Source organism: Ruegeria sp. CDSA021 (assembly GCF_059612325.1).
The window spans coordinates 109,813-164,916 of sequence record NZ_JBXWQJ010000005.1; the positions used below are offsets into that span (position 1 = coordinate 109,813).

59 protein-coding genes (2 of these 59 cut by a window edge) are annotated in these 55,104 nt (G+C 57.3%); 26 read left to right on the forward strand and 33 right to left on the reverse strand.

What is annotated here, in order from left to right:
• The 3 genes in view from AC2FLD_RS08350 to AC2FLD_RS08360 are tightly spaced (each overlapping or abutting the next) and all read left to right on the forward strand, a layout consistent with a single transcriptional unit that may run on beyond the window.
• Positions 1-299 carry the 3' end of a cell division protein FtsX gene (locus AC2FLD_RS08350; RefSeq protein WP_050604048.1) on the forward strand. 601 nt of this gene lie to the left of the window's left edge, so 299 of the gene's 900 nt are visible here — the last part of the coding sequence; its start codon lies beyond the left edge, outside the window; its stop codon occupies positions 297-299.
• Positions 296-1,036 carry a lysophospholipid acyltransferase family protein gene (locus AC2FLD_RS08355; RefSeq protein WP_496668875.1) on the forward strand — a complete coding sequence of 247 codons (741 nt, stop codon included), beginning with the start codon at positions 296-298 and terminating at the stop codon, positions 1,034-1,036. Before AC2FLD_RS08350 ends, AC2FLD_RS08355 begins: the two co-directional genes overlap by 4 nt.
• Positions 1,023-1,628, forward strand: coding sequence for a pyridoxamine 5'-phosphate oxidase family protein (locus tag AC2FLD_RS08360; protein ID WP_496668568.1), 606 nt, complete (start codon positions 1,023-1,025; stop codon positions 1,626-1,628). The genes AC2FLD_RS08355 and AC2FLD_RS08360 overlap by 14 nt, the downstream gene beginning before the upstream one ends.
• Positions 1,629-1,649: 21 nt before the next feature.
• Here AC2FLD_RS08360 and AC2FLD_RS08365 read toward each other — a convergent pair whose 3' ends face one another.
• Positions 1,650-2,243, reverse strand: a complete 594-nt coding sequence (locus AC2FLD_RS08365; RefSeq protein ID WP_496668570.1) for an NAD(P)H-dependent oxidoreductase — start codon at positions 2,241-2,243, stop codon at positions 1,650-1,652.
• 102 nt (positions 2,244-2,345) lie between these two features.
• On the opposite strand from AC2FLD_RS08365, the gene AC2FLD_RS08370 reads away from it, so the two are divergent.
• Positions 2,346-2,924 (forward strand): TetR/AcrR family transcriptional regulator, encoded by a 579-nt coding sequence (locus AC2FLD_RS08370; RefSeq protein WP_496668572.1) that lies wholly within the window; start codon positions 2,346-2,348, stop codon positions 2,922-2,924.
• 22 nt (positions 2,925-2,946) lie between these two features.
• Here the strand turns inward: AC2FLD_RS08370 and lpdA are convergent, their stop codons facing one another.
• The 11 genes from lpdA to mdh form a co-directional block, all read right to left on the reverse strand.
• Complete coding sequence (gene lpdA, locus AC2FLD_RS08375; RefSeq protein ID WP_496668574.1) at positions 2,947-4,335, reverse strand: dihydrolipoyl dehydrogenase; 1,389 nt, start codon at positions 4,333-4,335, stop codon at positions 2,947-2,949.
• A gap of 69 nt (positions 4,336-4,404) precedes the next feature.
• Complete coding sequence (locus AC2FLD_RS08380; RefSeq protein WP_496668576.1) at positions 4,405-4,815, reverse strand: MAPEG family protein; 411 nt, start codon at positions 4,813-4,815, stop codon at positions 4,405-4,407.
• An 84-nt stretch (positions 4,816-4,899) separates the two neighbouring features.
• Positions 4,900-5,169 carry a hypothetical protein gene (locus AC2FLD_RS08385; protein ID WP_496668578.1) on the reverse strand — a complete coding sequence of 90 codons (270 nt, stop codon included), beginning with the start codon at positions 5,167-5,169 and terminating at the stop codon, positions 4,900-4,902.
• A 1-nt stretch (position 5,170) separates the two neighbouring features.
• The gene (gene odhB, locus AC2FLD_RS08390) at positions 5,171-6,670 is read right to left on the reverse strand and encodes a 2-oxoglutarate dehydrogenase complex dihydrolipoyllysine-residue succinyltransferase (protein ID WP_496668580.1); all 1,500 of its coding nucleotides are present in this window, start codon (positions 6,668-6,670) and stop codon (positions 5,171-5,173) included.
• Between the two features lie 3 nt (positions 6,671-6,673).
• The gene (locus AC2FLD_RS08395) at positions 6,674-9,631 is read right to left on the reverse strand and encodes a 2-oxoglutarate dehydrogenase E1 component (RefSeq protein WP_496668582.1); all 2,958 of its coding nucleotides are present in this window, start codon (positions 9,629-9,631) and stop codon (positions 6,674-6,676) included.
• Entirely contained in the window at positions 9,628-10,167 is a 540-nt protein-coding gene (locus AC2FLD_RS08400; RefSeq protein WP_496668584.1) for a DUF805 domain-containing protein, read from the reverse strand. The genes AC2FLD_RS08395 and AC2FLD_RS08400 overlap by 4 nt, the downstream gene beginning before the upstream one ends.
• Entirely contained in the window at positions 10,164-10,661 is a 498-nt protein-coding gene (locus AC2FLD_RS08405) for a DUF805 domain-containing protein (RefSeq protein ID WP_496668586.1), read from the reverse strand. Before AC2FLD_RS08405 ends, AC2FLD_RS08400 begins: the two co-directional genes overlap by 4 nt.
• Before the next feature lie 122 nt (positions 10,662-10,783).
• Positions 10,784-11,665, reverse strand: a complete 882-nt coding sequence (gene sucD / locus AC2FLD_RS08410) for a succinate--CoA ligase subunit alpha (RefSeq protein ID WP_480476431.1) — start codon at positions 11,663-11,665, stop codon at positions 10,784-10,786.
• Between the two features lie 41 nt (positions 11,666-11,706).
• Complete coding sequence (locus AC2FLD_RS08415; protein WP_496668588.1) at positions 11,707-11,868, reverse strand: hypothetical protein; 162 nt, start codon at positions 11,866-11,868, stop codon at positions 11,707-11,709.
• 234 nt (positions 11,869-12,102) lie between these two features.
• A complete protein-coding gene (sucC, locus tag AC2FLD_RS08420) occupies positions 12,103-13,296 on the reverse strand; it encodes an ADP-forming succinate--CoA ligase subunit beta (RefSeq protein WP_496668590.1) in 1,194 nt (397 codons plus the stop codon).
• Between the two features lie 310 nt (positions 13,297-13,606).
• The gene (mdh, locus tag AC2FLD_RS08425; protein ID WP_050604062.1) at positions 13,607-14,569 is read right to left on the reverse strand and encodes a malate dehydrogenase; all 963 of its coding nucleotides are present in this window, start codon (positions 14,567-14,569) and stop codon (positions 13,607-13,609) included.
• Between the two features lie 161 nt (positions 14,570-14,730).
• Here mdh and AC2FLD_RS08430 point away from each other — a divergent pair, with 161 nt between their 5' ends.
• Positions 14,731-15,486, forward strand: a complete 756-nt coding sequence (locus AC2FLD_RS08430; protein WP_496668592.1) for a sulfite exporter TauE/SafE family protein — start codon at positions 14,731-14,733, stop codon at positions 15,484-15,486.
• On the opposite strand, the gene AC2FLD_RS08435 is transcribed toward AC2FLD_RS08430, so the two are convergent.
• Positions 15,487-15,792 carry a hypothetical protein gene (locus tag AC2FLD_RS08435; RefSeq protein WP_496668594.1) on the reverse strand — a complete coding sequence of 102 codons (306 nt, stop codon included), beginning with the start codon at positions 15,790-15,792 and terminating at the stop codon, positions 15,487-15,489.
• A gap of 170 nt (positions 15,793-15,962) precedes the next feature.
• Between AC2FLD_RS08435 and AC2FLD_RS08440 the strand changes: the two genes are divergently transcribed.
• The 12 genes from AC2FLD_RS08440 to AC2FLD_RS08495 all read left to right on the forward strand — a co-directional run bounded on the left by AC2FLD_RS08440 (position 15,963) and on the right by AC2FLD_RS08495 (position 25,105).
• Positions 15,963-16,820: an HpcH/HpaI aldolase/citrate lyase family protein gene (locus tag AC2FLD_RS08440; RefSeq protein WP_496668596.1), complete on the forward strand. Its 858-nt coding sequence runs from the start codon at positions 15,963-15,965 to the stop codon at positions 16,818-16,820.
• Positions 16,821-16,826: 6 nt separating this feature from the next.
• Complete coding sequence (locus AC2FLD_RS08445; RefSeq protein WP_496668598.1) at positions 16,827-17,381, forward strand: NnrU family protein; 555 nt, start codon at positions 16,827-16,829, stop codon at positions 17,379-17,381.
• Between the two features lie 11 nt (positions 17,382-17,392).
• A complete protein-coding gene (locus tag AC2FLD_RS08450; RefSeq protein ID WP_496668600.1) occupies positions 17,393-17,599 on the forward strand; it encodes a DUF1737 domain-containing protein in 207 nt (68 codons plus the stop codon).
• Positions 17,599-18,627 (forward strand): MaoC family dehydratase, encoded by a 1,029-nt coding sequence (locus tag AC2FLD_RS08455; RefSeq protein WP_496668602.1) that lies wholly within the window; start codon positions 17,599-17,601, stop codon positions 18,625-18,627. The genes AC2FLD_RS08450 and AC2FLD_RS08455 overlap by 1 nt, the downstream gene beginning before the upstream one ends.
• Positions 18,628-18,681: 54 nt before the next feature.
• Positions 18,682-19,344: a DUF1194 domain-containing protein gene (locus tag AC2FLD_RS08460; RefSeq protein WP_496668604.1), complete on the forward strand. Its 663-nt coding sequence runs from the start codon at positions 18,682-18,684 to the stop codon at positions 19,342-19,344.
• A gap of 215 nt (positions 19,345-19,559) precedes the next feature.
• Positions 19,560-19,946 carry a succinate dehydrogenase, cytochrome b556 subunit gene (gene sdhC, locus AC2FLD_RS08465; RefSeq protein ID WP_050604233.1) on the forward strand — a complete coding sequence of 129 codons (387 nt, stop codon included), beginning with the start codon at positions 19,560-19,562 and terminating at the stop codon, positions 19,944-19,946.
• Between the two features lie 13 nt (positions 19,947-19,959).
• On the forward strand, positions 19,960-20,331 hold the full coding sequence (gene sdhD / locus AC2FLD_RS08470) for a succinate dehydrogenase, hydrophobic membrane anchor protein (RefSeq protein WP_496668605.1): 372 nt from the start codon (positions 19,960-19,962) through the stop codon (positions 20,329-20,331).
• An 18-nt stretch (positions 20,332-20,349) separates the two neighbouring features.
• A complete protein-coding gene (sdhA, locus tag AC2FLD_RS08475; RefSeq protein ID WP_496668606.1) occupies positions 20,350-22,155 on the forward strand; it encodes a succinate dehydrogenase flavoprotein subunit in 1,806 nt (601 codons plus the stop codon).
• Positions 22,156-22,250: 95 nt separating this feature from the next.
• Positions 22,251-22,877, forward strand: coding sequence for a sulfotransferase (locus tag AC2FLD_RS08480; protein ID WP_496668607.1), 627 nt, complete (start codon positions 22,251-22,253; stop codon positions 22,875-22,877).
• A gap of 31 nt (positions 22,878-22,908) precedes the next feature.
• Positions 22,909-23,688, forward strand: a complete 780-nt coding sequence (locus AC2FLD_RS08485) for a succinate dehydrogenase iron-sulfur subunit (RefSeq protein ID WP_496668608.1) — start codon at positions 22,909-22,911, stop codon at positions 23,686-23,688.
• 121 nt (positions 23,689-23,809) lie between these two features.
• Entirely contained in the window at positions 23,810-23,950 is a 141-nt protein-coding gene (locus tag AC2FLD_RS08490) for a hypothetical protein (RefSeq protein WP_496668609.1), read from the forward strand.
• Positions 23,951-24,241: 291 nt separating this feature from the next.
• Positions 24,242-25,105, forward strand: a complete 864-nt coding sequence (locus AC2FLD_RS08495) for an urea carboxylase-associated family protein (RefSeq protein ID WP_496668610.1) — start codon at positions 24,242-24,244, stop codon at positions 25,103-25,105.
• Between the two features lie 33 nt (positions 25,106-25,138).
• Here the strand turns inward: AC2FLD_RS08495 and deoD are convergent, their stop codons facing one another.
• The 3 genes from deoD to AC2FLD_RS08510 form a co-directional block, all read right to left on the reverse strand.
• On the reverse strand, positions 25,139-25,849 hold the full coding sequence (gene deoD, locus AC2FLD_RS08500; protein WP_050604075.1) for a purine-nucleoside phosphorylase: 711 nt from the start codon (positions 25,847-25,849) through the stop codon (positions 25,139-25,141).
• An 18-nt stretch (positions 25,850-25,867) separates the two neighbouring features.
• Positions 25,868-26,185 (reverse strand): H-NS histone family protein, encoded by a 318-nt coding sequence (locus AC2FLD_RS08505; protein ID WP_050604076.1) that lies wholly within the window; start codon positions 26,183-26,185, stop codon positions 25,868-25,870.
• 122 nt (positions 26,186-26,307) lie between these two features.
• The gene (locus AC2FLD_RS08510; protein WP_496668611.1) at positions 26,308-28,275 is read right to left on the reverse strand and encodes a protein meaA; all 1,968 of its coding nucleotides are present in this window, start codon (positions 28,273-28,275) and stop codon (positions 26,308-26,310) included.
• Positions 28,276-28,418: 143 nt separating this feature from the next.
• Between AC2FLD_RS08510 and AC2FLD_RS08515 the strand changes: the two genes are divergently transcribed.
• The 6 genes from AC2FLD_RS08515 to AC2FLD_RS08540 all read left to right on the forward strand — a co-directional run bounded on the left by AC2FLD_RS08515 (position 28,419) and on the right by AC2FLD_RS08540 (position 35,324).
• Positions 28,419-29,783, forward strand: coding sequence for a 1-acyl-sn-glycerol-3-phosphate acyltransferase (locus tag AC2FLD_RS08515; RefSeq protein WP_496668612.1), 1,365 nt, complete (start codon positions 28,419-28,421; stop codon positions 29,781-29,783).
• Between the two features lie 136 nt (positions 29,784-29,919).
• A complete protein-coding gene (gene ccrA / locus AC2FLD_RS08520; protein WP_050604079.1) occupies positions 29,920-31,203 on the forward strand; it encodes a crotonyl-CoA carboxylase/reductase in 1,284 nt (427 codons plus the stop codon).
• Between the two features lie 367 nt (positions 31,204-31,570).
• A complete protein-coding gene (locus tag AC2FLD_RS08525) occupies positions 31,571-32,290 on the forward strand; it encodes a helix-turn-helix transcriptional regulator (RefSeq protein ID WP_050604080.1) in 720 nt (239 codons plus the stop codon).
• Positions 32,291-32,373: 83 nt separating this feature from the next.
• Positions 32,374-33,006, forward strand: a complete 633-nt coding sequence (locus tag AC2FLD_RS08530; protein WP_496668613.1) for an acyl-homoserine-lactone synthase — start codon at positions 32,374-32,376, stop codon at positions 33,004-33,006.
• Between the two features lie 60 nt (positions 33,007-33,066).
• Positions 33,067-34,599 carry an ATP-dependent DNA helicase gene (locus AC2FLD_RS08535; RefSeq protein WP_496668614.1) on the forward strand — a complete coding sequence of 511 codons (1,533 nt, stop codon included), beginning with the start codon at positions 33,067-33,069 and terminating at the stop codon, positions 34,597-34,599.
• Positions 34,596-35,324: an SDR family oxidoreductase gene (locus tag AC2FLD_RS08540; protein ID WP_496668615.1), complete on the forward strand. Its 729-nt coding sequence runs from the start codon at positions 34,596-34,598 to the stop codon at positions 35,322-35,324. The genes AC2FLD_RS08535 and AC2FLD_RS08540 overlap by 4 nt, the downstream gene beginning before the upstream one ends.
• Positions 35,325-35,327: 3 nt before the next feature.
• Here AC2FLD_RS08540 and AC2FLD_RS08545 read toward each other — a convergent pair whose 3' ends face one another.
• The 14 genes from AC2FLD_RS08545 to trpS all read right to left on the reverse strand — a co-directional run bounded on the left by AC2FLD_RS08545 (position 35,328) and on the right by trpS (position 47,669).
• Positions 35,328-36,095: a TIGR02186 family protein gene (locus tag AC2FLD_RS08545; RefSeq protein WP_050604084.1), complete on the reverse strand. Its 768-nt coding sequence runs from the start codon at positions 36,093-36,095 to the stop codon at positions 35,328-35,330.
• Between the two features lie 2 nt (positions 36,096-36,097).
• Positions 36,098-37,018: a sulfite exporter TauE/SafE family protein gene (locus tag AC2FLD_RS08550; protein WP_496668616.1), complete on the reverse strand. Its 921-nt coding sequence runs from the start codon at positions 37,016-37,018 to the stop codon at positions 36,098-36,100.
• A 90-nt stretch (positions 37,019-37,108) separates the two neighbouring features.
• Positions 37,109-38,032 carry a sulfite exporter TauE/SafE family protein gene (locus AC2FLD_RS08555; RefSeq protein ID WP_496668617.1) on the reverse strand — a complete coding sequence of 308 codons (924 nt, stop codon included), beginning with the start codon at positions 38,030-38,032 and terminating at the stop codon, positions 37,109-37,111.
• 90 nt (positions 38,033-38,122) lie between these two features.
• Complete coding sequence (locus AC2FLD_RS08560) at positions 38,123-39,091, reverse strand: ABC transporter permease (protein WP_050604087.1); 969 nt, start codon at positions 39,089-39,091, stop codon at positions 38,123-38,125.
• The gene (locus AC2FLD_RS08565; protein ID WP_050604088.1) at positions 39,091-40,185 is read right to left on the reverse strand and encodes an ABC transporter permease; all 1,095 of its coding nucleotides are present in this window, start codon (positions 40,183-40,185) and stop codon (positions 39,091-39,093) included. The genes AC2FLD_RS08560 and AC2FLD_RS08565 overlap by 1 nt, the downstream gene beginning before the upstream one ends.
• A gap of 1 nt (position 40,186) precedes the next feature.
• On the reverse strand, positions 40,187-41,716 hold the full coding sequence (locus tag AC2FLD_RS08570; RefSeq protein WP_496668618.1) for an ABC transporter ATP-binding protein: 1,530 nt from the start codon (positions 41,714-41,716) through the stop codon (positions 40,187-40,189).
• An 86-nt stretch (positions 41,717-41,802) separates the two neighbouring features.
• Positions 41,803-42,801 (reverse strand): BMP family lipoprotein, encoded by a 999-nt coding sequence (locus AC2FLD_RS08575; RefSeq protein ID WP_050604090.1) that lies wholly within the window; start codon positions 42,799-42,801, stop codon positions 41,803-41,805.
• 157 nt (positions 42,802-42,958) lie between these two features.
• Positions 42,959-43,372 (reverse strand): GNAT family N-acetyltransferase, encoded by a 414-nt coding sequence (locus AC2FLD_RS08580; RefSeq protein ID WP_496668619.1) that lies wholly within the window; start codon positions 43,370-43,372, stop codon positions 42,959-42,961.
• Positions 43,369-43,959, reverse strand: a complete 591-nt coding sequence (gene tsaB, locus AC2FLD_RS08585; RefSeq protein ID WP_496668620.1) for a tRNA (adenosine(37)-N6)-threonylcarbamoyltransferase complex dimerization subunit type 1 TsaB — start codon at positions 43,957-43,959, stop codon at positions 43,369-43,371. The genes AC2FLD_RS08580 and tsaB overlap by 4 nt, the downstream gene beginning before the upstream one ends.
• Positions 43,949-44,512: a NifU family protein gene (locus tag AC2FLD_RS08590; protein WP_050604092.1), complete on the reverse strand. Its 564-nt coding sequence runs from the start codon at positions 44,510-44,512 to the stop codon at positions 43,949-43,951. The genes tsaB and AC2FLD_RS08590 overlap by 11 nt, the downstream gene beginning before the upstream one ends.
• 69 nt (positions 44,513-44,581) lie before the next feature.
• Positions 44,582-45,175, reverse strand: coding sequence for a 2-hydroxychromene-2-carboxylate isomerase (locus tag AC2FLD_RS08595; RefSeq protein WP_496668621.1), 594 nt, complete (start codon positions 45,173-45,175; stop codon positions 44,582-44,584).
• 9 nt (positions 45,176-45,184) lie between these two features.
• Positions 45,185-45,640, reverse strand: coding sequence for a universal stress protein (locus AC2FLD_RS08600; RefSeq protein ID WP_050604094.1), 456 nt, complete (start codon positions 45,638-45,640; stop codon positions 45,185-45,187).
• A 77-nt stretch (positions 45,641-45,717) separates the two neighbouring features.
• Positions 45,718-46,581, reverse strand: a complete 864-nt coding sequence (locus AC2FLD_RS08605) for a branched-chain amino acid aminotransferase (RefSeq protein ID WP_496668622.1) — start codon at positions 46,579-46,581, stop codon at positions 45,718-45,720.
• A 59-nt stretch (positions 46,582-46,640) separates the two neighbouring features.
• Positions 46,641-47,669, reverse strand: coding sequence for a tryptophan--tRNA ligase (gene trpS / locus AC2FLD_RS08610; protein WP_496668623.1), 1,029 nt, complete (start codon positions 47,667-47,669; stop codon positions 46,641-46,643).
• A gap of 87 nt (positions 47,670-47,756) precedes the next feature.
• Here trpS and AC2FLD_RS08615 point away from each other — a divergent pair, with 87 nt between their 5' ends.
• Positions 47,757-48,443: a rhomboid family intramembrane serine protease gene (locus tag AC2FLD_RS08615; RefSeq protein WP_050604097.1), complete on the forward strand. Its 687-nt coding sequence runs from the start codon at positions 47,757-47,759 to the stop codon at positions 48,441-48,443.
• Here the strand turns inward: AC2FLD_RS08615 and murJ are convergent, their stop codons facing one another.
• The 3 genes from murJ to AC2FLD_RS08630 are packed head-to-tail and all read right to left on the reverse strand — an operon-like array spanning position 48,444 to position 53,933.
• Positions 48,444-49,985 carry a murein biosynthesis integral membrane protein MurJ gene (gene murJ / locus AC2FLD_RS08620; RefSeq protein WP_496668624.1) on the reverse strand — a complete coding sequence of 514 codons (1,542 nt, stop codon included), beginning with the start codon at positions 49,983-49,985 and terminating at the stop codon, positions 48,444-48,446.
• A complete protein-coding gene (locus AC2FLD_RS08625; RefSeq protein ID WP_496668625.1) occupies positions 49,982-52,801 on the reverse strand; it encodes a [protein-PII] uridylyltransferase in 2,820 nt (939 codons plus the stop codon). Before AC2FLD_RS08625 ends, murJ begins: the two co-directional genes overlap by 4 nt.
• Positions 52,761-53,933 carry a penicillin-binding protein activator gene (locus AC2FLD_RS08630; RefSeq protein WP_496668626.1) on the reverse strand — a complete coding sequence of 391 codons (1,173 nt, stop codon included), beginning with the start codon at positions 53,931-53,933 and terminating at the stop codon, positions 52,761-52,763. The genes AC2FLD_RS08625 and AC2FLD_RS08630 overlap by 41 nt, the downstream gene beginning before the upstream one ends.
• A gap of 88 nt (positions 53,934-54,021) precedes the next feature.
• Between AC2FLD_RS08630 and rsmI the strand changes: the two genes are divergently transcribed.
• Positions 54,022-54,876: a 16S rRNA (cytidine(1402)-2'-O)-methyltransferase gene (gene rsmI / locus AC2FLD_RS08635; protein WP_496668627.1), complete on the forward strand. Its 855-nt coding sequence runs from the start codon at positions 54,022-54,024 to the stop codon at positions 54,874-54,876.
• Positions 54,877-54,880: 4 nt separating this feature from the next.
• Positions 54,881-55,104 carry the 5' portion of a YraN family protein gene (locus AC2FLD_RS08640; RefSeq protein WP_496668628.1) on the forward strand. The gene runs 148 nt beyond the window's last position, so 224 of the gene's 372 nt are visible here — the first part of the coding sequence; it begins with the start codon at positions 54,881-54,883; the stop codon falls past the right edge of the window.

The following is a 55,104-nucleotide window of genomic DNA, read 5'->3' on the forward strand; positions in this document are numbered from 1 at the left end:
CAAATGCGCAGATCATCGAAGTTTTGCGTCTGGTCGGCGCGCGCGACGGGTTTATAGCTGGGGCTTTTGTCCGGCGCTTTACCTATCGCGCCTTTTTCGGGGCATTGGTTGGGACCTTGCTGGGGATGACGGGCGTTTTGCTATTGCCCGAAGCATCAGATGCCGGCGGGTTTCTGACCGGGGTTGGCTTTCAGGGCACGGATTGGTTACTGCCGGTTCTCATCCCGATCCTGGGCGCGGCTGTTGCCTTTTTCGCCACCTGGGCTGCGGCCCGTCGCAAGTTGAAGGAGCTTTCCTGATGATGGCTATTCAATGGGTCCGTTCGTTGATCTTCATGATCGTGATCTACGCCTGGATGCTGATCCTTGGCATCGTCTTCCTGCCTTATGCACTGTTTTCCAAGCGTGGCGCCGCACTGGCCTGCCGGACCTACGCACGCAACACCATGTGGTTGGCAGGTTGGATGGTTGGCATCCGCTGTGAAGTTCGCGGAAAACCACCGACCAACGAAGTGGTCATCGCGGCGAAACACCAATCGTTTCTCGATATCATCATGATTTTCAGCGCTATTCCGCATGGCAAATTCATCATGAAGCGAGAGCTTCTGTGGACTCCGGTAATCGGATTGTATGCTCGACGACTTGGCTGCATTCCGGTCAATCGCGGCAAGCGTGGCGCGGCTGTGGCCAAGATGGTCAAGGATGTTTCGAAAGAGTTCTCGGAACCCGGGCAGCTTGTGATCTACCCACAGGGGACACGTGTGGCACCGGGTGCAACGAAACCCTACAAGGTTGGGACTGCCGTTTTGTACGAAGGTCTTGGGTTTCCTTGCGTTCCGGTTGCGACAAATGCCGGGGTTTTCTGGCCCCGAACGGGTGTACTGCGCAAACCCGGCCTTGCGATCGTGGATTTTCTTGAGCCAATCGAACCCGGCGTTGAGCGCGACGATTTTCTTGGCCGATTGGAAGACGTGATCGAAACACGCTCGAATAAGCTGATGCGCCAAGTGGGGTTTGATCCAGATGGAGTACATTGACGACGTAACAGCGCTGGAAGCACTGTATGGCGCGCCCGGCGCACCATCCTTGCGAAAGGTCGTGCATCGACTGACGCCGCTCTATCGCCAGTGGATTATGGCATCGCGTCTTTGTGTGCTGAGTACTGTCGGTCCGGAAGGTGTGGATGGCAGCCCCCGAGGCGACGACGGCCCGGTTGTGCTGGAACTGGATGAGCGGAGGCTGGTTGTGCCGGATTGGCGTGGCAACAACCGGCTAGATTCGCTGCGGAATATCGTGCGAGACCCGCGTGTTGCGCTGATGTTTTTTGTTCCTGGTTCCAATAATGTCGTCCGAGTGAATGGGATGGGCCGGGTAACGGCGGATGATGGTTTGAGGCGACAATTCGAGAAGGGCGGCAAGCGCCCCGCGACGGTCATTGTTGTTGAGATCGCCGAGATTTATAGCCAATGCGCGCGTGCTCTGATGCGTGCAGGTACCTGGACCAGCGAGGATGAAAGTGGCGCCCTGCCAACGATTGGGCAACTTTTGTCCGAGGCGTCAGAAGGCGAAGAAGGCGGCGCGCAGTATGATAGTGAATGGGCTGCGCGCGCCGCCAAAACGATGTGGTAGACGAAACATGCTGCTGCGGTTTCAAACCGCGGCTGCTCCGATCCTGGAAACCTTTTCGATCCAGCGGTCTACGCTTCCCGGTTTGGGATAACTCGCGCCTGCGAAATAGGTGAAACGGGTTGGTTTGAAGCCGACAAATCCAAGGATCTGATCCCGAACCTGTCGGATAAGAGCTTGCCGATAGATCAGCCGCATAAACCAGCCCGGTGTGTCTGACGTCAGGATGACGCGTGCAGTCCGCCCTGTCAGCATGGGGGCAGGGAACCCGATCTTTGTAGTATTGCGCGTGTCGAAAGTTCGGCCAGGGATGAACGTTCGGTCGATCAATCCCTTGAGTTTTGCCGGAAGGCCGCCCCACCACATCGGGGTGGTCAGAACCAGGTGATCACTCCATTCAAAGTCTTGCAACACTTGTTCCAGAACCGGCTCAAGCGGTTTGAAATCGTGATAGTTGCCATGACCAAAATCAAAATCGAACTGCAGATCGCTCAGATGAACCATTCGGACGTCGTGCCCGTTTTTTAGGGCGGCGTCTCGATATGTTTCGGCAAAGGTGCGGGACAGACTGCTGTCTGCCGGGTGTCCGTCGAGGATGAGGATTTTCTTGGGTTGCATCGTGATTCTCCTAAAAATGACCACGGTCAATTAGTAGGGCAGAAAAATGACCACGGTCAATATTAAATTTGACCACGGTCAAAAACTGTGCGATTGAGCGGTATGCAGAAGACGATTCAGAATCGTACAATCAAAACCCGCGCCAAGCTTCTCTCGGCTGCTGAGGCGGTTATCCAAAGTGATGGCTACCAAGCTTTGCGAGTGGAAGAAGTGGTAAAGGCGGCGGGTGTCGCCAAGGGCACTTTCTTTGCGCATTTCAACGACAAGGATGCGCTTATGGAAATCCTGATCGGTGAAAGATTGAATGCGTGTCTGGATCAGGCCGAAGCCGGAATACCGCCAAAAACCGTTCCTGAGATCATCGCTGCACTTGAACCGGCGCACAGCTTCATGACGTCCGAGCGATACGTATTCGATCTGTTGATCAGGTATTCCGGCGCGACGGCTATCGCAGACATAGGCCCGATTGCCTATTGCTTTGAGCGATACTTCCGTGTCGTGATGCTGTGGCTTGAAGCTTCTGACATGCGCAAGGACGTGCCATCCGAGCTTTTGGCCGAAGGTGTGCAGGCTTTTGCCATTCAGGCCATGTCGTTGAGGTTTTGCGCGTTGCATTCAGCAACGACATTCACCGACAGGCTCGAGACTTATTTGGATGCGTGGCTGACCCCGACAGGCTGATGGGTTGCCGGGGTCAAAATTCTTAGCTGTGAATCGGACCGTCCCCGCAAGCCAACGCGGCCTCGCGTACTGCCTCTGAATAGGTGGGGTGCGCGTGGCAAGTCAGGGCCAGATCTTCAGCCGAAGCACCGAATTCCATCGCAACGCAAACCTCGTGGATCAGATCACCAGCGGCCGGGCCGATGATATGTGCGCCCAGAATGCGGTCGGTTTCCTTGTCGGCGAGTATTTTTACGAACCCATCAGAGGCAAAGTTCGCCTTGGCGCGCCCATTCCCCATGAACATGAACTTGCCAGCCTTATAGGCGCGGCCCTGTTCCTTGAGTGTCGCTTCGGTTTCTCCCACATTGGCAACCTCGGGCCAAGTATAGATCACTCCCGGAATGACGCCGTAATTTACATGGCCATGCTTACCTGCAACCTGTTCGGCTGCGGCCATGCCCTCGTCTTCGGCTTTGTGCGCCAGCATCGGACCTTCGGTTACGTCGCCAATGGCATAGATGCCCGGCATGTTGGTTTGCCAGTCGGTACCCACCTTGATCTGGCCGCGTGGAGTCATCTCAACACCCAAGGCATCCAGCCCCAACCCGTCGGAATAAGGCTTGCGTCCGGTGGCGACCAGCACGGTATCAGCGTCGATCACATGCTCGCTGTCATCCTTGAGCAGCTTGTACGTCACCTTAGCCTTGGTCTTGGTGGCTTCGGTTTTTTGCACCGCCGCGCCCATGACAAACTTTAGACCCTGTTTCTTGAGAATACGCAGGAACGTCTTCTGTACCTCGGGGTCCATGCCAGGTGTGATTTCCTTGAGGAACTCGATCACCGTGACCTCGGCACCGAGCCGCTGATAGACCGAGCCGAGCTCAAGCCCGATCACACCTGCGCCGATGACGACCATTTTCTTCGGAATCTTGCCCAGCGACAGTGCCCCGGTCGAGGTCACAACGACCTTTTCATCCACGTCTACACCCGGCAGCGAAGATGGCTCGGAGCCCGAAGCAATGATGATGTTCTTGGTGGCGTGGACTTCTTCACCCACTTTGACCTGACCAGCGGCAGGGATTGATCCCCAGCCTTTCAGCCAGTCGATCTTGTTCTTTTTGAACAGGAACTCGATGCCCTTGGTGTTGCCGTCGATCACCTCGTCCTTATAGGTCTGCATCTGTTTCCAATCGACCGACGGGCTTTTGCCCTTCAGGCCCATCTTGGCAAAGTTATGCTCGGCCTCGTGCAACTGATGGCTGGCGTGCAGCAGCGCTTTGGACGGGATGCAGCCCACGTTCAGACAAGTGCCGCCGAGCGTCTCGCGCCCCTCGACCACAGCGGTTTTCAGGCCCAGTTGGGCACAGCGGATGGCGCAGACATAGCCACCGGGACCGGCACCGATTACAATAACGTCATAGTTTGCCATGGAAGATCTCCTTGAGAATTCGGGCTGCTGCAGGGCGGGAACCTCTGAACAGGATATGGACTGGTGGTCTCACAACAACACCACCAAAAGCATGAGGGTGGTGGCGAAAAACCCGACGAACCAAACGACGCTGCGCCAGGGTTTCCAACCAAAATAGTACGCAGGAACATACAGCACGCGCGCGACCAGATAGGCCCAAGCGCAGGCGGCCGTCAGCGCGCTGTCTTTGCCTGACACGGTGACAACAACGCAAGCGACCGCAAACAGGATCAGCCCTTCGAAATGGTTGTTGAGGGCCCGGTATAGGCGGGCGGTCCCATCCGAGAGCTGATCCTCCAAAGATCCACCCAACCTGGCACTGTCACGGGGTGACATGGTTTTGCCCGTGCCCAACTCCAGGTTTGCAGGGACGGCCATAAGAACAAACTGCAAGACCTGTAGAAGGGCCGCCAAAGTCAGTGCTGTCAGTTCTGCGTTCATTACAAGACGCCGCATTGGAGTTTGATGTGTATGACGGCAGGGCGCAGAAGCAGATGTGTCACCGCTTGCGCTCTGCCATCGCGTTTAGACAGGTGTCAGAACCTTGGTCTGAATATGCGCCACACCGCCGCGTTCGTGGTGCATGGCCAATTCTTCAGATTCGATAAAGTTCTGTGCGCGGTCCAGATCGGTGATTTCGAACAACGCCACCGCGTGGTCCTTCTGCTCCGGATCTCGCCAGATGTGAAGGTCGCGGATACCCGCGGCCTTGCGCATTGGTTTGTCCTCGCGGAACACTTTCAACCAAACGTCGAAATCGGCCACATCGGCCTGCCACAGTACATGTGTCGCCATTTTACAGATCCATCAGTAGGCGGCGCGGATCTTCCAGCGCCTCTTTCACGCGAACAAGGAACGTCACCGCGCCTTTGCCGTCAACAATCCGGTGATCATAGGACAGGGCCAGATACATCATCGGGCGGATCTTGATCTCACCATTGATGACCATCGGGCGGTCCTGGATCTTGTGCATCCCCAGAATGCCCGACTGCGGTGGGTTCAGGATCGGTGACGACATCAGCGAGCCATAGACACCTCCGTTCGAGATTGTGAACGTACCGCCCTGCATCTCGGCCATCGAAAGCTTGCCGTCACGGGCGCGCTTGCCCTTTTCGGCGATGGCTTTTTCGATCGCAGCAAAGGACATTGAGTCCGCATCGCGGATCACCGGAACCACCAGACCCTGAGGCGTGCCAGCAGCAACGCCCATATGGACGAAGTTTTTGTACACGATGTCGGTGCCGTCGATCTCGGCGTTGACCTCGGGAACTTCTTTCAGCGCATGGCAGCAGGCTTTGGTGAAGAAAGACATGAAGCCCAGACGCGCGCCGTGCTTCTTTTCGAACTGGTCCTTGTACTGGTTGCGCAGCGCCATCACCTCGGTCATGTCCACCTCGTTATAGGTGGTCAGGATCGCAGCTGTGTTCTGTGCATCCTTGAGACGCTTGGCGATGGTTTGACGCAGACGGGTCATGCGCACGCGTTCTTCGCGTGCTTCATCTTCGGCTGCAACAGGTGCGCGTGGCGCTTGGGCAACGGGCGCAGCCGCTGCAGGTGCCGGGGCCGCAGCCGTCGCCACGGCTTTTGCAACGTCTTCCTTCATGATGCGGCCATCGCGACCTGTGCCGGTGACTTGATCGGCGGACAACCCGGCCTCTGCCATCGCTTTTTCGGCGGATGGAGCGTTTGCCACGTCCTTGCCGGTGCTTGCTGCAGCCGGAGGAGCCGCCGGAGCGGGTGCGGGCGCAGCACCTGCGGCAGCGCCAGAGATTACAGCCAGCTTAGCAGTTGCATCCACAGTGGCACCTTCCGGCGCGACGATTTCGGCCAGAACGCCCGAAGCCGGGGCCGGTACTTCAACCGACACTTTGTCGGTTTCCAGCTCACACAACATCTCGTCCTGTGCGACGCTGTCGCCGACTTGTTTGAACCAGGTCGAGACGGTGGCTTCAGTGACAGATTCACCGAGTGTAGGCACCATCACATCAACCGACCCGCCAGTCGCAGCGGGCGAAGCTGTCGGAGCTGCCGCCGCCGCTGAGGCGGGGGCCGCGCCCTCGCCAGCCGTAATGGTGGCCAACAGAGCATCGGCACCAACGGTATCGCCCTCGGCGGCTACAATCTCACCCATCACACCAGCAGAGGGAGAGGGCACTTCGACCGTGACCTTGTCAGTCTCCAGCTCACACAGCATCTCGTCCACGGCGACCGCATCACCGGGTTTTTTGAACCATGTTGCGACAGTGGCTTCGGTGACAGACTCGCCAAGCGTGGGAACACGAACTTCAATCGTCATCGCTTACTTTCCTTCGATGCTCAGCGCTTCGTTAACCAGCGCTTCTTGTTGGGCTTTGTGTTGGCTGGCCAGACCCGTCGCGGGCGAGGCCGATGTTGCGCGACCAGCATAAGCCGGACGAGTGTGTTTTGCGCCGATGCGGGACAGAACCCATTCGATATTGGGTTCGATAAAGGTCCACGCACCCTGGTTCTTGGGCTCTTCCTGACACCAGACCATTTCGGCATTCTTGAACCGTTCGAGCTCGTTGATCAGCGAGTGGGCCGGGAAGGGATAGAACTGTTCGATCCGCATCAGGTAGACGTCGTCGATTCCACGTGCATCGCGTTCCTCCAGCAGGTCAAAATAGACTTTCCCGGAACACATCACGACGCGTTTGATCTTCTCGTCTGCCACCAGCTTGGTATCAGAGTTACCTTTCTGCGCATCATCCCAAAGCACTCGGTGGAAGCTGGACCCGGTGGTGAAATCCTCCGCCGTGCTGACTGCCAGTTTGTGGCGCAGCAGCGATTTTGGTGTCACCAGGATCAGCGGCTTGCGGAAGGTGCGGTGCAGCTGCCGACGCAGGATATGGAAATAGTTCGCAGGCGTTGTACAGTTCGCCACGATCCAGTTGTCTTGACCGCACATCTGCAGGAACCGCTCCAGTCGCGCCGACGAGTGTTCAGGGCCTTGCCCTTCGAACCCGTGCGGCAGCAGGTTTACCAGACCTGACATCCGCAGCCATTTTGACTCACCCGAGCTGATGAACTGGTCGAACATGATCTGAGCTCCGTTGGCGAAATCGCCAAATTGCGCCTCCCACAGAACCAGCGCGTTGGGTTCGGCCAGCGAGTAGCCGTATTCAAATCCAAGAACCGCGTACTCTGACAGCATCGAGTCGATTACTTCGTAATGCGACTGACCCGCGCGAATATTGTTCAGCGGGTAATACCGTTCTTCGGTTTCCTGGTGGATGAACCCCGAATGGCGTTGGCTGAAGGTACCGCGCGTGGCGTCCTGCCCGGCCAGACGTACCGGGTACCCCTCGGTCAGCAACGACCCAAAGGCCAGAGCCTCGCCGGTGGCCCAGTCAAAGCCTGTACCGGTTTCAAACATCTGCTTTTTGTGCTCAAGCAGACGACCGACTGTCTTGTGCATGGCAAATCCGCCTGGTGCGCGGGTCAGCGCACCACCAATTTCGGCCAGAGTGTCCGGCGTGATCGCGGTCTCGCCGCGCATGTATTCGTCTTTGTTCTTGTCCAGATGCGACCAGCGCCCATCCAGCCAGTCGGCCTTGTTGGGCTTATAGTCTTTTCCGGCCTCGAATTCGTCGTTCAGATGCGCCTGGAAGGCGGCCTTCATGTCCTCGATCTCACCCTCGGGGATCAGTCCGTCCTTGACGAGGCGCTCGGTGTACAGAGACAGCGTGGTTTTGTGCGTCTTGATCTTCTTGTACATGATCGGGTTGGTGAACATGGGCTCGTCGCCCTCGTTGTGACCAAACCGGCGGTAGCAGAAGATATCCAGAACCACGTCCTTGTGGAATTTCTGACGGAACTCGGTCGCCACTTTGGCGGCGTGGACCACGGCCTCTGGGTCATCACCGTTCACGTGGAAGATCGGCGCTTCAACCATCAGCGCGATATCCGTCGGATAAGGGCTGGAGCGCGAGAAGTGCGGCGCGGTGGTGAACCCGATCTGGTTGTTCACAACGATATGCATGGTCCCGCCGGTGCGATGCCCGCGCAGACCGCTCAGGCCAAAGCCTTCGGCCACAACGCCCTGACCGGCAAACGCCGCGTCCCCGTGCAGCAGAATGGCCATTGCCTTGGTGCGATCAGTATCACCAAGCTGATCCTGCTTGGCGCGAACTTTGCCTAGAACCACCGGGTTCACCGCCTCAAGGTGTGAGGGGTTGGCGGTCAGCGACAGGTGCACAGAGTTGCCGTCGAATTCGCGGTCGCTGGAGGCCCCAAGGTGGTATTTCACGTCACCCGAGCCATCCACTTCGTCCGGCTTGAAGCTACCACCCTGAAATTCATTAAAAATGGCGCGATACGGCTTGCGCATCACGTTGGCCAGTATGTTCAGACGACCCCGGTGCGGCATCCCGATCACGATGTCGCTAAGGCCAAGCGCGCCACCGCGCTTGATGATCTGTTCCATCGCGGGGATCAGAGCTTCACCGCCGTCCAGACCAAAGCGCTTGGTGCCCATGTATTTGACATGCAGGAATTTCTCGAAACCTTCGGCCTCGACCATCTTGTTCAGGATCGCCTTGCGGCCTTCTTTGGTGAAGGCGATTTCCTTGCCATAGCCCTCGATCCGCTCTTTCAGCCAGGCTGCCTCTTCCGGGTTCGAGATATGCATGTATTGCAGCGCGAAGGTGCCACAATACGTCCGCTTCACGATCTCGACGATCTGCCGCATCGAGGCGACCTGAAGTCCCAAGACGTTGTCGATAAAGATCGGGCGATCCATGTCGGTGTCGGTGAAGCCATAAGTCTTGGGGTCGAGCTCAGGGTGATTAGTTGCCGCGCGCATGCCAAGCGGGTCCAGATCAGCGGCCAGATGCCCCCGAATACGATAGGCCCGGATCAGCATCAGCGCCCGCAGACTGTCCAGTACCGCGCGCTTGATCTGGTCATCGCTGACCTCGACACCTTTGTTGGCGGCCTTATCCTTGATCTTCTTGCCCGCCGCTTTGGCATCAATCTCGGCCCATTCCCCGGTCAGGGCACCGGTCAGATCGTCGGCAGGCACCGGGGGCCAGTCGGTGCGCGCCCAGGACGGCCCCTCGGCTTCGCGTTGCACATCCGGTGCGGCGTCGCCCATAGCCTTGAAGAACTCGACCCAGGCAGCGTCTACTGCACCGGGGTTCTTGGTGTATTGGGCATAAAGTTGCTCCAGATATTCGGCATTATGCCCCTGCATGAAGCTGGAGGCATGAAAAGCAGAGTTGGGCGAGTGTTCGGTCATTGGGCTACCTCTGTTGGGTTGGGACCGTATTGATTGGCACCTGGTTGGCTGGGGCGGGTCAGCCACCACAGAACCAGAAGGGGCGACACAAACAGAACGATAAGTGTCGGGATGACGATCAGCAATGTTGCGCGGGTAAACAATATGTCGAGCGTCCCGCCATGGAACTGGCTGGCAAGGCCGATGCCAAAGATCAGAACCGCAAAGGCCCCAAGGATCAGCAGGATCGGCAACAAGGCGTACAGTCCGCTGCGTCCGGTGTCGTGCATCCGTCGCCACGCAACGGCCAGATGCGGGAAGAACATGATCAGACCGACGATGCTCTGCACCGGTTGGCGGGACGTAGCGGTGATGGATTTGACCTCGTCGCTTTCTGTGATCGCGACCTGAGTGAAGAACTGCCAGTCGATGATCCCTGCGATGAAGCTCCAGATCACGATGAAAAGAAAAAAGAACCAGTATTCGGGGCGCGAGGCACGGCCCGAGAAGGTGAAGAACTTGGAGAAACAGGTGCGGATGGCGTCAGAGAAGGTCATGCGGGCACATCTCCACATGGCACGCCAAATCGATTAATCTTGGGCTCAGACGCAACAAGCATCATTCCTACGATGTTTGCTGTTACCATCACACTCGCTACGAGTGCCGCCAGAAAAACTGACCCTAGGGTCAGGAATGCTAAGATCAGCCACAAAATCGGCCCACCTATCAGCAAACTAAACCCCAAGAAGACCTGATATCCGAGCCAGACGAGGATAATCAATAGGAAAGGATACACGGCCTGGTGACACTCCTCGCCAGCATCCTGTAGCCGTCGGCTCATAGCAGAGAGCAAAGGGAGAGAGGCCGCCATCACCAAAAGCAACTGCCCAATTCCCCAGCTCAAGGAAACGCTCCATTCAAGGCTCATTGCTACAGCTGCAGGCAGCATAGCGGCCACTGGCGCGAACCACCAAAACTCGGCGCGGGGAGCCCTGCCCGAGAAGACGAGCGCTTTTAGAAAACCAAACGATATGGCTTGTTTAGGTCCCATCAAGGCCATCCTGCCCAGCGACACTGCCAGGCAGCGCCCGACCGCTCCCATGGGCGGGCGCTTCGCACCCACCCGCGGACGGGCGCTGCCCTCAGCACATATGTGCAAGGGACAGTCACAGTTTACCCAATCGCTTCCAGCACAGCCTCACCCAGCTGCGCCGGGCTTTCGGCCACGACGATACCGGCCGAGCGCATGGCTTCGATCTTGTCCTCGGCACCGCCTTTGCCACCGGCGACAATAGCGCCCGCGTGGCCCATGCGGCGGCCCGGAGGGGCTGTGCGGCCTGCGATGAAACCAGCGGTCGGCTTCTTGCGGCCTTTCTTGGCCTCATCCGCCAGGAACTGTGCGGCTTCTTCCTCGGCTGACCCACCGATCTCACCGATCATGATGATCGAGTGGGTCTCGTCATCGGCCAGGAACCATTCCAGCACGTCGATATGCTCGGTGCCTTTGATCGGGTCGCCGCCGATGCCCACGCAGGTGGACTGGCCCAGACCCACGTCGGTGGTCTGCTTGACCGCCTCATAGGTCAGGGTGCCCGAACGCGACACAACACCGACCGAGCCACGCTTGTGGATGTGGCCGGGCATAATGCCGATCTTGCAGGCGTCGGGGGTAATGACACCGGGGCAGTTGGGGCCGATCAGGCGCGAGCTTGAGCCTTCCAGTGCGCGCTTCACCTTCATCATGTCCAGAACCGGGATGCCTTCGGTGATGCAGACGATCACCTCCATCTCGGCATCGATCGCTTCGAGAATCGAGTCCGCTGCAAAGGGCGGTGGCACATAGATCACCGACGCGTTCGCTTCGGTCACATGCTTGGCCTCGTGGACCGAGTTGAACACGGGCAGGTCGAGATGGGTCATCCCGCCTTTGCCGGGGGTCACACCGCCGACCATCTTGGTGCCATAGGCGATGGCTTGTTCGCTGTGGAATGTGCCCTGCGAGCCGGTAAAGCCCTGACAGATCACTTTGGTATTTTCGTCGATGAGGACTGCCATTTTAGGAGTCTCCTGAATTTGCCGCGCTGTGAGCGCGAGTGTTAAGCCTCCGAGGCGATAATCGCCCCTCCAAGTTTTTTTCCTTCGGCTTTGCCGCGATGAGAGTGGTGTAAGCGAATGACTTCAAAACGCTCTGCGCCATTCGATTGAACAAACACTGATTCGATCTTGGCGCGGTTCATGGACTTTTCGATTTCAGCCATTGCGTCTTTCCAGTGATCGAATAGTCCCAAATCTCTGTACAAGTTGCCGGATTGTCTGATTAGCGCTGCGGAGACAGTGCCATCCCTCAAAGTGCAAACTTCTCGAATTTGGGAAACGCATATTGTGTCAGATCGATTTGGATCAGCCAGTCGGTTTTCCTTCGCTACAAAGACCACAATGACCAATGCAGCGAAAGCTAGTAGCGCGATGGCTTCTCCCACTCCCATTGTGGTTTAACCCTTAACCGCCTTCACGATCTTCTCGGCACCGTCTTTCAGGTTGTCCGCCGCGATCACGTCCAGGCCAGAGGTGTTGATGATCTCTTTGCCTTTCTCGACATTGGTGCCTTCCAGGCGCACGACCAGCGGAACCTGCAGGCCGACCTCTTTCACCGCAGCGACAACGCCCTCGGCAATCACATCACAGCGCATGATGCCGCCGAAGATGTTGACCAAAATGCCTTTGACCTGCGGGTCCGAGGTGATGATCTTGAACGCCTCGGTCACTTTCTCTTTGGTCGCACCACCACCCACGTCGAGGAAGTTGGCAGGCTCGGCCCCATAGAGCTTGATGATGTCCATCGTCGCCATCGCCAGACCGGCACCGTTGACCATACAGCCGATCTCACCATCCAGCGCGATGTAGTTCAGGTCGTACTTGGAGGCTTCCAGTTCCTTGGGGTCTTCCTCGGTCGTGTCACGCAGCTCGGCGATATCCGGGTGGCGGTAGACCGCGTTGCCGTCAAAGCCGACCTTGGCGTCCAGCACTTTCAGGTCGCCACTGTCAGAGACGATCAGCGGGTTGATCTCCAGCATCTCCATATCCTTCTCGACGAAGGCTTGGTACAGCTGACCCATGAGCTTGACGCACTGTTTGACCTGCGCGCCTTGCAGACCCAGCGAGAAGGCGATGCGGCGGCCATGGTAGGGCTGATAGCCGGTGGCCGGATCGACCGAGAAGGACAGGATTTTCTCGGGCGTGGCTGCGGCCACTTCTTCAATGTCCATGCCGCCTTCGGTCGAACAGACGAACGAGATGCGGCTGGTCTGGCGATCTACCAGCAGGGCGAGATACAGCTCGCGCTCGATGCCGGAGCCGGCTTCGATATAGATGCGGTTGACCTGCTTGCCTGCGGGGCCGGTCTGATGTGTGACCAGCGTACGGCCCAGCATTTTCTTGGCTTCTTCGGCCGCTTCTTCAACCGACTTGGTCAGACGGACACCGCCTTTTTCACCTGCATCGGCCTCTTTAAAGGAACCCTTGCCGCGTCCGCCTGCGTGGATCTGAGCCTTGACCACCCAAAGGGGGCCGTCCAGTTCACCGGCTGCGGTTTTGGCTTCCTCGGCGCGCAGCACGGCGCGACCATCGGAGACCGGGGCGCCATAGCTGCGTAGAAGAGCCTTGGCCTGATATTCGTGAATGTTCATCGAAATTGTCCCGTCTGACTGCGTTTAACCGTTATAGGGGTGTCTAGCGGTCAAATTTAAAGGGTTTTTTGACGTGCATGAGGTTTTTAGCGAAGATTTTTGCTATTTGTGATCACGGGTTTTTGGGGTGTGATCACAAAATTTGCCGCTTTACTCGTTGATTCGAAAAACTTGTGCAGGTACTGGAAATCACATTCAAAAAAAGGATTTGCGACGTTTGCGCCAACATTGGCGACCCGGATTAGCCTGGATCAAAAGAAAACCGGCCCAAAAAAATGGGCCGGCCTTATCTGTGAGTTTATGGTTTGACTTACGCCAGCGAGTTGTCGATGCCTTTGCACGCGTCGATCAGGCCCTTCACGGCGTTGACCGAGTTGTCGAAACCGGCTTGTTCGTCTTCGTTCAGTTTGATGTCGACGATACGTTCCACGCCACCGGCACCGATTACAGTCGGGACACCAACGTACAGGCCGTCTACACCCAGTTCACCGTTGCAGTACGCCGCGCAAGGCAGAACCCGCTTTTGGTCTTTCAGAAAGGCTTCGGCCATTTCAATCGCCGAGGTGGCGGGCGCGTAATAAGCCGAGCCGGTTTTCAGCAGGCCAACAATTTCGGCACCACCATCACGGGTGCGCTGAACGATGGCGTCCAGATTTTCCTGCGTGGTCCAGCCCATCTCGACCAGATCGGGCAGCGGGATACCGGCTACGGTCGAGTAACGTACTGACGGCACCATGGTGTCGCCGTGGCCACCCAGCACAAAAGCGGTGACGTCACGCATCGAGACGTTGAACTCTTCCGATAGGAAGTGTGCAAACCGTGCCGAGTCCAACACGCCAGCCATGCCGCAGACTTTGTTATGCGGCAGGCCAGAGAATTCGCGCAGCGCCCAGACCATGGCGTCCAGCGGGTTGGTAATGCAGATCACGAACGCATCGGGCGCATGTGCGGCAATGCCTTCGCCGACAGACTTCATGACTTTCAGGTTGATACCCAGCAGGTCATCGCGGCTCATACCCGGCTTGCGGGCCACGCCTGCGGTCACGATGCACACATCCGCACCGGCGATATCGGCATAGTCGCTGGTGCCTTTCATTGACGCGTCAAAGCCTTCGGACGGGCCGGACTCGGCGATGTCGAGCGCCTTGCCCTGCGGCAAGCCGTCAGCGATGTCAAACAGGACTACGTCACCCAGTTCTTTGACAGCTGCAAGATGCGCAAGCGTGCCGCCGATGTTCCCCGCGCCGATCAGCGCAATCTTGGGTCTGGCCATTTGGAATATCTCCGGTCGGTTTTGAAATCGCGGTTGTGCTAGTCGCTATAACGGCAATAAGCAAGACTCCTGCTGCGTGGCATACAACCGCATACCGTTTGCATGCCCAGGTGTGATTGCGCTAAACGGCCTTTGAGACAAGCCAAAACCGGGATCGGCGCATGTTCGAATTGAACCTGATGTTTTTTGCTGTGGCGATCCCTGCGGTGATCTTTGCCGGTATTTCGAAGGGTGGGTTCGGCTCTGGTGTGGCCTTTGCATCCTCGTCGATTCTGGCATTGATATTGGAGCCCGGACAGGCTTTGGCGCTGATGCTGCCGATCCTGATGGTGATCGACATGTCGACTTTGGGCCCTTATTGGAAACGGTGGAACTGGCCGGATTCACGCCTGCTGATTTTGGGTGCCTTGCCGGGTGTCGCGCTGGGCGCATGGCTTTTTCGGGCAACGGATGACGATCTGCTGCGATTGCTGATCGGGGGCATTTCGGTCGGGTTTGTTATCTGGCACATTGCGCAGACCAGAGGTTGGGTACGTGGATTCGTCAATCGCCTGCCACCTTCGGCTGGGCTGTTTGCCGGGTTGGTCGCTGGTTTCACCAGTTTTGTCAGCCACGCCGGAGGACCGCCCGCCGCAGTATATCTGTTGTCGCAACGGCTGTCGAAGACCGAGTTTCAAGCCAGCACCGTGCTGGTCTTCTGGGTCATCAATGTCGCGAAATTTATACCCTACGCGTTTTTGGGCATGTTCACTTGGCATACAGCATTGGCGGATTTGTTGCTGACACCCTTTGCCATCCTTGGGGCATGGCTTGGCGTTCGGGCGCATTTCATGATGTCCGAGCGCCTTTTCTTTGGAATTGCCTATGTGTTGCTGACGTTGACGGGCAGCAAGCTGATCTGGGACGCGCTCACGTGATCAGGCATTTGGGGGCAGGGCATCTGCCACGTCATCATACGCCTGACCAGAAGCCACCAGGCAGGTGATCCCGATGGGCAAAGTCACGGTGATGGTCCAACTGCCGCTTTCGCCCGAGGCAAAAAGCTCCATCACAGCGCCTTGTCGGGCTAGCCCAAGGCCCCGGCGTGTTTCGCCAAAGGCTTCATGCAACCGCGTCAACACGTCCTCTCGCGGTCCGCAATTCTGACCCTGAGCCTGAACCTGTTGTGCTGCCAGAACCATGATCCCAAGACCCATCGTCATCTTAAGCAGTGTCTTTTCCATCCCGTACCCTTTTCGATTCCACGTTCTGGTCAGGGTGGGGCGGAGGCGACGAATTTCAGTTAAGGCAAAGCACGTTGCGTCGCTTTCGCTGCGCTGCGGCGTTTTTCTCCTTGAACTTTCCGACAAAAAATGCCCCATTTCGCGCAACTTTATTTCAAAGGGAGTGGTCCATGGATCCTCGTCAGCGCCCCTACCGTTCGGTTCTCTATATCCCGGGTTCGAAAGACCGGGCCTTGGACAAAGCCCGCACTTTGCCTGTGGATGCGATCATCTTCGATCTGGAGGATGCAGTCGCAGCGGAAGAGAAGGACAATGCACGCGAAACGCTCAAGGCGGCTCTGGCTGCCGGAGGTTACGGGGCGCGGGTCAAGATCGTCCGGATCAACGGGCTGGACACCGAATGGGGCCGTGCCGATGCCGAGGCGGTGCGCGATATGGATGCCGACGTTGTCCTTCTGCCCAAAGTGAGCTCGGCGGCCGACGTGGATGCATTGGCAGCGATTACCGGAGATCTGCCGATCTGGGCCATGATGGAAACGCCGCGCGGAATGCTCAACGCGGCAGAGATCGCCACTCATCCCCTGATGGCCGGGTTTGTGATGGGCACAAACGACCTTGCGAAAGAACTGCAAACCCGTTTCCGTTCCGACCGTCTGCCGCTGATGACCTCGCTGGGTCTGTGCTTGCTGGCGGCCAAGGCCGAAGGGTTGATCATCGTCGATGGCGTATATAACGCGTTCAAGGATGGCGAAGGTCTGGCCGCTGAATGTGCGCAAGGTCGCGACATGGGTTTTGATGGCAAGACCCTGATCCATCCCGCGCAGGTTGAGATCACAAATGCCGCCTACGCGCCATCCGAGGCCGAGATCGATCTGGCGCGCCGACAGATCGTTGCGTTTGAAGAAGTCGAAGCGCAAGGGCAGGGTGTCGCTGTCGTCGATGGCAAAATTGTTGAGAACCTGCACGTTGCAACCGCCCGTGAAATGCTGGCAAAAGCAGAAGCGATTTCAGCTTTGCAAGCGGGGTAAGCCATCATGGGCTTTGTTCTTCTCATTCTTGGTGTGGCGCTGTGGTGGGCGGCACATCTGTTCAAACGCGTGGCGCCTGAACGCCGCGCAGCGATGGGCGGCGGGGGTAAAGGCGCCGTTGCTTTGGCTCTGGTCGCGTCCATTTTGTTGATGATCTTCGGCTATCGTATGACCGATTTCATCTATGTCTGGGCACCTCCAACCTTCCTGATCCACGTCAACAACCTTTTGGTGCTGATCGCGATCTACATGATGAGCCCCGCCGGTGCAAAAGGCCGGGTGCTGAACAAGCTGCGCCACCCGATGCTGGGCGGTTTCAAGCTGTGGGCCTTTGCGCATTTGTTGGTGAACGGCGATCTCTCCTCGATCATCCTGTTCGGCGGCCTTCTGGCTTGGGCCGTGGTCGAGGTGATCGTAATCAACAAGTCCGAACCCGACTGGACCCCGGCTGAGCCCGGCACTTATGGCAAGGATGCTATGTTCTTTGTGGGTTCGATCGTTCTGTTGGGGGTTATCGGCTATATCCATGGGCTGGTCGGCCCGTCTCCGTTCGGCTCATAGGGACCTGACTGATGGCAAAACTCTATCGTTTGTTGACCGAAGAAGACACATCGGCCTTCTGCCACAAAGTGTCTGACGCGCTGGCCAAAGGGTGGGAGCTGTATGGCGACCCGTCCTATGCCTTTGACACTGCAAACAACGTGATGCGTTGTGCGCAGGCCGTGACCAAAGAGGTCGAGGCCCCCTATTCCCCCGAAATGAAACTGGGACAGCAGTAATGGCAAAAACAAATCCGGGCCGATTTTTTGAGGATTATTCCGTCGGGCAGGTGTTGCAACATGCCGTGCCACGCACGGTGACTGAGGGAGAGCGTGGCCTGTACCATGCGCTCTATCCTGCACGTCATGCGCTGTACTCCTCGGACGAATTTGCCCGGGTTTGCGGTTTGCCTGAAAGCCCGATTGATGATCTGGCCGCGTTTCATCTGGTGTTTGGCAAGACAGTGCCTGACGTTTCGCTGAATGCGGTTGCCAACCTTGGTTACGCAGAGGGTCGTTGGCTGAAACCCGTTTATGCAGGTGATACGCTTCGATCAGTATCCGAGGTGATCGGTGTCAAGCAGAACTCCAACGGAAAAACCGGTGTTGTTTGGGTGCGCACCCGCGGTCTGAACCAGTTAGACGAGGTCGTGCTCGAATACGTTCGTTGGGTCATGGTGCGCAAAGCAAATGTCGACGCGCCAGCGCCCGAAACAGTTGTTCCCGAGTTGAAAAAGGCCCTTGATCCGCAGGATCTGATCGTGCCCGAGGGTCTTGATTTCTCGAACTACGATTTTGCTTTGGCTGGTGAGCCGCACCGCTGGGGGGACTATGAAATCGGCGAGAAGATCGACCATGTCGATGGTGTCACCGTGGAAGAGGCCGAGCATATGTTGGCCACCCGCCTGTGGCAGAACACTGCCAAGGTGCATTTCGACCTGACGTTCCGGCCTGAAGGCCGGTTGATCTATGGGGGCCATGTCATTTCGATGGCGCGCACCTTGTCGTTCAATGGCCTGGCAAATGCGCAGATGATCGTTGGCCTGAACAGTGGGGCACATGCCAACCCTTGCTTTGCAGGCGATACCATCAAGGCTTGGTCCGAGGTTCTGGACAAGGCAGAAACCGGCGTACCAGGTGTGGGTGCGATCCGGCTGCGCTTGGTGGCGACCAAAGGAGGCGCGCCGTTTACGTTGAAAAACGACGAGGGGCGGTATTTGCCGGACGTGCTGCTGGATCTCGATTATTGGGCGCTGATGCCGCAATAAGCGAACTGACGGTTATGTGACCTCATAGCGAGCAGGGCGTGCTAGGTTTGCACCATGCATGTTCTGCGCGCGATAATGACCAGCCTCTTTTTGGCACCGGCAGCCCACGCCTGCGATTTGGCTTTGGCCTTGGCGGTGGATGTGTCCGGCTCGGTTGACAGCAATGAATACCGCATTCAGATGGATGGCCTGGCCGCCGGTCTGCGTGACCCAATCGTGTCCGAGGCATTGGTCCGTGGTCAGGCGCAGCTGATGCTGGTGCAATGGACCGGATCGTCGCGCCAGCGGATTACGATTCCCTGGACCCGTATCGACAGTTTCGCTGCATTGGATCGGTTTGCGGGTCAGGTTTCTGCTGATCCGCGCATCTGGCGGAATTTCTCAACCGCGATTGGGGAAGCGCTCCAAACGACGCTCGACTCGTTCGAGCCGGTTTCCAACTGCGCCCGGCACCTAATCGATTTGTCAGGTGACGGCGTCTCGAATGAAGGCGTCGAGCCGACGCAGGTCCACACGGCCTTGCGGGACAGAGGCGTTGTGGTCAACGCATTGGCTATCGAGGAAAGCGAACCGGATCTGACGGCATACTTCTTTGAAAATGTCATCGTGGGCGAAGGGGCATTTGTGGTTTCCGCAGCTGGGTTCGCCGACTATCCGGAACGAATTCGCAAAAAACTGCTGCGCGAAGTGACGCAGCAAACCGCAGGGTTGAAATGACATGTTAAAGGATTCGTGATCACATCCTTTTGCCTTTGAAAACGCTAACATTGATGAAGAGGAATGTCATATGTGATCACGACATTATTTTGTGTGATCACATATTGAGAATATCCGCCAATTTGCGCCGAATTTACTGTTTTTTGCAGCCGCAGCACGTGACAGTGTCGCAAAAAACAGTAAAACGTTCGGTAGCCAACCGAAAAGGAGCCGCCATGGCCGATGTAAATCGGGGCAACCGCCCACTTTCGCCGCATCTGTCGATCTACCGTCCGCAGTTGACGTCGGTCACATCCATCCTGACACGCATTACCGGCAACGCCCTGCTTGTGGCTGGCCTGCTGATCGTCTGGTGGTTCTTGGCCGCTGCCACGTCGCCCGAGGCGTTTGCGGTGGCAAATGGGGTGATCACCTCGATGCTTGGGGATCTGGTAATGGCGCTGTCCGTTTGGGGCCTTTGGTATCATACGCTGGCAGGCGTCCGGCACCTGATCTGGGACAACGCGGTTGGCCTGGACCTTCCCACCGCTACAAAGCTTGGCTGGGCGGTTGTGATCGGGTCGGTCGTCCTGACCCTTCTGACCCTTGTTATCGTCGCGTGATTGGAGGACTGAGATGCGTTACTTAACCGATCGAAAACGCGCAGCGGGTCTGGGCTCGGCGAAATCCGGTACTGCCCATTTCTGGGCCATGAAAGTCAGCTCGGTGGCTTTGCTGATCCTCGTGCCGGCGTTTGTCTTCACTTTCGGCCCGGTTCTGGGTCAGCCGTTTGACGTGGTTCTGGATTACTATTCACGTCCCTTCCCTGCAATTGTTGCAGCGCTGACGCTGGCGGTCGGCTTCAAACATTTCGCAGACGGCGCGCAAGTGATGCTGGAAGACTATGTTCATGGCACGCTTGAAAAGGTCCTGATCATTCTGGTGACCTGTTTGTCTTATGGCGCAGCAGCGGCTGGCATCTTCGCCATCGCGCGCATTGCCCTTTAATTCCCGGAGCTGAAAGAAATGGCTGCATACGAATACGAAACGCATGATTATGACGTGGTCGTTGTCGGCGCCGGTGGGGCCGGTCTGCGGGCGACTTTGGGCATGGCAGAGCAAGGTTTGCGCACGGCCTGTGTGACCAAGGTATTCCCGACCCGCTCTCATACTGTGGCAGCGCAGGGCGGCATCGCCGCATCGCTATCGAACATGGGTCCAGACACCTGGCAGTGGCACATGTATGACACCGTCAAGGGCTCGGACTGGCTGGGCGACACCGACGCGATGGAATACCTGGCGCGCGAGGCGCCCAAGGCGGTTTACGAGTTGGAACATTATGGGGTTCCGTTCAGCCGTACCGAAGAAGGCAAGATCTATCAGCGTCCATTCGGCGGCCACACCACTGAATTCGGTGAAGGCCCAGCCGTGCAGAGAACCTGCGCTGCGGCGGACCGGACCGGCCACGCGATCTTGCACACGCTGTATGGTCAGTCTCTCAAGAACAATGCTGAGTTCTATGTCGAATATTTCGCCATTGACCTGATCATGTCCGATGATGGTGAATGTCAGGGCGTCGTCTGCTGGAAATTGGACGACGGCACGATGCATGTTTTCAACGCTAAGATGGTGGTGCTCGCGACCGGTGGTTATGGTCGTGCGTATTTCAGCGCAACCTCGGCCCATACATGCACCGGCGACGGTGGCGGTATGGTGGCGCGTGCCGGCCTTGCGCTGCAAGACATGGAGTTTGTGCAGTTCCACCCAACTGGTATCTACGGTTCGGGCTGCCTGATCACCGAAGGTGCACGCGGCGAGGGCGGCTATCTGACCAACTCGGAAGGCGAGCGGTTCATGGAGCGTTATGCGCCCCAGTACAAGGACCTCGCGCCGCGTGACTATGTCTCGCGTTCGATGACGATGGAGATCCGTGAAGGCCGCGGTGTCGGGGCGGAAGGGGATCACATCCACCTGAACCTGTCGCACCTGCCTGCCGAGGCTTTGGCCGAGCGTCTGCCCGGCATCTCGGAAAGCGCCAAGATTTTCGCAGGCGTGGACGTCACCAAGGAACCCATCCCGGTTTTGCCGACGGTGCATTACAACATGGGCGGTATTCCGACCAACTATTGGGGTGAGGTTCTGAACCCGACTGCCGATGACCCGACGGCCGTTGTCCCCGGCCTGATGGCTGTTGGTGAAGCCGGTTGTGCCTCAGTCCACGGCGCAAACCGTCTGGGGTCGAACTCGCTGATCGACCTCGTGGTGTTTGGCCGGGCGGCTGCAATCCGGGCTGGTAAAGTCGTGGATGCCGAAGCTGCCAACCCGGTTCTGAACCAAGCGTCGGTCGACAAAGCCTTTGACCGGTTCGATGCGGTTCGCAACGCCAGTGGTTCAGTCCCGACCGCAGAACTTCGGCTGGAGATGCAGAAAACCATGCAGGCGGACGCAGCCGTATTCCGTACCGCCAAAACCATGGCCGAGGGCGTCGAAAAGATGACCGCGATTGCTGCCAAGATGGATGATTTGCAAGTCACCGACCGCTCGTTGGTTTGGAACAGTGATCTGATGGAAACGCTGGAACTGACGAACCTGATGCCCAATGCGCTGGCCACTATCGTCGGTGCTGAAGCCCGCAAGGAATCCCGTGGTGCCCATGCGCATGAGGACTTCAGCGAGCGTGATGATGAAAACTGGCGGGTGCATACGGTCAGCCGGGTTGAGGGCGGCGCAGTTGACCTCAGCTATCGCCCGGTCATCGTTGATCCGCTGACGACCGAAGACCAGGGCGGTATCAGCCTGCAGAAGATCGCGCCCAAAGCGCGGACGTTCTAAGGGCTGGGAAAACTCGCAATGCAGTGCAAGCGCCAAATTCCCACGACCCTGACGTTGGCGATCAGCCTGCAGATGACGTGTGCTTGGTGCTTGTCATGACGGTCGAAGTTCTGAAATCGGGGTCAAGCGACCCCAAGATCATCCTGATCGGTTTGAACCGCTGTGCGACGACCTCGTTTCACAAGCTGTTCCAAAACAGCGGAATCCCGTCCGTGCATTGGGAAGATGAGCAAGGCCAAAACCTAGCACATCGCATGATGACCAATATTGCCATGGGGCGTAGGCCCTTGGATGGGTTCGGTGTGGTTCGGGCTTTCACCGACATCGCCTTTGTCAATTCGCGCTTCGTGCTGGACGGTGCACGGTTCTTTCGTGAACTTCACGCGGCTTACCCGGACGCCTACTTTTTGCTGAACACACGTAATCGCGAGGAATGGATCAACTCACGGGCCAGCCATTCCGGCGGTGGCTATCTGGAACGATGCTGCAAGGCCAATGGCCTGACAGCGGATGAGGTGAAACAAGGCTGGGCGTATATGTACGATGTGCACCACGCCGAGGTCGGAGCCTATTTCGACGGAAATCCCCGTTTCCTGCGCTATGATATCGACAAAGATGACCCGCAAAGCGTTGCGGACTGGCTCTCGCCGGATTTTGACGTGAACATCGCCCATTGGGGGCATTACAATCGAGGGGCGTCCCAGAACGCCCGGACAGGCTGAAAGGCGGCCTTGTGCTGAATGGAGAATTGACATGGTTCAACTGACCCTGCCCAAGAATTCCCGGATTACCACCGGCAAGACCTGGCCCAAGCCGGACGGCGCCAAGAATGTGCGCAAGTTCCAGATCTATCGCTGGAATCCCGATGACGGACAAAACCCGCGCGTCGACACGTATTTCGTCGATATGGACACGTGCGGTCCGATGGTTCTGGACGCTCTGATCAAGATCAAGAACGAGATCGATCCGACGTTGACATTCCGCCGGTCTTGCCGCGAAGGCATCTGTGGCTCTTGTGCGATGAACATCGATGGGATCAACACGCTGGCCTGTATCTATGGCATGGATGAGATCAAGGGCGACGTGAAAATCTATCCGCTGCCGCATATGCCGGTGGTCAAGGACCTGATCCCTGATCTGACCCATTTCTATGCTCAACATGCGTCGATCATGCCGTGGCTGGAAACCAAGACCAACCGCCCTGCGAAGGAATGGAAGCAGTCGATTGAGGACCGCAAAAAGCTGGATGGTCTGTATGAATGCGTGATGTGTGCCAGCTGCTCGACCTCGTGCCCCAGCTACTGGTGGAACGGCGATCGGTATCTTGGCCCCGCCGCGTTGCTGCACGCTTATCGCTGGATCATCGACAGCCGGGATGAAGCCACGGGTGAGCGTCTGGACGAGCTGGAAGATCCGTTCAAGCTCTATCGCTGTCACACCATCATGAACTGCGCTAAGACCTGCCCGAAGGGTCTGAACCCGGCCAAGGCGATTGCTGCAATCAAGAAGATGATGGTCGAACGCGCAGTTTAAGCGCGAAGTCGGTTTGCGATAAGCGCATGTCCAACTTGCAAAATTAGGCGATGCAGCCCCGGCTGTGTTGCCTTATTTTTTGGTCAGGGAGGAGTGATGAGATTAAGTCAGGATCACTCCAATGAGCACAGCGACATCCAACCAGAAAGTCGACGCCCAAGAAGCACTGAAACTGCTTGAACAGGCATGGGCTTATTACACGCCAGAGCCGGTTCAGGCCGACAAGGAACCCGAGCTGTTCGAATACGCAAACGCGGCCTGATAACGGGCTGCGGCACTTGAAAAGCGTCCGTTAATCAGCAAAGCAGAGGAATGCCTGTTCTTCTGCTTATTCTGGCGGCCGGAGTGTTCGCCTATTTTTTCTGGCGCGCGCGCCATTCTGCGCTTACGCGTGAGTGTCGGTGGCGACAAGACAAAAGCCATGGTGTTTGGCGGTGCAGCTACTGCGGTGCCCAAATCACGGCCCAAAGCCAACCTCTGCGATGTTTGAAGGCACGTGACGCGTGAAAGTCATGCCTTTTCGCCGACAGAGTTATGCGTCAATCTGCGTCGCATGACCAATATTGAGACCACTACCCGCCCGCCCGAAGATGCCGAAGCGCGTCGCGCAGTGGCCCCTGTCATCTGCTATCCGAACGATGCCTTGCCGCGTCCCGATGTTTCACGGATGCGATCCGTTCGCCAACGTGCGGTAAAAACTGGCGAAGTCCTGATTCCTCCGCGCGATGCGCGCTGTTTTGAGGTGCCCGCTGGACACTTCTTTCGTATCACGTCAGTCGAAGGGCCACAGGTCGGTGATTTGAACCTGTGGAACCTAAATGACTTGTCCGAACGGTTCTATTCCGGGAAAACCCGCGCTTTACATGGAACGCATCTGACCACAGGCGAGCGGATGTGGTCCAGCTTTCCCCACCTGCGTCCGATGGCCACGATCATTGCAGACACGCTGGAATGGTACGGGATTGATCCTTTTGGTGGGTCGGTTCACGACGTGATCGGTACGCGATGCGATCCATATACAGGCAATCTGTTGTCGGGCACGCAATATCATCATTGCTGCCATTCAAATCTGACCCGCGCGCTTGCAGACCATCTGGATCTTCCACTGGCCGAAGCCGAACCTGCGGTGCACGATGTTCTGAATGTCTTTATGTGCACGGGGTTCACCCGTGACACTGGTCAGTATTTCATGAAAGCCTCACCCGTGCGCCCCGGTGACTTTCTTGAGTTCTTTGCCGAGATTGATCTGCTGGGCAATCTGAGCGCTTGCCCGGGCGGGGATTGTTCGTCCGAACATTCATCGGACACGGCGGCCTGTTTCCCGCTGTTGGTCGAAACCTTCGCCCCTGTCGAAGGTGATTTGAAGGGGCGGGAAAGCCCGGCGCGCAACGGGTATAATCGCACGCACGGGCGATAAAACTGACAGGCACCGAGCGGTACCTGTCTTTTGTCAGCTGTTCGGGAAAGCCGCCTGAAGCGCAATTTCCACCATGTCACCAAAACTGCTCTGGCGTTCGGACGAAGGCAGAGCTTCTCCTGTCAGAAGGTGATCGGAAACCGTGAGTACGGCCAAAGCCCTGCATTTGTGGCGTGCCGCCAGTATATACAGTTCCGCGGCTTCCATCTCGACGCCCAGAATGCCGTGACGCACCATCTGTTCGTTCAGATCCGGCCGCTCGTCATAAAAGACGTCGGATGAGTAGATTCCACCAATATGGGTCGGTGTTCCCTTTGCCGCTGCTGCCACTGCCGCAGCCTGCAACAAGTCCCAGTCAGCGCAGGGGGCAAAGTTCAGCTCTTTCATGATGCCGCTGGACGGTGTGTTCAGCGTGGTAGAAGTCATCGCCAGAATGACCTCGCGCAGTTTGACACTGTCCTGCATTCCACCACATGAACCGATACGGATCAGGGTTTTTGCACCGTAATCGCGGATCAGCTCGTTCACGTAAATGGAAAGAGAAGGCATTCCCATGCCACTGCCCTGAATTGTAACAGGGTTTCCTTTCCAATTTCCGGTAAAGCCAAGCATTCCTCGAACGTCATTGACCTGTTTTACATCGGTCAAAAACGTTTCAGCGGCCCATTTTGCCCGATAAGGATCTCCGGGCAATAGAACGGTTTCCGCGATTTCGCCTTGTTCGGCGCCAATGTGAATGGTCATTTGCTCAAGTTACCTAGATCAAATTTCCAGTTTAGAAATATCGGCACCCGCCTTTAGGGCATCATGCACCCATTGAGGTTTACGGCCACGGCCTGACCACGTCTGGTCCGGGTTCGACGGGTTGCGATATTTGGCTTTGGTTTTCGGCGCTTTTCCACTGCGTGGTGCGTCGGTGGACAACTCAGACAGCGAAAAACCAAACTCTGCGACGGCTTTTTCGGCCGCCTTCAGCGCGTCCTGACGATCGCGTTTTTCGGCGCTAACAAGCGCTTTGTCGATGTCGTTACGTAAAGCCAACAGCTCTTTTCGTGACATCTCTTCCAGATTGATCCCCATTATTCTTCTCCGAGCAAACTTAATTACGGTGCGTATCGGCGCGCACCGTAATTCCAAATGCCGGTTTATTCCATCCCCAATCCCTAATGGATAGAAACGGGAATAAGACGCAGGCGCTTCAATTATTCAGCAGCAAGTGTTTTCGGGTCTGCCAAAACGACGATATCGCCCATGATTGCGTTCAATTCGAAATTTTTCGGAGTATAAACCTTGGCCACACCCATGGCTTTCAATTTTTCGGCATCTTCATCGGGAATAATTCCGCCAACAACAACTGGTATATGGGACAGCCCTGCTTTTTGCAGGCGCGCCAAAACCTCTTCGACCAGCGGCAGGTGGCTGCCGGACAGTATAGACAAGCCAATCACATGCGCATCGTCTTCGCGTGCTGCGTCCACGATTTCCTCTGGGGTCAGGCGGATACCCTCATAGCTGATATCCATACCGCAATCGCGGGCGCGGAAGGCAATCTGTTCGGCGCCGTTGGAATGGCCGTCCAGCCCCGGCTTACCGACAAGGAATTTCAGGCGGCGGCCCAATGTGTCACTGACCGCGTCGACAGCGGCACGCAGATCGTCCAGCCCTTCGGTCTTGTTTGAAACCGAGCCCGAAACGCCAGTAGGGCCGCGATAGGTGCCATAGACCTTGCGCATCTCTTCCGCCCATTCGCCTGTGGTGGCGCCCGCTTTGGCGGCCGCAATGGACGGCTCCATCACGTTGGCCCCGGCCTGTGCGGCTTCACGCAGCGCAGCCAGAGCTGCTGCAACAGCCGAGTCGTCCCGATCGGCACGCCAGACGTTCAGGCGGTCGATCTGTTCCTGTTCCACGGCTGGATCGACAACCATGATGCCGCCATCTTCGGTCTGCAAGGGGGATGGCTCACCTTCGATCCATTTGTTAACGCCAACAACGACGGTTTCATTGCGTTCGATACGGTTCAGCCGTTCTGCGTTGGACTCCACCAAGCGAGATTTCATATACCCGATCGAGGCCACAGCGCCGCCCATCGAGTCTAGGTTCGCCAGCTCGGCACGCGCGCCTGTTTTAAGGTCTTCGACTTTGGCATCGACTGCAGGGTTGCCGTCGAACAGATCATCGAATTCCAGCAGGTCAGTCTCATAGGCCAGAATTTGCTGCATCCGCATCGACCATTGTTGATCCCACGGGCGCGGCAGGCCAAGCGCCTCGTTCCACGCGGGCAACTGCACCGCGCGCGCGCGCGCGTTTTTTGATAGCGTCACGGCCAGCATCTCGATCAGGATGCGATAGACGTTGTTTTCAGGCTGCTGTTCGGTCAGACCCAACGAGTTCACCTGTACACCATAGCGGAATCGACGGAATTTCGGATTCTCGATACCATAGCGTTGTTGCAGAATCTCATCCCAAAGGTCGACAAAGGCGCGCATCTTGCACATTTCGGTGACAAAGCGGATGCCTGCGTTTACGAAAAACGAAATCCGGCCGCACAGGGCTGGGAAATCCTCTGCCGGAACGCGCGGGCGCAATTCGTCCAACACAGCGATGGCGGTGGCCAACGCGTATGCCAGTTCCTGTTCTGGTGTCGCGCCCGCTTCTTGCAGGTGGTACGAGCACACATTCATTGGGTTCCACTTGGGAACGTTGGTATAGCAATACTCGGCCACGTCCGCGATCATCTTCAGCGAAGGTTTGGGCGGGCAAACATAGGTGCCGCGGCTCAGGTATTCTTTGATCAGATCATTTTGCACCGTGCCCTGCAGTTGCGACACATCTGCGCCTTGCTCTTCCGCGACGGCGATATAAAGCGCCAAAAGCCATGGGGCAGTGGCGTTGATGGTCATCGAGGTGTTCATCTGCTCCAGCGGAATCTGGTCGAACAGAACCCGCATGTCGCCCAGATGGCAAACCGGTACACCCACCTTGCCGACTTCACCGCGTGCCAATGTGTGGTCGCTGTCATAACCTGTTTGCGTCGGCAGATCGAAGGCCACGGACAAGCCGGTTTGCCCTTTCGCCAGATTCCCCCGATAAAGCGCGTTCGAGGCTTTGGCCGTGGAATGACCGGCATAGGTTCGGATGAGCCAGGGGCGATCTTTCTGCGTCTGCGTCATAGCGGGCCTCGTGTTTCGGTGGGCAATAAAATTACGTCTTGAAGCTCTAAATCGCAATTTTCGGGACATGTCAATTCGCTGCGTTGCGGCATCGTATGATTGTTCAGATTGTGAGCGGTTGCGATTGATGGCAATGTGCGGCCATGACGCAAACCGTGGAACTTCCGCTTTGGCTTTTCCTGCTGATCGTGGTCTTTGCCATGGTCACTTTTGCTTCGCATTTCCTGTTCCCTTCGGTGCGCTGGTTTTTTCGCCGTAGGCTGGAACGGGCCGTTTCACGCCTCAATCAAAGGCTTCAACGTCCCATTCAGCCGTTCAAGTTGGCGCGGCGACACGACATGATCCAGCGGTTGATTTACGATCCACAGGTCGGCCAGGCCGTTCAGCAACACGCGCGGGACGAAGGCGTTCCCGAAGCGGTGGCCTCTGAAAAGGCGCGCCGCTATGCGCGCGAAATTGTTCCGTCGTTTTCAGCCTTTGCATATTTCAGCTTTGCTATCCGTCTGGCTCGCCTGCTGAGCAATACGTTTTACGAGGTCCGACTCAGTTATAAAGACGAGGCTGCGATAAAAAACATCGACCCTGATGCGACCGTGGTATTTGTGATGAACCATCGCAGCAATATGGACTATGTGCTTGTCACCTATCTGGCAGCACAGCAGTCGGCCTTGTCTTATGCCGTCGGAGAATGGGCGCGCGTTTGGCCGCTTAGCCGTTTGATCCGTGCGATGGGGGCGTACTTCATTCGGCGCAAATCGGGCAGCGAGCTCTACCGGCAGGTTCTGTCCTGTTATGTGCGCCACGCGACCGAAGCTGGTGTGACGCAAGCCATGTTCCCGGAAGGCGGTTTAAGCCTGACCGGCGCGTTGGGTCGTCCCAAGCTTGGTTTGCTGAAATACATTATGGATGGAACTTCGATCGACGGGCGCGATGTCGTTTTTGTTCCTGTGGCGCTGAACTACGATCGGGTGCTTGAAGATACGATCCTGACTCGCGCCGCCTTGGGCTCTGAGCGCCGGTTCCGTGCTCGGATCGGGGTAATCTCGCGCTGGGTTCTCAAGCAGCTCTGGCGACGTCTGATTGGGCGGTACAAGCGATTTGGCGTCGCCTCGGTGCGATATGGGGTTCCGATTTCACTCAAGGAATTTCGCGCTGTCAGCGATGACGATGTCATGACTGACCTCGCCCGAGAATTGATGCAACGCATTGGTCAGGCCATCCCGCCAGTTCCGGCACCGGCAGCGTGCCGGTTGTTGCAGGAAAACGGGTCTTTACCTGAAGAAGCCGTACGATCCCAAATACTGTCCATGTTGGCTGAAGGTGGTCATGCATCAGACGGAGACGAAGCGGCGGTCGATAATGCCCTGAATCAGTTGGTCGAGCGCAGGATCTTAAGCCGGGAAAGGGGCAATCTGGCCTTTTCAGGTCAACGTGAGGATCTGTTGGACTATTATGCAGCCTCGGTTCCCATCCATGAGAAATCTGGAAATACTGCGGCTGCGAAATAACTTTCTGCATTTGCAGGGTCATAAAATTACAAATGTTGGCCAAAAACAGTTGCATTATTACCCATCGACCAATATCTCAGTTTGTGAAGCGCGCGATTCTGCGTTGCGGCAATGATATTGAGAATAGGAGGCCAGCATGGCTTTGGACACCGAAAGCGGTATCGCGTCGTACGAGGCACCCGAAAAGGACCTCTATGAAATGGGTGAGATCCCTCCGATGGGATTTGTCCCCAAGCAGATGTATGCTTGGGCTATCCGTAAGGAACGCCATGGCGAGCCGAACACTGCAATGCAGCAAGAAGTGGTCGACGTACCCGAACTGGACAGTAACGAGGTGCTGGTTCTGGTGATGGCGGCCGGCGTCAACTATAATGGTGTCTGGGCCGCCCTGGGACAGCCGATCAGCCCGTTTGATGGCCACAAAGCCCCCTATCACATCGCCGGTTCAGACGCGTCGGGCATTGTCTGGGCCGTTGGCGACAAGGTGAAGCGCTGGAAAGTGGGGGATGAGGTGGTCATTCACTGCAACCAAGACGATGGCGATGACGAGGAATGCAACGGTGGCGATCCGATGTACTCTCCCAGCCAGCGGATTTGGGGGTACGAGACGCCGGACGGATCGTTCAGCCAGTTTACCCGCGTTCAGGCACAACAGCTGATGCCGCGCCCCAAGCATCTGACTTGGGAAGAAGCGGCGTGCTACACGCTGACGCTGGCCACCGCATACCGGATGCTATTTGGTCATGAACCTCACGATCTGAAGCCGGGTCAGAACGTTCTGGTTTGGGGTGCGTCGGGCGGTCTGGGTTCATATGCGATCCAACTGATCAATACGGCCGGTGCAAATGCAATTGGCGTGATCTCGGACGAAAGCAAGCGTGACTTCGTCATGGGGCTGGGCGCCAAGGGTGTACTGAACCGAAAGGACTTTAACTGCTGGGGTCAATTGCCCACGGTAAACACCCCGGAATATGCCGAATGGTTCAGAGAAGCCCGCAAGTTTGGCAAGGCGATCTGGGACATTACCGGCAAAGGCAACAACGTGGATATGGTGTTTGAACACCCCGGTGAAAGCACGTTCCCTGTTTCGACGTTTGTTGTCAAAAAAGGTGGCATGGTTGTGATCTGCGCCGGGACCACCGGCTTCAACTGCACCTTTGACGTGCGCTACATGTGGATGCACCAAAAGCGCCTGCAAGGTTCGCACTTTGCCCACCTGAAACAGGCGGCTGCCGCAAACAAGCTGATGGTCGAGCGTCGTCTGGACCCCTGCATGTCCGAAGTGTTCACCTGGAACGATCTGCCCGAGGCCCACATGAAGATGCTGCGGAACGAACACAAGCCGGGCAATATGTCTGTCCTTGTTCAAGCGCCCCGCACTGGCCTGCGGACCTTGGAAGAGGTTCTCGACGCAGGCTGATCACCCTTTGGGTCGTAGACAAAAAACACCCGCGAATCGCCTGTCCGGTTCGCGGGTGTATTACGTTTCGACAAAGCCTTTCGAACTTTCAAACACTTACATTTTCCTCCCCCGCTATTTTTGGGGAGTAGAAACCGGTGAATAGGTCGAAAAAGATCATACATGCTATGGTTGTGTTAACGCTTCGTTAACTGTTTCAGAGAGACCCTAATGGCGCAGAATGAGTGGATATTGGACGTACTGTCGGACCTCAATGCTTTCGCCGTTGCGAACGGGTTGAGCGCGCTTGCCGAGCAGCTTGATGACACAAGATTGATCGCAGCGGCCGAGATTGCGTCCCTGAAGAACGAGGCACAAGCGCCCGCGGATGGGAACAGAAGTCGAATTGGGTCAGATCCTTCAGGATTTGGAAAACACCAACACGCTTGAAGAACTCAGCAATGTTGCAGAGCGATTGCGGGGTATTCTGCAGGTCGAACATTTGACCTATCACTGGGTCGATGGCGCTGGCGATCAATACGGCTACACCACCTATTCAGATGCCTGGGACGAGCGCTACCGAAACAAGAATTACCATCGTATTGACCCGGTTATTCTTGGATGCTTCCAAAGATTTCATCCGGTCGACTGGAAATCTCTGGACTGGTCGAGCAGGATCGCAAAATCCTTTCTCGAAGATGCCAGAAGCCACGGTGTTGGCAATCAGGGCTATTCCATTCCGATCAGGGGCCCGAACGGGCAGTTTGCCCTGTTCACTGTAAACCACAGTTGCGATGATCAGACCTGGCAACGCTTTATTTCAACGTACGGGCGGGAGTTAATTCTGGTTGCGCATTACATCAATCGCAAAGCGCTTGAATTCGAAAAAGACAGGCAACCGGATTCCGCACGCAATCTGTCACCACGGGAAATTGACGCGATCACCCTTTTGGCTTTGGGCTACAGCCGGGCACAAGTGGCGCATTCTCTGTCGATTTCAGAGCATACGCTGCGTGTCTATATCGAAAGCGCCCGGTCCAAATTGGGTGCCCATAACACCACCCATGCCATCGCAACTGCGCTCAGCCGAGGATTAATAGTCGTTTAAGGCGAGTGCGCCTTCCACACGCAATATTAACCACGACTCTGTACCCCCTTCGTTCCTGCACAGGACGACAAGGGGAACAAGTCATGTTGCGTTATTTATATGCCGATCAGTTGTACAGATTTCCAACTCTGGCGGAAGGGATGTTCAAGGATCGTGCGGATCAGTTCAAAACCCGGCTGGGGTGGGATGTCAATGAACAGGGGGAAGAGCGGGATGAGCATGATGCGCTCAACCCGCTCTATGTCATTTGGGAAGAGCCGGACGGCAGTCATGGCGGGTCAATGGGGGTTCTGCCCACAACGGGCCGGGTGATGATCAACGAGATATTCGGTCATCTTAACGGTGGCAAACCCATTTACAGCCCGCTGATCTGGGAAGTGACCCGGTTCTGCCTGTCACGCAACGCAGGTCCACATACGGCCGGAGCCATTATGCTGAGCGGCGGCGAAATGATGGAAGGTTTTGGCCTGACCCATATCGCCGGTGTCTTTGATGCGCGTATGATCCGTATCTGTCGTCTGATTGGCTCGTCCCCCGAGGTTCTGGGCACCCAGGGCAGAGGACGGGATCAGGTCTCGATCGGGTTGTGGCCCTATTCGGCGGATGACTGCAATCGCGTGGCGGAACGCGCTGGTATCCCGCGCGAGCTTTCGCGCCTGTGGTTCAACACAGCGTTTGGGCCCAAAAAACAGCACCGGTTTGCCTTGTCCGCGTAAGCAGTTGAAAACGCCATTCCACATCTGGTGATGGTCGGCGCGGCCCTGTAGGGTCGCGCCATGTCTTTGCAAAATGTAACCTTCTCGGATGACCAGGCCGCCGCATTTGACAGCATCGCCGAGATGCTGAGATCAGCGGGTGTCGATCTGGAAGATGACGCCCTACTCAAGCTGCCGGGGGCAGGGAAATCCGGCGTAATGGCCGTAATCGGTAAGGCCGGTTCAGGTAAAACCCTGCTGTTGGCTGAACTGTACAAAGCGCTGGCAGAGACCGGGGTGCAGATCGTGTCCGGTGACTATGAAAGTCGCAAGTCCAGGGACAAGCGCAGCCTTGCCATTCTGGCCCCCACAAACAAGGCTGCAAGCGTTCTGCGACTGCGTGGCGTGCCTGCCACTACAATTCACCGCATTCTCTATACGCCGGTTTATGACCCGGAATACGAGCGCATTGCCGAATGGCTGGCGGGCAACGATGAACGCCCCGAGATCGAAGGGCTGACAGATGAAGCCCTGGATCGGGCCGCGGCGTTTTACGAAAACAACAAATCCATCCCGGGAGCACTGGCCGCGGCCGGTTTGCGGGGATCGGATTTCATCACGGGGTGGAAACGCCGCGAAGAACCTTTGGACATCGGATTTGTCGATGAAGCGTCGATGCTGGACGACCGTCAGTTCGAGGATCTGAAAGAGATTTTCGCAACTCTTCTGTTGTTTGGTGACCCGGCACAGCTGGCACCGGTAAATCAATCAGGCAGCATGGTGTTTGAGGCATTGCCCAAACCCCGGAAGCTGACCCTTGAACGGGTTCACAGGCAGGATGCGGACAATCCAATCCTCGATCTGGCCCATGCTTTGGCTGATCCGGCGATGGGGTTTGAAGATTTCGAACGTTTGGTCGAAGAGATAGCCCGCCGCGACGACCGGGTGGTCTGGGGGCAGCGGGTCGAGGTCGACCTGATGGCGCGCAGCCCGGTTCTGGTCTGGCGCAACGCCACGCGCATTCGTCTGATTCAGGCGTTCAGGAACGTCCATGGCGCACCAGAGACGGAGCTGTTGGAGGGAGAGCCGCTGATTTGTGACGGGCTCGAATTGCCGTTGAAACATCGCAAGAAACGTCTGGATCTTGAGGCGCGCGGACTGATCAAGGGGGCTCAGGTCGTGTATCTGGGGCCGGGGCGAAAGCCGGGATTCTCGCGGTTGCATGTTATGGGGGCTGAAGACCCTCAGGTCAGCGCGGCGTCGATTGTTCAGATCGAGAAGCCAGATGAGGAAGAACCGTTCATTCCTTTTGCTGCGCGTATGGGCGCGACGTTTCTGCACGGTGCGGCGGTGACGATTCACAAGGCGCAAGGATCGCAATGGGATACGGTTCAGGTCTTTGCGCCGGATATCTATGCCGCAGCCCGAATGGGCCGGACTGAGGCCGGCCAGCCCTTATGGAAACGTTTGGCTTACGTGGCGATCACCCGCGCGCAAGAGCGGCTGATCTGGGTTGTGCGCAACCGGTTGTCGAAACCAACGTACCCGTTGCAGGTGGATGACTTGCGGGCGGTTCCTGCGGCGTCACTGACACTGGAGGCAGAAGAGACATGACATCCATCATCGTTACCGGCGCAAGCTCTGGTATAGGTCTGGCCACGGCTGAACTGTTCCTGGCCCAAGGATGGACAGTCGGGGTGTTGGCGCGCAGTGCGGATAAGCTGAATGCCCTGGCGCAAAAACACGGCAATGCGGTATCCTTGCCTGCTGATGTAACTGACCTCGAGGCTGTGACGACAGCGTTCCGCAAGTTTACGGATGAGGTCGGGCGTCTGGATGTCTTATTCAACAACGCCGGTATCTTTGCTCCGGGGGGCACTATTGACGAAATCGCACTTGAGGATTGGTATCAAAGCGTCAGTGTCAACCTGAACGGCATGTTCCTGTGCGCACGCGAAGCCTTTCGGATCATGCGTCATCAGAACCCGCAAGGTGGGCGGATCATCAACAATGGCTCGATTGCCGCACATGTTCCGCGCCCGAACTCTGTGCATTATTCGGCTACAAAACACGCGATTACCGGACTGACCCGCAGCTTGTCTTTGGACGGACGGCCTTTTGGAATAGCCTGCGGGCAGATCGACATCGGGAACGCCCGCACGCAAATGGTTCAGGGTCTTGTGGAGGCCGCGCAGGCGGCGGGGGACACGCCAGACCCGACCATGGCCGTCGAAGACGCGGCGCGCTCCGTCCTGCATATGGCAACCCTGCCGCCCGAGGCGAATGTTCAGTTCATGACCGTCATGGCCACGACCATGCCTTATATCGGCAGGGGTTGACCGTTACTTGTCGCGCAACAGACGGAAAGCCGTCGAAGCGCCCCAACCTGCCGCAATCGCGATAACCAGCGACATCAAACCGTACCAGACGGGTTGCTGGCGAGACATGTTGTACAGGAACCGTTCCAGGCCGACTTTGCGGACATCAATGGTCGTCTCGTATTGCGAAACCACCTCTCCACTGCGGGTCAGGAAAATACGGGCAGTATAGTCCCCCTCAGTCAGGTCGGCGGGCATGTCGATTGAGGTGCGGAACAGGGTTTGTTCGTCCACAGCCACCGTGGCTTCGCGAATGGAATAGAGGTTTTCATCTTCGCGGATGCGAACCACAGCGTCTGCGAAATCCTGCGCTCCGCGGATATGCATCGCAGCACCAACAGAGCGGATCGCACGCTCGATCGACACGCGATAGCGCAGATCTTCAGTGTCAGTCAGAATGTCATCCAAAGGTCCGCTGGTGGCGACGGCATAGAAACTGGGCGCAAGGTCGACAAGGACACTGTCGGTGTTGACCCAGATCCCCAGCTTTCGTTCCTTGCGGCGTACGGTGACCGGCTCAGAAGGGCCGGCGACCGCGACGATGACCTCGACAGGTGGGCCGGGCGGAATAGGGGTTTCCCGTTTGATGGCACCGAAAATGAGAAGCTCGGAGCCGTCAAAGGTCGCCGTGATCGCAACCCGATCCTGGCTAAGACCCAGAACAACCTGTTCTTCCGCTGCAGATACGGGCAGGCACAACAGACAAAAAGCGGCAATGAGTGAACGCAGCATCCTCAGTGTCCTCCCCCGTTTCCAAGTGAGTAAAGCTCGGCAGGCTGTAGAAGCAGATCAAGAGCCAGCTTGCCACAAACCACCAGAACCAGAGCAGCCAGCAGAACGCGCAGCTGTTCCGCCGGCATCCGCGCGCCAATCACGGTACCGATCTGCGCACCAATTACGCCGCCGACCAACAACAATACGGCCAGAACAACGTCGACCGTGTAGTTGGTTGTGGCATGAAGCATCGTGGTGAAGGCTGTCACGAAGATGATTTGAAACAGCGATGTGCCAACAACAACCTTTGTAGGCATGCCCAGCAGATAGATCATGGCGGGAACCATGATAAAGCCGCCGCCAACACCCATGATTGCCGACAAGACGCCGACGCAAAGCCCAACCAAAACAGGCGGAATGACCGAGATGTAAAGACCTGATGTGCGGAACCGCATCTTGAAGGGCAGGGCGTGAATCCAGCCGCGCTGACGGCGTTTGGCGGGGGCGGCTCCACCCCTTTTGGCTTTGCGCAGTGCCCTGAGGCTTTCGACGAACATCAGGCTGCCGATGACGCCCAGGAAAACCACGTAACACAGCATAACCAGCAGATCGACCTGACCCAGACGTTTGAGGTAGTTGAAAACAACCACACCCAAAGCAGCGCCTATAAGACCCCCGACCAGCAACACCGTTCCCATCTTGAGGTCCACGGTTTTTCGTCGGAAATGCGCCAGAACACCGGAAAAGGACGATGCCACAATCTGGTTGGCCTCGGTCGCAACGGCCACAGCCGGGGGGATGCCGATGAAGAACAGAAGCGGCGTCATGAGAAAACCGCCGCCGACCCCGAACATCCCGGACAGAACGCCAACCATCCCACCCAGACCAAGCAGGAGGAATGCATTCACCGAAACTTCGGCTATGGGCAGGTATATATACATGGTACCGTCACTCTGCGTTTTTCTACGCGTTGTCGCCTATTGAAGTTGAATAAAAAAGAGGTAGTTGCCGCGCGATGCGTTTTGTCACGGTCAAACCCCTCCGGGCTCGGTGAGCGAGAAGACCTCATCCGGATGCACAAGCAGGTCAAAGCCGATCTTGATAGCAACGCTCATGACAAGAAGCGCCAGCAGAATGCGCAACTGCTCAGCCCGCAAGCGGGCACCAATCATCGTTCCGAACTGCGCGCCCAGAACACCACCCAGCAACAATAGAACGGCCAGGATGATATCGACGCTGAAGTTGGTCGAGGCGTGGATCATCGTGGTGAACCCGGCCACAAAAATGATCTGAAACAAGGATGTTCCGATGACCACTTTTGTCGGGATGCCAAGCACGTAGATCATCGCGGGTACCATGATGAACCCGCCGCCTACACCCATGATCGCCGACAGAATACCGACGCCGAACCCGACCAACACTGGCGGGATGACCGAGATGTAAAGGCTGGAGGCCCGAAACCGTGTTTTGAACGGCAACGCATGTATCCAATTGCGCTGGCGCCGTTTGGGAGCGGGGTTTCTGCCTGCCTGTTTGGCGCGACGGATGGCGGACAAGCTTTCGATGAACATCAAAGTGCCGATGACGCCAAGAAAGAAGACGTAACACAACTGTACGGCCAAATCGACCTGACCCAGATGTTTCAGGAAATTGAAGGCCACCATACCCAATCCTGCACCAAACACTCCGCCGATCAGCAGCACCGTTCCCATCTTCAGATCTACGGTTTTGCGTTTCAGATGCGCCATCAATCCCGAGAAAGAGGATGCAACGACCTGATTGGCCGAGGTCGCCACCGCAACCGCAGGGGGAATGCCAATGAAAAACAGAAGCGGTGTTATCAGAAACCCGCCACCTACGCCGAACATGCCCGACAAAACACCCACAAGCCCACCGATCCCCAACAGCAGGAATGGGCTGACAGACACTTCGGCAATGGGCAGGTAGACGTGCATACCCCCTTAGAGCTGGTGCGGCATACAAAATCAACTCTGCATGCCGCTCTGCAGCGAACAGGATTTAAATTTGTCCCTGAACTGGACTTATCAGCGTTCCTTTACATAGGGCTCGCCACCCGCACGTGGCGGTACGGCTTTACCGACGAAGCCAGCCAGAATCACCACCGTCAGGATATAGGGCAAAGCGTCCATCATCTGCACCGGGATCACGATCCCGCCCAGATCGATATTCTGGAACCGCAGTGCGACGGCCTGCAACAGGCCAAACAGCAGGCAAGCCCACATGGCGTGCCAGGGGCGCCATTTGGCAAAGATCAGCGCGGCCAGCGCGATGAACCCGCGACCGGCGGTCATTTCCTTGACGAACCCAGCTTGCAAGGCAGTGGCCAGATAAGCGCCTGCGATGCCGCACAAAACGCCACAGATGGCGACTGCGGCAAAACGCAGACCAACCACGGATACACCTGCTGTATCCACTGCCGCGGGGTTTTCCCCCACGGCCCGCAGGCGCAGGCCGAACCGGGTGCGATACAAAACCCACCACGTTGCTGGAACCATCAGAAACGCCACATAGACCAGGATCGAATGACCCGAGAGCAACTCGGAATAAATCGGGCCGAAAATGGGTACACCACTGAGCGATTCAGCAAACGGGAAATTAATGGGTTCAAACCGCCCGCCGCCGAAAAGGGATGGTGTGCGACCGCCTTGCTGGAACCAGCTTTGGGCGATCAAAACGGTCAGCCCCGAGGCGAGAAAGTTGATGGCCACACCCGAGATCAGCTGATTGCCTCGGAATGTGATCGACGCCAGCCCGTGCAGGCCCGACAGCAACATCGAGGACGCGATACCGGCCAGCAATCCCAGCCAAACAGATCCCGTGACGGCTGCGATGGCTGCCGAAAAGAAAGCCGCCATCAGCATTTTACCTTCGAGGCCAATGTCAAAGATACCTGCGCGTTCCGAAAAGAGACCAGCCAGACACGCCAGAAGCAGGGGCGTGGACAGGCGGATCGTCGAATCCAGAACCTGGATGAGGGTAACGAAAAATTCCATCACTCAGCCCTCTTCCGCATACCAAGGAACAGTTTTTCAAGCGGCATCCGCACCATGTTGTCCAGTGCACCGGTGAACAGAATGACTAAAGCCTGAATGACCACGATCAGCTCACGCGGGATTTGGGTCCAAAGCGCCAGTTCCGCGCCGCCCTGATAGAGAAACCCAAACAACAGTGCCGCAAGGAAAACCCCAAACGGGTGCGACCGGCCCATCAGCGCGACGGCGATACCGATAAAACCAGCGCCTTCGGTTGGGTTCAGCACCAGACGTTCAGCCTCGCCCATGACGTTGTTGATGGCCATCATGCCTGCCAATCCACCCGAAATCAGCATCGCAATGATCGTGATCCGCACAGGCGAAATGCCGGCATAAACGGCGCCAGTTTCAGAATGTCCGTAGGCCCGAATTTCATAGCCCAGCCGCGTCCGCCAGATCAGGGCCCAAACCACAAAACAAGCCAGAACTGCCACAAAGAAAGAGATGTTTGCAGGAGCGCCCCGGAATACAACATTGTCTGCGGTCGAGAACATCGACTGAAAACTCGGCAAGTGCGTGGCTTCGGGGAAGCGCGCCGTTGCAGGGTCCTGCGAGCCGGCCGGTTTCATTATATTCACCAGCATGTAGTTCAGGAAGGCGGCGGCGATGAAGTTGAACATGATCGTGGTGATCACGATATGGCTGCCACGCTTGGCTTGCAGATAGGCTGGGATTGCAGCCCAGGCCGCACCAAATAAGGCCGAGGCGGCGCAGGCGGCGAGCAAAGCAATGCTCCAGTGCGGCCATGGGACCGAAAGACAGATGATCGCGACACCCAGCCCGCCCAGCATGGCCTGACCTTCGCCACCGATGTTGAACAGCCGGGCGTGAAAGGCGACGGCGACCGCAAGGCCCGTGAACATGAAATTGGTCGCGTAGTAGAGCGTATAGCCCCAACCATAGGTCGACCCCAGCGCGCCGGTCACCATCAGCTTCACAGCGTCGATCGGGTTCTCGCCGATGGCCAGAATCACAAGCGCCGATAAAATGGCCGCCAGAAGCAAACTGATCAGAGGGATCAGGATTACATCGGCCCATTTAGGCATTTTTTCCATGTTACGCGGCCTCCCCCGCAACACCGGCCATCAACAGGCCCAGTTCTTTTTCATCTGTTTCGTGAGGCAGGCGTTCGCCCATGATGTGACCGTCGAACATCACCGCAATCCGGTCGGATAGCGAGAAGATCTCTTCCAGTTCGACCGAGACAAGCAGGATCGCTTTGCCCTGATCGCGCAGCGCGACGATTTGCTTGTGAATGAACTCAATTGCACCGATGTCCACGCCGCGGGTCGGTTGTCCGACCAGCAGAAGGTCCGGGTTCCGCTCAATCTCGCGCGCGACGACGATCTTCTGTTGGTTGCCGCCCGAAAAGCTCTTGGCGGCCAGCCATGCGTCGGGCGGACGGACGTCGAATTTCTCGATTTTGGCTTCGGTATCGGCGCGCAGGGCAGCATTGTCCATGAAGATGCCACGTTGGTAGGCCGGGTCGCGGTGATAGCCGAAGGCCACATTCTCCCAAGCGTGGAAATCCATAATCAGGCCCTCGCGCTGCCGATCTTCCGGCACATGCGCGATATGCTGGGCACGGCGGGCCTGCCCGTCCGATCCTGTGCCACTCAGCGCCAGAGTCTGGCCGTTCAGTTTGATCGTGCCCTGACCCGGGCGCATACCGCCCAGAACCTCAAGCAACTCTGACTGACCGTTCCCGGCGACACCAGCAATGCCAACGATTTCACCGGCACGCACTGTCAGGTCGATACCTTTGACCCGTTCCACACCCGCCGCATCGAAAACGCTCAGTTTTTCAATTTCAAGGATGGGTTTGCCGGGTTTTGCGGGCACCTTGTCGACCTGCAACAGAACCTTGCGGCCTACCATCAGCTCGGCCAGCTCTTCGGGGCTGGTCTCGGACGTTTTGACAGTCGCTGTCATCTGCCCCCGCCGCATGACCGAAACGGTGTCAGTGTTTTCCATGATCTCGCGCAGCTTGTGCGTGATCACGATGATCGTTTTCCCCTCGGCCCGCAGACGATCGAGAATCCGGAACAACTGATCGGCTTCAGCCGGTGTCAGCACGCCAGTGGGTTCGTCCAGAATCAGAATCTCTGCCTTGCGATACAGCGCTTTCAGGATCTCGACCCGCTGCTGCATCCCCACGCCAATCTCATCGATACGCTTGTCAGGATCAACGAACAGCTCGTATTCTTCCTCAAGCTCTTTGAGCTCTTTACGGGCTTTGGACAAAGACGGCGCCAGCAGCCCGCCATCTTCGGCACCCAGAACGATGTTTTCCAGAACGGTAAAATTCTCCACCAGCTTGAAGTGCTGGAACACCATCCCGATGCCCGAGGCGATCGCTGCCTGGCTATCGGGGATATCGGTCTTGGTGCCGTTAATCCAGATTTCACCTTTGTCGGCTTTGTAGAAGCCGAAGAGGATGCTCATCAACGTAGATTTACCTGCACCGTTTTCACCGATGATCCCATGGATCGTCCCGGGGGCGACGCTGATGGAAATGTCTTTGTTGGCCTGAACCGGCCCAAAGGCTTTGGAAATCCCTTTGAGCTCAATGGCGGGGACGGTCATGTCTTGTCCTCAATTGCCGAAGGGGCCGCGCAGACGGCGCGGCAGAGTGGAGGCGAGGCGGAGGAAACCCCCGCCCCGCGTGTGTCTTAGAACTGCAGTGCCGGGCAGCTGTCGTTCTCGTAGTAGCTTACAACGTTGATATCACCGTTGATGATACCCTTGCGGGCTTCGTCCACAGCATCGCTCATGCGAACCGAAACAAGCTCTTTGTTGTTTTCGTCCATGGCGACGCCAACACCGTCGTCGGCCAGACCCATTACGAAGACACCGGTTTCGACGCCGTCACCCGCTTTCATCGCTTCATACACGGCTACGTCCACACGTTTCAGCATTGAAGTCAGCACTTTGCCGGGATGCAGGTGATTCTGGTTGCTGTCTACGCCGATCGACAGGATGCCTTCGTCAGCTGCGGTCTGCAGAACGCCAACGCCAGTTCCGCCTGCCGCGGCATAAATCACGTCAGCGCCTTGGCTGATCTGTGCTTTGGTAAGCTCGGACCCTTTTACAGGATCGTTCCATGCAGCTGGGGTCGTTCCGGTCATGTTGGCAATCACGTTAACATCCGGGTTAACGGCCTTGGCACCCTGTGCATAACCGCACCCAAAGTGACGGATAAGCGGTACGTCCATGCCTCCGATGAAACCAACCGTGCCGGATTCAGACGCCATGGCCGCCATCATTCCAACAAGATACGAGCCCTCATGTTCGGCAAAGCCGACCTGACGCAGGTTCGGCGCGTCCAGCCAGGTCACATCAACAACAACAAATTTGGTGTCGGGATAGTCCGGTGCGACCGTGCTGAGAGGGTCTGCCATGGCAAATCCCATGGTGATGATCGGGTTCGCGCCTGCTTCGGCAAAACGGCGGAGGGCCTGCTCGCGCTGGGCTTCCGATTGCAGTTCAATCTCGCGGTACTTCCCGCCCGTTTCGTTCGCCCAACGTTGTGCACCGTTATGCGCGGCTTCGTTGAACGATTTGTCGAACTTGCCGCCCAGATCAAAGATCAGCGCCGGTTCGGCCAGTGCGGCACCTGCGGTCAGCGCGACCGCAGCGGCAGCACCCATCAAGGATTTCATCAGGGTCATTTCAGTCTCCCAGTTTTATGTTGGCACGGGTTTAGATTAGTCCCGTTTACCCACTTTTAGCGAGCATAACTGTTGTGATGGCGGGTATTAAGAGGGTTTGCAACCGTCGGGGTCAATTGATTTCTGACCAAATGGTCTAAAAAATCACTGATTTCCGTTACGGCAAGCTGCGTTCCATTACGAGTGCGTCGATTTTCGGGCCGAATTCCCGCGCATAGTAGTCTTTTCGCAGGCCGCATTGATGATATTCACAGCGTTGGTACAGCGTGATGGCCGCCATATTGTCTGCCGCGACGTCCAGAAATGCCCGACTCGCCTTCATAGCGACGGCTTGTTCATGCCAATGGCGCATGATGTTAAGCGCCAGACCTTGCCGTTGCTTTGAGGGGTGAGTCGCAATCGTCAGCAGTTCGGCCTCATCCGCGATCACCTGGACCAGGGCGAAGCAGTTTGAATCCCCAAAACAATGGGTGAACGGGTTCTCAAGCAGGCTGGCGAATTCGCTGGCAGACCACGGGCGCGATTGCGTGAAGGCTGCGGCATGAGTCGATGCCATCTCGTGCGGGGTCATTCGTCCAACAGGACCGGTGGCACATCGCGCGACGGGGCGGCGTCTGCGGGTCTGACATACAGGGGTGCTGGTGGTGCGCTGACATCGCGCCACCGTTCGGCGGTCAGCCGGGCAATGGCGCGGACCTGTTTTTCTGGATCGGTGCAGGAAAACAAAGGCCCGAGCGACTCGGCTTCAACCCTTTGCATCAGACGTGGATCGGAGCCAGGGACCTGTACATAAACCTGATCACGCGGGGCAGGAATACAGGGAAGCTGGTCCGCATCGATTTGTTCCGTCAAAGCATCGAACCCTGAAACGCCCACGGCCGGAACGCCGAGACCCAACGCAAGCCCGCGTGCGGCAGAGACCGAGATTCGAATGCCTGTGAAATTTCCTGGGCCGATGCCCACACCGATTGCATCCAAGTCCGCCCATAGGCAATCGGCCTGGGCAAGCACATCTTCGAGCAGCGGTACAAGGCGCTCGGCTTGCCCGCGTGACATCGCTTCGGCCCGAGATTCAACGATTTCGCCGCCACGCAGCAAAGCGGCCGCGCAATGCGCGGCCGATGTATCAAATGCCAGAATCGTCGGGTCAGACGGCAACAGGGCGAACCTCGGTCACTTCTGGGATGTAGTGGCGCAGCAGGTTTTCGATACCCATCTTCAGGGTCAGCGTCGAAGACGGGCAGCCTGCGCAGGCCCCCTGCATGTGCAGGTACACGACGCCCCGATCAAACCCGTGGAACGTGATGTCACCGCCATCTTGTGCCACTGCAGGGCGTACTCGACTGTCCAGCAAGTCTTTGATCTGGTTGACGATATCAGCATCTTCTCCGGTGTGTTCGGCATGGCCCGAGGCCGCGACGGCATCTGCGCCCATGACTGGTTGACCGGATTGATAATGCTCCATCACCGCGCCCAGAATGGCCGGTTTGATGTGATCCCATTGAACGTCATCGGATTTGGTTACAGTGACAAAATCATTGCCAAAGAACACACCGGTGACGCCATTGACGGCAAAGATTCGATTGGCCAACGGGGACTTCTCGCCCGCTTCTGCCGTAGGAAAATCGGCGGTTCCAGCCTCAAGCACCGTTTGGCCGGGCAGGAATTTCAACGTGGCCGGGTTTGGTGTGGATTCGGTCTGGATGAACATGAGGCAGCTCCGTCTGATGTGCCTTTGATATGCGCGCAGGGGCGCGGGAAGTCAAGATTTGGAACTATTCTAAATTGTGGCCGCGTGATCCAGGGCTGCGTCCAGCCGATCATCACCCCAATACAATTCATCTCCGGCCAAAAAACTGGGTGCTCCGAACAGATCAAGCTCTTTGGCGCGCGCCGACTGCGCAAACAGGGCCGCCTTGATGTCCGCGTCTTGTGTGCGGTTCAGTATGTTAAGCGGCAGACCCGCCGTTTCCAGGCACCTCTTCAACACATCCTTTTCTGAGATATCCTGGCCTTGCCCAAACTCTGCCCGATAGACAGCCCGCACAAATGCGGCTCTTTCGGAGTGCTGTTCGATGGCCAGTGTCAGGCGCGCCGCTGTCAGGGAGTTTTGCGGAAATGGGTCGGGTCGCACAAAGGGCAGCCCCCGCGCCGCGCAAAGGCGTTCCATGTCACGCCACATGTAACGGCCTTTGGCTGGATAGATGTTGAACGGTGAGTTGCGCCATCCCTGATCCGCAAAAACCGGCCCAAGCAAGAAAGGATGCCATTCGACGGAAACACCCTTTTCCTGCGCGACATCTTCGATCCGCATCGCACTGAGATAGGAATAGGTCGAGGCGAATTCGAACCAGAACTGTATCGTTTTCGCCATCCTCGGTCCTCAGGTAATCTCTTCCAGTTTTTCCTTGCTCAGATCGCCGGGCACGATCGTGATCGGGATTGGCAGGCTGCCCGAGTTCTTCGTTAACTGAGTCACCAGTGGGCCGGGGCCCTTCTTGTCGGTACCCGCCCCAAGCACAAGCACGCCGATCTCGGGGTCTGACTGCACATGTTCTATGATTTGCGACACCGGATCACCTTCGCGAATGGCCAGCTCAGGTTCGATGTTTTGTTTGTCGCGCATCCATTTTGCAAAAACCTCGAAATGGGCATGGATACGCTCGCGTGCTTCTTCACGCATGGTTTCAGCCACACCAATCCAGTGGTTGAACTCATCTGGCGGGATCACCGACAGGATCGTCACTCCGCCGCCTGTGTGTGCGGCGCGCATCGCGGCAAACCGCATCGCATTCAGACATTCGCGGCTGTCATCCAGAATAACTAGAAACTTACGCATGGGTGTCCTCTTCAAGTTTCAGGGATCATGCCCCAGAGGTTGCGCGCTGGCAACTCGGACACGTCCAAAGCGACAGGCTAGCGTTCGCTTGCAGCCCAGTCCCAATAAAGTGTGCGGGCACGGCGGGCAATAGGGCCAACCTGAAATTGCGTATCGTCCAGAGCGGTGACAGGCGTGACCTTGTTCATGTTGCCGGACATGAACACTTCGTCGGCCTCGTGAAAATCCTCAAAGCTCAGAACCGTCTCGTGAATCGTCACACTATCCTCGCGCAGATTCTTGATATGCCGCGCCCGCGTGATCCCCGCCAGGAAAGTGCCGTTCGGAGCAGGCGTAAACACTTCGCCGTCCCTGACCATGAAGATGTTGGCTGTTGCGGTCTCGGCTACATTTCCCATCGCATCAGCGACCAGAGCGTTCGAGAACCCTTTTGATCGCGCCTCTTGCAGCATGCGTGCGTTGTTGGGGTATAGGCAACCGGCCTTGGCATTTACGACCGAACTTTCCAGCACAGGACGGCGGAATCGTGTCGTTGTCAGTGTGACCGAGGCGGTTTCCGGCGCCATCGGTATCTCTTCCAGACAAATGGCAAAACCGGTGCTGTTTTCCTGGGGGACGATCGCGGTTTGGTCCCCGTCGATCCCCCAATACATCGGGCGGATGTAGACGGCTGTGTCCGGGCTGTAGGCCTGCAATCCTTCGTGCACCAGTTCAACCATCTGTTCCGTCGTCAAGGTCGGGGTCAGCATCAAGGCTTCGGCGGACCGGTTCACCCGTGCGCAATGCGCGTGCAAGTCTGGCGCAAGGCCGTCGAAATAACGTGCGCCGTCAAAGACGGACGACCCCAGCCAGGCACCATGATCAGCTGCGCGCATGATGGGCGCGTTGCCCTCATGCCATTGCCCCTCAAAATAGGTCCGGATGTTCTTGCCGGTTGCCATGACGCCCTCCTCTTATTCAGGCAAACCCTAGGAGGGCGTCAGGCGAAGGTCCAGCCCAATCAGCGCGTTGCTGATCCAACCATACCCACGATTTCGTAGGTCTTTTGCAGGACCGGGGCTGCGATCTCGCGCGCGCGTTCGGCCCCACGGGCCAAAATCCGGTCAATCTCGGCCTGATCTGCCATCAAACGAGACATCTCGGTCGAAATCGGAGCCAGTTTCGCCACTGCCAGATCGGCCAGCATCGGTTTGAAGTCACCAAACTGCTTGCCGCCTACCTCTGACAGAACCTGTTCGACGCTCTGATCGTTCAGGGCTGCGTAGATATTGACCAGATTGCGCGCCTCGGGTCGGTCCTGCAACCCTTCGGTATCCGACGGCAACGCATCGGGGTCGGTTTTGGCTTTGCGGATTTTCTTGGCAATCGTGTCTGCGTCGTCGGTCAGGTTGATGCGACTCATGTCTGACGGGTCGGATTTCGACATCTTCTTTGACCCGTCCCGCAAGCTCATGACGCGGGTTGCCGCACCTTCGATCACTGGCTCGGTCACGGGGAAGAAATCGACGCCAAAATCGTTGTTGAATTTGATCGCAATGTCGCGCGTCAACTCAAGGTGCTGTTTCTGATCCTCACCGACCGGCACGTGTGTCGCGTGATAGATCAGAATGTCTGCTGCCATCAGGGACGGATAGGCAAAAAGTCCCAGAGACGCGTTCTGCTGGTTCTTGCCTGCCTTGTCCTTCCACTGGGTCATCCGCTGCATCCAGCCCATGCGGGCGACACAGTTGAAAACCCACGCCAATTGCGCATGTTCGGGTACTTGGCTTTGGTTGAACAGGATCGATTGTTCGGGGTCGATGCCCGCCGCGATGAAACCTGCGCACAACTCACGTGTATTGTGGGACAGCGCTGCGGGATCCTGCCATGTGGTGATCGCATGCAGATCGACCATGCAATAGATAGTTTCGAACTCTGTACCCTGCATATCCACAAAGCGCTTCATCGCGCCCAGATAGTTGCCCAGGGTCAGCCCACCAGAAGGCTGGATGCCGGAAAACACGCGCGGCGTGAACTGGGTCTCGGTCATCGAAGGGAACTCCCGTCTGGAAAAATCAGCCCCCGTCGCTTACCCATGAGGCACAGGGACGTCAACAGCCGCGAAAGGCCCCGCCCAATGAGCAGTGAGCATTATACACCCGCCGTGAACCCTTTGCCGCCTGCAGTTGTGGCGCTGGTTCTGTTCATCATCGGTATTGAACTTGCCTTCACCTTGGGATCGCGCGGTTTGGTCGGAGGGCCTGACGCGGTGGGCTGGCGGTTGGATGCGATACAGCATTATGCGTTCTCAGCAGATATTTTCGACTGGATGGTGTTGAACGGGCGCTGGCCGTTTGAGCATGTGATCCGGTTTGTGACCTATCCTTTTGTGTCGGCCAATTTCACGCAGGCTGTGTTTGTCTGCGTTTTCGTTCTGGCTATGGGCAAGATGGTCGGTGAAGTGTTTGGCGGCTTCCCCATGCTGCTGATCTTTGTCGTCTCGGGGATCGGGGGCGCATTGGCCTATGCCGTTCTTCTGGACCCGCGCTATCCGCTGATCGGAGGGTTTCCTCCGGTTTACGGGCTGATCGGGGCGTTCACGTGGTTGTTGTGGCGCAAACTGTCGTTGGTTGGCGCAAATCAGGCACGGGCTTTTCAGCTCATTGCCGTATTGATGGGCATTCAATTCCTGTTTGGTCTGATATTTGGAGGCAATTGGGAATGGGTTGCCGACCTGGGCGGGTTTGCCACCGGTTTCGGCGTATCTTTCCTTGTCGCACCCGGTGCCTGGGACCGCATCGTCGGGCGCATTCGTCGCGACTGATCAGGATCGGCGCAGCGCGCGTTTGAACTCGGACAGTTTGAATGCGCCCAAGAGATGGCCAAGACAGAAGTAAGAAGCTGCCGCGACGCAAATCAGGACAAGAAGCGCCAGATATCGCCAACCGGGAACACCCAGCGTCCACCCAAATGCCTGAAGCGCCGCGTACAAGACCACGCCCATGCCGATCGAGGCCAGCACGATCCGGCCTGCGCGCTGTTTGAACCGGTCATCGAACCGCGCTTCTTCCCCCATGCTTCGCGCTCCCAAGGCCAACAGCACGACCATGGCCCAACCCGCTGTAGATGCGGCAATAGCTGGTGCGATCCAGCCCACTACAGGGAAGAGGCCAAAAGCCAAAGCCGCATTCACGATCATTGCTACGATGGCGTAGTGAAACGGAGCGCGCGTATTCTCGCGCGCGAAATACAGGGGTTGCAGCAGTTTTTGCAGCGTGAAGGCAGGTAGCCCAACGCCATAAATCGCAACGGCTAACGCTGTGGCCGTGGTATCTTCGGCGCTGAACTGCCCCCGTTGGAAAAGGACCGAGACCAGTGGGTTGGGGATGACCAGAAACGCCACGGTCGAAGGCAGGGTCAGCAGCAGCATGAATTCCCCAGCGCGGGAAAATGCGTTGCGGGCACCATCCTTGTCCTCAGCACGCAGGCGGCGCGAGAGATCGGGCAATAAAACAATGCCAATGGCGATCCCGACCACACCCAGCGGCAGTTGATACAGCCGATCTGCGGCAAACAGCCAGCTCACGGCTTTTTCGGTTTTCGACGCAACCAACTGTCCGACCACCAGATTGACCTGTGTGACCCCCATGGCCAGAGCGGCGGGGACTGCGATCCGGACCATCCGGCGCATCTCGGGCGTTAGATGGGGCAGGCCGGGTCGGATGCGAATGCCGGCGCGCTCGGTCGCCACCCAGACCAGCGCCAACTGTGCGATACCGGCAACCGGGATGACCGAGATCAGCCATCGGATCACTTCGCCGCCGGACAGGGCTCCGGCAATCAGGGCGGTGCAGGCAAAAATGTTCAGCAAAACCGGCGCGGCTGCCGCTGCCGCGAACCGACCGGTTGCGTTCAGAACACCGGAAAAGAGGGCGGCCAGAGACATGAACAGGATGTAAGGGAAGACAACATACCCATAATCCACCGCCAGATCGAACCGCTCATCTCCGTAGAACCCTTCTGCCGTCAGCCATACTAATCCGGGCATGAAAACCAGCGCCAGCCCGACCAGTGCTAGAACAGCAAGCGCCAACAGGTTGAACGCATCCTGCGCAAAGCCCTGCGGATTTTCGTCCGCTTCCAACCGCTTTGAGAACATGGGCACAAAGGCCGCGTTAAAGGCACCTTCGGCAAAAAAGCGGCGGAACATGTTCGGCAGGCGGAATGCTGCAACAAACGCATCCATAATCGGCCCGGGGCCGATAAGCGCGGTCAGCAGAATTTCACGCAGGAATCCCAGAATGCGGCTGGCCAGTGTCCAGAAGCCAACCGTGAAAAAGCCCGAAATCAACCGGATTTGCTTCATGAGGCCGCACGCTCGGCGCCTTCGGTGATCGCCGTGCGCAGTTTCGCCTCAAGCCCGCGCTGCTTGCTTTCCGAGTGGTATTTCAATCCGAACATATCCTTGACGTAAAAGGCGTCCACCACCTGTTCGCCATAGGTCGCGATCACGGCATTGGCGATGTAGACATTCGCAGCCGCCAGTGTTCGGGTCAGGTCATATAGCAGACCGGGTCGGTCGCGCGTGTCGACCTCGATGATCGTGTAGATTTCGGACCCTTCATTATCAAAGATGATGTGGGTCGGCACGTTGAAGGCGCGTTCGCGCTTCTTGATCTTGTCGCGTGATTTCAAGGCTTCCTTGGCAACCACTTCCCCACGCAACGTCTTGTGGATCATCTGCGTCAGGCGGGGCAGGCGCGCAGCTTCGAAGGGACGCCCGTCGGCATCCTGAATCCAGAACGCATCCGTGACATAGCCGTCTTTAGTGGTGTAGCTGCGGGCATCCACAACGTTCGCGCCGACAAGGGCCAGGGCCCCGGCGATGCGGGCAAAAATCCCGGGATGGTCGCCCATTGCAAAGCAAGCGCGCGTCGCGTCACGATCCTCGTCAGGTTCAAGCCTGATCTCCATTGCGCCCGGATCGCCGCTTTGTTCCAGTGCGCGCAGCATCTCGGCAAACTCGACATGCGTCGCCAGATTGAGACCTTGCCAATAAGGATCATAGTGACGCACCGTTTCAGCTTTGAGATCCGTTTTGGACCATCCCGTCAACTCCGTACGCAAGGCTTTCTTTGCCTCAGCCCCGCGATTGGCGCGGTTGAGGTCTTCCATCCCGGTTTCCAGCGCCCGCTTGGTTTCTGCGTGCAAGGCGCGCAGCAACGTGGCTTTCCAATTGTTCCAGGTGTTGGGGCCTACACCGCGAATGTCGCAGACCGTGAGAACGGTCAACAGGTCCAGCCGTTTGACCGTTTGAACAGCCTTGGCAAAATCGCGAACGGTGCGCGGATCCGAGATGTCGCGCTTTTGCGCCATGTCCGACATCAGCAGGTGATACCGCACGAGCCATTCAACCGTTTCTGATTCTGATTTGCTCAGCCCCAATCGCGGGGCCACCTTGCGCGCAACCTGCGCGCCCAGAATCGAGTGATCCTCGGGGCGGCCTTTGGCTATGTCGTGCAGCAGCAGCGCGACGTAAAGCACCTTTCGGTTGACACCGCGTTCAAGGATCGAAGAGGCAAGCGGCAGGGATTCCACCAGTTCTCCGCGTTCGATCTGGGCCAGATTGACGATACACTGGATGGTATGCTCGTCCACTGTATAGCTGTGATACATGTTGAACTGCATCATTGCTACGATGTGCTCGAACTCGGGCAGGAAGGCCGAGAGGACACCCAGTTCGTTCATTCTACGTAACGCACGTTCCGGGTTGCCGTGTTTCAGCATCAGATCCAGAAAAATGCGCTTGGCTTCTTTGTCGTTGCGCATTTCATCGTCGATCAGATGCAGGTTGGCGCTGACAAGCCGCATCGCGTCGGGATGGATTAACATTCCGGTGCGCAGCCCTTCTTCGAACAGTCGCAGAAGGTTTACCTTGTCCAACAGGAACGTCTGAGGGTCGGCCACATCCAGCCGACCATGCACCACCTTATATCCTGCCTTGACCCTTGGGCCTCTTCGGAAAATCCGCTCGAGCAAAGGAGCGCCTTTCATGTGCAACGCTTCGAGCTTGGTCAGGAAAATCCGCGTCAGTTCGCCCACACGGGTGGCCTCGCGGAAATAGCGCTGCATGAACACCTCGACCGCACGTCGCCCGGCGCGGTCTTCATAGCCCATGCGCGCTGCAACCTCGACCTGCATGTCAAAAGTCAGCTGCTCGGTGGCGCGGCCCGTCACCAGATGCAGATGAGACCGGACGGCCCAAAGGAACTCTTCGGCCTGAACAAAAGTCTCGAACTCTTCGGGTGTGAACAAACCTAAAGGAACCAATTCGGCCACATCCTGAACGCCGTATATGTATTTTGCGATCCAATAGAGGGATTGAAGGTCGCGCAGGCCGCCCTTGCCCTCTTTCACATTGGGCTCGACCATGTAACGTTCACCTTGTTTAAGGTGCCGCTCGTCCCGTTCCTTCAGCTTCGCTTCAATAAATTCGCGTTCGGTTCCTTTGAACAACTCATTTTTCAGGCGTTGATCCAACTCATCCGCCAGCGCCTTGTCGCCTGCAAGGTAGCGTTGTTCCAACATGGCTGTGCGGATCGTGAAATCCTCTGCGCCCAGCCGCAGGCAGTCTTTGATCGTGCGCGAAGAATGCCCGACTTTCAGCCTCAGGTCCCACAAAATGTAGAGCATCGATTCGATGACGCTTTCAGCCCAGGCGGTGATTTTGTAGGGGGTTAGGAATAGCAGATCGACATCCGACGATGGCGCCATTTCTCCGCGCCCGTATCCGCCAACCGCTAGAACCGCGATCTTTTCGCCTTGGGTAGGCGTCGCCAACGGGTGCAGGCGTGTGCTGGATACTTGCATTGCCGTTCCAACAAGTTGATCCGCCAAATAGGTGTAAGACCGCGTCAGCGCGCGGGCCTCGAAAGGCTGTTTGCCAAAGGCTTCGGCAATAGCTGCGCGCCCGGCCTTTTGTGCATCGCGCAGGACCCGCACTGTTTCGGCACGCATTTTGCTGTTGTCCGGACATGACTCAAACGCCAGTGCCAGGGCGTCATTGACGATGGCACTGTCGAAGATGTCCTTGGCGGGGCAGATGAACAGGCTTTCGGATGCGGGGCTGGCACCCGGCTGATCAGAAGCCGGCGCCAGAGAAGCTTTGTGGGGCAGGGTCAATCACAACTACCTGTTTGTTCTGGATCGTGGCGACCGCCAGACCGCGTTCATTGGTGCCGTTCGGACGCAGGCGGAAGATGCCGCCAACGCCTTGGAAACCGGCGTTCTGTGTCAGGGCCGCAGCTGTCAGAGCATCGGATTTACCCTGGCTGACCAGAGCGCCGATGGCCGCAATACCGTCATAGGCCAGCCCGCTGATCGGATGGGGCGCTTCGCCATATGTCGCATTATAGCGTTGGCGATAGGCTTGTGCCTTCGACGGATCGGGCAGGGCAAACCATCCGCCCTGGACACCCGGCAGTTCCAACGTCTGAGGGGGAATATCCCAGCGCGTCAGGCCGATGAATTGCGTCGTTGCCTGAGACACTCCGGCCTCGGGCAACAATTGCGAGAATAATGGCAGTGCGCCCGCCGTTGTGGCCGTCAGGAAAACCGAATCGGCTCCGGTCGAATCAACTGTGGCTTTGATTGAGGGCACCGAGTTTATAACGCCCTGCTGCGAGCGGTCGTATCCCACAGTTCCGGCGTTGTTGACCGGGCTGCTTGCGAGCGCGTTGGCGATGGCAGCTTGGCCCTGCTGACCGGCGGCGTCGTTGCTGTGCACGATCACGGTGTTGGCTTTGCCCTGCCTGCCCGCAAAGCTCACCAGCCTGTTGGCCGTATTGTCAAAGGTCGGACCCAGGACAAAGACGTTGCCGCCAGCGATGCTGGTGTTGTTCGAAAACGAAAGAACATTGACGTTGTTACTCAACACCGCCAATCCGGCAGCATTTGCGGCCTGAGCGTATACCGGGCCGATAATGATCTTGGCACCATCCGCGACAGCTTGCTGGGCGACAGCTGTCGCCGTATTCGGGTTTCCGGCTGTGTCGTAAACACGCAGGTCAATGGTCACATTGGGCAGATCAGACATCGCCAGACGCGCTGCATTTTCCAGGCTTTGCGCCAATGCAGCATCACCTGACTGGCCAGACCCGCTGGGAACCAGCAACGCCACCGGAACCGGAGCAGAGGTATTGATCGAAGGTCCACCCCCAAAGCCGCCCGGCTCACAAGCGGCCAGAAATGCGGCGGTTGTCAGGGCAGCGGCGACTTTCGCCAGCTTGCTAACGGGCTTGCAAACGGTAAACATCTAAATGAAAACTCCCTGGTCCGGCGGCGATGAATGCTTCTGTTCTGTCGAGCCGCGATAATAAACGTCACGCTGTGAGGGTCCAGCTTTGAATTTCCAAAAGATCAGATTGGCTGCGGGCCTGTATTTTGTTGCCACTCCGATTGGAACTGCGCGCGACATTACGCTCAGGGCATTGGACGTTCTGGCCTCAGCCGATGTGATCGCGGCAGAGGACACCCGAAGCCTGCGCCGGTTGATGGAGATCCACGGCGTCCCGCTAGAGGGGCGTCGAATTCAAGCCTATCATGACCACAGCGGCGCAGGCGCGCGTGGCAAAATCATGGAGGCGCTGGCGCAGGGGCAATCAGTTGCCTATGCCTCCGAGGCGGGAATGCCGCTTATTGCTGATCCGGGCTATGATCTGGGCAAGCAGGCGGCTGAAGCCGGGCATATGGTAACGTGCGCCCCAGGCGCATCGGCCGCTGTGACAGCGTTGACTCTGGCGGGTCTTCCGACGGATGCGTTCTTTTTTGCAGGGTTTCTGCCAAATGCATCGGGTGCACGCCGCTCCCGGATTGAAGCGCTGAAGGAAATTCCGGGCACGTTGGTGTTCTACGAATCTCCGAAACGTGTGTCATCCAGCTTGTCGGATCTGGCCTTGGTTCTGGGGGCAGACCGCCAGGCGGCGCTGTGTCGCGAACTGACCAAGAAATTCGAAGAGATCCGCCGTGGAACCCTGGCCGAATTGGCCGAGGAGTATCAAGACAAGACGGTCAAGGGTGAAATCGTTCTGCTGGTGGATCGCGGCCATTCGCAAAGCGTTAACGAATCTGACGTAGAAGACGCTTTGAAGCGAGCGCTGGAAAACCATTCGGTTCGGGATGCGGCAGATCTTGTTTCAAAAATGTATGACCTGCCGCGCCGACCGATTTACCAGAAAGCTCTGAAACTGGGAAAATGATGACATGGGTCGGCGGACAAATCAGGGCTCTGTTTCCTATCATGCCGGGCAAGCGGCAGAGCTGCGGGTCGCCGAGGACTATGAGCGCCGTGGCTTGACCATTCTGCATCGCCGCTGGCGCGGTGCGGGCGGTGAAATCGATCTGATCGCGCGCAACGGCGATGGGCTTGTGTTCATCGAGGTCAAGAAAAGCAGCAGTTTCGACAAGGCGGCTGCCCGGATCAGCCG

Excerpts from the sequence above, each read along its gene's own strand:
- AC2FLD_RS08360 (WP_496668568.1), top strand. The coding sequence starts at position 1,023 with ATGGAGTACATTGACGACGTAACAGCGCTGGAAGCACTGTATGGCGCG.
- AC2FLD_RS08365 (WP_496668570.1), bottom strand. The coding sequence starts at position 2,243 with ATGCAACCCAAGAAAATCCTCATCCTCGACGGACACCCGGCAGACAGC.
- AC2FLD_RS08370 (WP_496668572.1), top strand. The coding sequence starts at position 2,346 with ATGCAGAAGACGATTCAGAATCGTACAATCAAAACCCGCGCCAAGCTT.
- lpdA (WP_496668574.1), bottom strand. The coding sequence starts at position 4,335 with ATGGCAAACTATGACGTTATTGTAATCGGTGCCGGTCCCGGTGGCTAT.
- AC2FLD_RS08380 (WP_496668576.1), bottom strand. The coding sequence starts at position 4,815 with ATGAACGCAGAACTGACAGCACTGACTTTGGCGGCCCTTCTACAGGTC.
- AC2FLD_RS08385 (WP_496668578.1), bottom strand. The coding sequence starts at position 5,169 with ATGGCGACACATGTACTGTGGCAGGCCGATGTGGCCGATTTCGACGTT.
- odhB (WP_496668580.1), bottom strand. The coding sequence starts at position 6,670 with ATGACGATTGAAGTTCGTGTTCCCACGCTTGGCGAGTCTGTCACCGAA.
- AC2FLD_RS08395 (WP_496668582.1), bottom strand. The coding sequence starts at position 9,631 with ATGACCGAACACTCGCCCAACTCTGCTTTTCATGCCTCCAGCTTCATG.
- AC2FLD_RS08400 (WP_496668584.1), bottom strand. The coding sequence starts at position 10,167 with ATGACCTTCTCTGACGCCATCCGCACCTGTTTCTCCAAGTTCTTCACC.
- AC2FLD_RS08405 (WP_496668586.1), bottom strand. The coding sequence starts at position 10,661 with ATGGGACCTAAACAAGCCATATCGTTTGGTTTTCTAAAAGCGCTCGTC.
- sucD (WP_480476431.1), bottom strand. The coding sequence starts at position 11,665 with ATGGCAGTCCTCATCGACGAAAATACCAAAGTGATCTGTCAGGGCTTT.
- AC2FLD_RS08415 (WP_496668588.1), bottom strand. The coding sequence starts at position 11,868 with ATGGCTGAAATCGAAAAGTCCATGAACCGCGCCAAGATCGAATCAGTG.
- sucC (WP_496668590.1), bottom strand. The coding sequence starts at position 13,296 with ATGAACATTCACGAATATCAGGCCAAGGCTCTTCTACGCAGCTATGGC.
- mdh (WP_050604062.1), bottom strand. The coding sequence starts at position 14,569 with ATGGCCAGACCCAAGATTGCGCTGATCGGCGCGGGGAACATCGGCGGC.
- AC2FLD_RS08430 (WP_496668592.1), top strand. The coding sequence starts at position 14,731 with ATGTTCGAATTGAACCTGATGTTTTTTGCTGTGGCGATCCCTGCGGTG.
- AC2FLD_RS08435 (WP_496668594.1), bottom strand. The coding sequence starts at position 15,792 with ATGGAAAAGACACTGCTTAAGATGACGATGGGTCTTGGGATCATGGTT.
- AC2FLD_RS08440 (WP_496668596.1), top strand. The coding sequence starts at position 15,963 with ATGGATCCTCGTCAGCGCCCCTACCGTTCGGTTCTCTATATCCCGGGT.
- AC2FLD_RS08445 (WP_496668598.1), top strand. The coding sequence starts at position 16,827 with ATGGGCTTTGTTCTTCTCATTCTTGGTGTGGCGCTGTGGTGGGCGGCA.
- AC2FLD_RS08450 (WP_496668600.1), top strand. The coding sequence starts at position 17,393 with ATGGCAAAACTCTATCGTTTGTTGACCGAAGAAGACACATCGGCCTTC.
- AC2FLD_RS08455 (WP_496668602.1), top strand. The coding sequence starts at position 17,599 with ATGGCAAAAACAAATCCGGGCCGATTTTTTGAGGATTATTCCGTCGGG.
- AC2FLD_RS08460 (WP_496668604.1), top strand. The coding sequence starts at position 18,682 with ATGCATGTTCTGCGCGCGATAATGACCAGCCTCTTTTTGGCACCGGCA.
- sdhC (WP_050604233.1), top strand. The coding sequence starts at position 19,560 with ATGGCCGATGTAAATCGGGGCAACCGCCCACTTTCGCCGCATCTGTCG.
- sdhD (WP_496668605.1), top strand. The coding sequence starts at position 19,960 with ATGCGTTACTTAACCGATCGAAAACGCGCAGCGGGTCTGGGCTCGGCG.
- sdhA (WP_496668606.1), top strand. The coding sequence starts at position 20,350 with ATGGCTGCATACGAATACGAAACGCATGATTATGACGTGGTCGTTGTC.
- AC2FLD_RS08480 (WP_496668607.1), top strand. The coding sequence starts at position 22,251 with ATGACGGTCGAAGTTCTGAAATCGGGGTCAAGCGACCCCAAGATCATC.
- AC2FLD_RS08485 (WP_496668608.1), top strand. The coding sequence starts at position 22,909 with ATGGTTCAACTGACCCTGCCCAAGAATTCCCGGATTACCACCGGCAAG.
- AC2FLD_RS08490 (WP_496668609.1), top strand. The coding sequence starts at position 23,810 with ATGAGCACAGCGACATCCAACCAGAAAGTCGACGCCCAAGAAGCACTG.
- AC2FLD_RS08495 (WP_496668610.1), top strand. The coding sequence starts at position 24,242 with ATGACCAATATTGAGACCACTACCCGCCCGCCCGAAGATGCCGAAGCG.
- deoD (WP_050604075.1), bottom strand. The coding sequence starts at position 25,849 with ATGACCATTCACATTGGCGCCGAACAAGGCGAAATCGCGGAAACCGTT.
- AC2FLD_RS08505 (WP_050604076.1), bottom strand. The coding sequence starts at position 26,185 with ATGGGGATCAATCTGGAAGAGATGTCACGAAAAGAGCTGTTGGCTTTA.
- AC2FLD_RS08510 (WP_496668611.1), bottom strand. The coding sequence starts at position 28,275 with ATGACGCAGACGCAGAAAGATCGCCCCTGGCTCATCCGAACCTATGCC.
- AC2FLD_RS08515 (WP_496668612.1), top strand. The coding sequence starts at position 28,419 with ATGACGCAAACCGTGGAACTTCCGCTTTGGCTTTTCCTGCTGATCGTG.
- ccrA (WP_050604079.1), top strand. The coding sequence starts at position 29,920 with ATGGCTTTGGACACCGAAAGCGGTATCGCGTCGTACGAGGCACCCGAA.
- AC2FLD_RS08525 (WP_050604080.1), top strand. The coding sequence starts at position 31,571 with ATGGGAACAGAAGTCGAATTGGGTCAGATCCTTCAGGATTTGGAAAAC.
- AC2FLD_RS08530 (WP_496668613.1), top strand. The coding sequence starts at position 32,374 with ATGTTGCGTTATTTATATGCCGATCAGTTGTACAGATTTCCAACTCTG.
- AC2FLD_RS08535 (WP_496668614.1), top strand. The coding sequence starts at position 33,067 with ATGTCTTTGCAAAATGTAACCTTCTCGGATGACCAGGCCGCCGCATTT.
- AC2FLD_RS08540 (WP_496668615.1), top strand. The coding sequence starts at position 34,596 with ATGACATCCATCATCGTTACCGGCGCAAGCTCTGGTATAGGTCTGGCC.
- AC2FLD_RS08545 (WP_050604084.1), bottom strand. The coding sequence starts at position 36,095 with ATGCTGCGTTCACTCATTGCCGCTTTTTGTCTGTTGTGCCTGCCCGTA.
- AC2FLD_RS08550 (WP_496668616.1), bottom strand. The coding sequence starts at position 37,018 with ATGTATATATACCTGCCCATAGCCGAAGTTTCGGTGAATGCATTCCTC.
- AC2FLD_RS08555 (WP_496668617.1), bottom strand. The coding sequence starts at position 38,032 with ATGCACGTCTACCTGCCCATTGCCGAAGTGTCTGTCAGCCCATTCCTG.
- AC2FLD_RS08560 (WP_050604087.1), bottom strand. The coding sequence starts at position 39,091 with ATGGAATTTTTCGTTACCCTCATCCAGGTTCTGGATTCGACGATCCGC.
- AC2FLD_RS08565 (WP_050604088.1), bottom strand. The coding sequence starts at position 40,185 with ATGGAAAAAATGCCTAAATGGGCCGATGTAATCCTGATCCCTCTGATC.
- AC2FLD_RS08570 (WP_496668618.1), bottom strand. The coding sequence starts at position 41,716 with ATGACCGTCCCCGCCATTGAGCTCAAAGGGATTTCCAAAGCCTTTGGG.
- AC2FLD_RS08575 (WP_050604090.1), bottom strand. The coding sequence starts at position 42,801 with ATGACCCTGATGAAATCCTTGATGGGTGCTGCCGCTGCGGTCGCGCTG.
- AC2FLD_RS08580 (WP_496668619.1), bottom strand. The coding sequence starts at position 43,372 with ATGACCCCGCACGAGATGGCATCGACTCATGCCGCAGCCTTCACGCAA.
- AC2FLD_RS08590 (WP_050604092.1), bottom strand. The coding sequence starts at position 44,512 with ATGTTCATCCAGACCGAATCCACACCAAACCCGGCCACGTTGAAATTC.
- AC2FLD_RS08595 (WP_496668621.1), bottom strand. The coding sequence starts at position 45,175 with ATGGCGAAAACGATACAGTTCTGGTTCGAATTCGCCTCGACCTATTCC.
- AC2FLD_RS08600 (WP_050604094.1), bottom strand. The coding sequence starts at position 45,640 with ATGCGTAAGTTTCTAGTTATTCTGGATGACAGCCGCGAATGTCTGAAT.
- AC2FLD_RS08605 (WP_496668622.1), bottom strand. The coding sequence starts at position 46,581 with ATGGCAACCGGCAAGAACATCCGGACCTATTTTGAGGGGCAATGGCAT.
- trpS (WP_496668623.1), bottom strand. The coding sequence starts at position 47,669 with ATGACCGAGACCCAGTTCACGCCGCGCGTGTTTTCCGGCATCCAGCCT.
- AC2FLD_RS08615 (WP_050604097.1), top strand. The coding sequence starts at position 47,757 with ATGAGCAGTGAGCATTATACACCCGCCGTGAACCCTTTGCCGCCTGCA.
- murJ (WP_496668624.1), bottom strand. The coding sequence starts at position 49,985 with ATGAAGCAAATCCGGTTGATTTCGGGCTTTTTCACGGTTGGCTTCTGG.
- AC2FLD_RS08630 (WP_496668626.1), bottom strand. The coding sequence starts at position 53,933 with ATGTTTACCGTTTGCAAGCCCGTTAGCAAGCTGGCGAAAGTCGCCGCT.